The organism is Ruegeria faecimaris (genome assembly GCF_900182615.1).
In the GTDB taxonomy this organism is placed as follows: domain Bacteria; phylum Pseudomonadota; class Alphaproteobacteria; order Rhodobacterales; family Rhodobacteraceae; genus Ruegeria; species Ruegeria faecimaris.
In genome coordinates this window covers 1-57223 of sequence record NZ_FXTE01000002.1, presented here as the reverse complement: position 1 = coordinate 57223, position 57223 = coordinate 1, and the positions used below count along the sequence as shown (strand labels likewise).

At 57.5% G+C, this 57223-nt stretch carries 54 protein-coding genes and 1 tRNA gene (1 of these 55 cut by a window edge); 40 read left to right on the top strand and 15 right to left on the bottom strand.

The window, feature by feature from the left end; genetic code table 11:
• Both FN806_RS06495 and FN806_RS06490 read left to right on the top strand, forming a co-directional pair.
• On the top strand, positions 1-554 hold the 3' portion of the coding sequence (locus FN806_RS06495) for an OmpA family protein (RefSeq protein ID WP_142635292.1). 1345 nt of this gene lie to the left of the window's left edge; only the last 554 of its 1899 coding nucleotides appear in the window; its start codon lies beyond the left edge, outside the window; it ends in the stop codon at positions 552-554.
• Position 555: 1 nt separating this feature from the next.
• Entirely contained in the window at positions 556-876 is a 321-nt protein-coding gene (locus FN806_RS06490) for a hypothetical protein (protein WP_142635291.1), read from the top strand.
• 130 nt (positions 877-1006) lie between these two features.
• Here FN806_RS06490 and FN806_RS06485 read toward each other — a convergent pair whose 3' ends face one another.
• A complete protein-coding gene (locus FN806_RS06485) occupies positions 1007-1408 on the bottom strand; it encodes a carboxymuconolactone decarboxylase family protein (RefSeq protein WP_142635290.1) in 402 nt (133 codons plus the stop codon).
• Between the two features lie 469 nt (positions 1409-1877).
• Positions 1878-2837: a hydroxymethylbilane synthase gene (gene hemC, locus FN806_RS06480; protein ID WP_142635289.1), complete on the bottom strand. Its 960-nt coding sequence runs from the start codon at positions 2835-2837 to the stop codon at positions 1878-1880.
• 107 nt (positions 2838-2944) lie between these two features.
• Here hemC and hemE point away from each other — a divergent pair, with 107 nt between their 5' ends.
• Positions 2945-3979 (top strand): uroporphyrinogen decarboxylase, encoded by a 1035-nt coding sequence (hemE, locus tag FN806_RS06475; RefSeq protein WP_142635288.1) that lies wholly within the window; start codon positions 2945-2947, stop codon positions 3977-3979.
• On the opposite strand, the gene FN806_RS06470 is transcribed toward hemE, so the two are convergent.
• Positions 3976-5070, bottom strand: coding sequence for a CaiB/BaiF CoA transferase family protein (locus FN806_RS06470; RefSeq protein ID WP_142635287.1), 1095 nt, complete (start codon positions 5068-5070; stop codon positions 3976-3978). The two genes, hemE and FN806_RS06470, sit on opposite strands and share 4 nt — an antisense overlap.
• 154 nt (positions 5071-5224) lie before the next feature.
• On the opposite strand from FN806_RS06470, the gene FN806_RS06465 reads away from it, so the two are divergent.
• The gene (locus FN806_RS06465) at positions 5225-6154 is read left to right on the top strand and encodes an ABC transporter ATP-binding protein (RefSeq protein WP_142635285.1); all 930 of its coding nucleotides are present in this window, start codon (positions 5225-5227) and stop codon (positions 6152-6154) included.
• Positions 6151-6912: an ABC transporter permease gene (locus tag FN806_RS06460; protein ID WP_142635283.1), complete on the top strand. Its 762-nt coding sequence runs from the start codon at positions 6151-6153 to the stop codon at positions 6910-6912. Before FN806_RS06465 ends, FN806_RS06460 begins: the two co-directional genes overlap by 4 nt.
• Before the next feature lie 34 nt (positions 6913-6946).
• Here FN806_RS06460 and FN806_RS20630 read toward each other — a convergent pair whose 3' ends face one another.
• Complete coding sequence (locus FN806_RS20630; RefSeq protein WP_246097176.1) at positions 6947-7126, bottom strand: hypothetical protein; 180 nt, start codon at positions 7124-7126, stop codon at positions 6947-6949.
• Here FN806_RS20630 and FN806_RS06455 point away from each other — a divergent pair.
• From FN806_RS06455 to uvrC, 4 genes are all read left to right on the top strand, one after another.
• Positions 7116-7823, top strand: coding sequence for a S49 family peptidase (locus FN806_RS06455; RefSeq protein ID WP_246097175.1), 708 nt, complete (start codon positions 7116-7118; stop codon positions 7821-7823). The two genes, FN806_RS20630 and FN806_RS06455, sit on opposite strands and share 11 nt — an antisense overlap.
• Positions 7824-7991: 168 nt before the next feature.
• Entirely contained in the window at positions 7992-8954 is a 963-nt protein-coding gene (locus FN806_RS06445; protein WP_142635277.1) for a calcium/sodium antiporter, read from the top strand.
• 16 nt (positions 8955-8970) lie between these two features.
• Complete coding sequence (locus tag FN806_RS06440; protein WP_142635275.1) at positions 8971-9750, top strand: SDR family oxidoreductase; 780 nt, start codon at positions 8971-8973, stop codon at positions 9748-9750.
• A gap of 290 nt (positions 9751-10040) precedes the next feature.
• A complete protein-coding gene (uvrC, locus tag FN806_RS06435) occupies positions 10041-11924 on the top strand; it encodes an excinuclease ABC subunit UvrC (RefSeq protein WP_142635273.1) in 1884 nt (627 codons plus the stop codon).
• On the opposite strand, the gene FN806_RS06430 is transcribed toward uvrC, so the two are convergent.
• Complete coding sequence (locus tag FN806_RS06430) at positions 11921-12805, bottom strand: DMT family transporter (RefSeq protein ID WP_142635271.1); 885 nt, start codon at positions 12803-12805, stop codon at positions 11921-11923. The two genes, uvrC and FN806_RS06430, sit on opposite strands and share 4 nt — an antisense overlap.
• A 175-nt stretch (positions 12806-12980) precedes the next feature.
• On the opposite strand from FN806_RS06430, the gene pgsA reads away from it, so the two are divergent.
• From pgsA to FN806_RS06415, 3 genes are read left to right on the top strand one after another with little or no spacing between them, the layout of a single operon-like run.
• Positions 12981-13649, top strand: a complete 669-nt coding sequence (gene pgsA / locus FN806_RS06425; RefSeq protein WP_142635269.1) for a CDP-diacylglycerol--glycerol-3-phosphate 3-phosphatidyltransferase — start codon at positions 12981-12983, stop codon at positions 13647-13649.
• 3 nt (positions 13650-13652) lie between these two features.
• Positions 13653-13898 carry a molybdopterin converting factor subunit 1 gene (gene moaD / locus FN806_RS06420; RefSeq protein ID WP_142635267.1) on the top strand — a complete coding sequence of 82 codons (246 nt, stop codon included), beginning with the start codon at positions 13653-13655 and terminating at the stop codon, positions 13896-13898.
• A 4-nt stretch (positions 13899-13902) separates the two neighbouring features.
• Entirely contained in the window at positions 13903-14346 is a 444-nt protein-coding gene (locus tag FN806_RS06415; protein WP_142635265.1) for a molybdenum cofactor biosynthesis protein MoaE, read from the top strand.
• A gap of 590 nt (positions 14347-14936) precedes the next feature.
• On the opposite strand, the gene FN806_RS06410 is transcribed toward FN806_RS06415, so the two are convergent.
• Positions 14937-15629 carry a Crp/Fnr family transcriptional regulator gene (locus FN806_RS06410; protein ID WP_142635263.1) on the bottom strand — a complete coding sequence of 231 codons (693 nt, stop codon included), beginning with the start codon at positions 15627-15629 and terminating at the stop codon, positions 14937-14939.
• A 179-nt stretch (positions 15630-15808) separates the two neighbouring features.
• Between FN806_RS06410 and hemA the strand changes: the two genes are divergently transcribed.
• Positions 15809-17032 (top strand): 5-aminolevulinate synthase, encoded by a 1224-nt coding sequence (hemA, locus tag FN806_RS06405; RefSeq protein ID WP_142635261.1) that lies wholly within the window; start codon positions 15809-15811, stop codon positions 17030-17032.
• Positions 17033-17087: 55 nt separating this feature from the next.
• Here hemA and FN806_RS06400 read toward each other — a convergent pair whose 3' ends face one another.
• The 7 genes from FN806_RS06400 to FN806_RS06370 form a co-directional block, all read right to left on the bottom strand.
• Positions 17088-17375, bottom strand: coding sequence for a cytochrome C oxidase subunit IV family protein (locus tag FN806_RS06400; RefSeq protein ID WP_246097174.1), 288 nt, complete (start codon positions 17373-17375; stop codon positions 17088-17090).
• A gap of 5 nt (positions 17376-17380) precedes the next feature.
• Positions 17381-17929 carry a cytochrome c oxidase subunit 3 gene (locus FN806_RS06395; protein WP_142635259.1) on the bottom strand — a complete coding sequence of 183 codons (549 nt, stop codon included), beginning with the start codon at positions 17927-17929 and terminating at the stop codon, positions 17381-17383.
• A complete protein-coding gene (locus tag FN806_RS06390; RefSeq protein WP_142635257.1) occupies positions 17926-19848 on the bottom strand; it encodes a nitric oxide reductase activation protein NorD in 1923 nt (640 codons plus the stop codon). The genes FN806_RS06395 and FN806_RS06390 overlap by 4 nt, the downstream gene beginning before the upstream one ends.
• 9 nt (positions 19849-19857) lie before the next feature.
• Positions 19858-20673, bottom strand: coding sequence for a CbbQ/NirQ/NorQ/GpvN family protein (locus tag FN806_RS06385; RefSeq protein WP_142635255.1), 816 nt, complete (start codon positions 20671-20673; stop codon positions 19858-19860).
• Positions 20673-22040, bottom strand: coding sequence for a cbb3-type cytochrome c oxidase subunit I (locus FN806_RS06380; RefSeq protein WP_142635253.1), 1368 nt, complete (start codon positions 22038-22040; stop codon positions 20673-20675). Before FN806_RS06380 ends, FN806_RS06385 begins: the two co-directional genes overlap by 1 nt.
• Positions 22041-22055: 15 nt before the next feature.
• Positions 22056-22505 carry a c-type cytochrome gene (locus FN806_RS06375; protein ID WP_142635251.1) on the bottom strand — a complete coding sequence of 150 codons (450 nt, stop codon included), beginning with the start codon at positions 22503-22505 and terminating at the stop codon, positions 22056-22058.
• Positions 22506-22603: 98 nt separating this feature from the next.
• Positions 22604-23785, bottom strand: a complete 1182-nt coding sequence (locus FN806_RS06370) for an NnrS family protein (protein ID WP_142635249.1) — start codon at positions 23783-23785, stop codon at positions 22604-22606.
• A 232-nt stretch (positions 23786-24017) separates the two neighbouring features.
• Between FN806_RS06370 and FN806_RS06365 the strand changes: the two genes are divergently transcribed.
• The 19 genes from FN806_RS06365 (at position 24018) to FN806_RS06270 (ending at position 44401) form a co-directional block, all read left to right on the top strand.
• On the top strand, positions 24018-25694 hold the full coding sequence (locus FN806_RS06365) for a cytochrome D1 domain-containing protein (protein ID WP_142635247.1): 1677 nt from the start codon (positions 24018-24020) through the stop codon (positions 25692-25694).
• 123 nt (positions 25695-25817) lie between these two features.
• Complete coding sequence (locus FN806_RS06360) at positions 25818-27602, top strand: NapC/NirT family cytochrome c (RefSeq protein ID WP_142635244.1); 1785 nt, start codon at positions 25818-25820, stop codon at positions 27600-27602.
• A gap of 53 nt (positions 27603-27655) precedes the next feature.
• Positions 27656-28063 carry a cupredoxin domain-containing protein gene (locus FN806_RS06355; protein WP_142635241.1) on the top strand — a complete coding sequence of 136 codons (408 nt, stop codon included), beginning with the start codon at positions 27656-27658 and terminating at the stop codon, positions 28061-28063.
• Between the two features lie 189 nt (positions 28064-28252).
• A complete protein-coding gene (gene cobA, locus FN806_RS06350) occupies positions 28253-29014 on the top strand; it encodes a uroporphyrinogen-III C-methyltransferase (protein ID WP_142635239.1) in 762 nt (253 codons plus the stop codon).
• A complete protein-coding gene (locus FN806_RS06345) occupies positions 29007-29357 on the top strand; it encodes a c-type cytochrome (protein WP_246097173.1) in 351 nt (116 codons plus the stop codon). The genes cobA and FN806_RS06345 overlap by 8 nt, the downstream gene beginning before the upstream one ends.
• Positions 29354-30499: a cytochrome D1 domain-containing protein gene (locus tag FN806_RS06340; RefSeq protein WP_142635237.1), complete on the top strand. Its 1146-nt coding sequence runs from the start codon at positions 29354-29356 to the stop codon at positions 30497-30499. Before FN806_RS06345 ends, FN806_RS06340 begins: the two co-directional genes overlap by 4 nt.
• Positions 30500-30502: 3 nt before the next feature.
• Entirely contained in the window at positions 30503-31492 is a 990-nt protein-coding gene (gene ahbB / locus FN806_RS06335) for a siroheme decarboxylase subunit beta (RefSeq protein ID WP_142635236.1), read from the top strand.
• Complete coding sequence (locus FN806_RS06330) at positions 31489-31938, top strand: Lrp/AsnC family transcriptional regulator (protein WP_142635234.1); 450 nt, start codon at positions 31489-31491, stop codon at positions 31936-31938. Before ahbB (FN806_RS06335) ends, FN806_RS06330 begins: the two co-directional genes overlap by 4 nt.
• On the top strand, positions 31935-32435 hold the full coding sequence (gene ahbB / locus FN806_RS06325) for a siroheme decarboxylase subunit beta (RefSeq protein WP_142635231.1): 501 nt from the start codon (positions 31935-31937) through the stop codon (positions 32433-32435). Before FN806_RS06330 ends, ahbB (FN806_RS06325) begins: the two co-directional genes overlap by 4 nt.
• The gene (nirJ, locus tag FN806_RS06320; RefSeq protein WP_142635229.1) at positions 32423-33637 is read left to right on the top strand and encodes a heme d1 biosynthesis radical SAM protein NirJ; all 1215 of its coding nucleotides are present in this window, start codon (positions 32423-32425) and stop codon (positions 33635-33637) included. Before ahbB (FN806_RS06325) ends, nirJ begins: the two co-directional genes overlap by 13 nt.
• A complete protein-coding gene (locus tag FN806_RS06315) occupies positions 33612-35165 on the top strand; it encodes a nitrite reductase (RefSeq protein WP_142635227.1) in 1554 nt (517 codons plus the stop codon). Before nirJ ends, FN806_RS06315 begins: the two co-directional genes overlap by 26 nt.
• The gene (locus FN806_RS06310; protein ID WP_142635225.1) at positions 35122-35385 is read left to right on the top strand and encodes a hypothetical protein; all 264 of its coding nucleotides are present in this window, start codon (positions 35122-35124) and stop codon (positions 35383-35385) included. Before FN806_RS06315 ends, FN806_RS06310 begins: the two co-directional genes overlap by 44 nt.
• 598 nt (positions 35386-35983) lie before the next feature.
• Positions 35984-38107: a NosR/NirI family protein gene (locus FN806_RS06300; protein ID WP_246097197.1), complete on the top strand. Its 2124-nt coding sequence runs from the start codon at positions 35984-35986 to the stop codon at positions 38105-38107.
• Positions 38108-38121: 14 nt separating this feature from the next.
• Positions 38122-40029 (top strand): TAT-dependent nitrous-oxide reductase, encoded by a 1908-nt coding sequence (gene nosZ / locus FN806_RS06295; RefSeq protein WP_142635219.1) that lies wholly within the window; start codon positions 38122-38124, stop codon positions 40027-40029.
• 3 nt (positions 40030-40032) lie between these two features.
• Entirely contained in the window at positions 40033-41289 is a 1257-nt protein-coding gene (locus FN806_RS06290; protein WP_142635217.1) for a nitrous oxide reductase family maturation protein NosD, read from the top strand.
• A complete protein-coding gene (locus tag FN806_RS06285; protein WP_142635215.1) occupies positions 41279-42172 on the top strand; it encodes an ABC transporter ATP-binding protein in 894 nt (297 codons plus the stop codon). Before FN806_RS06290 ends, FN806_RS06285 begins: the two co-directional genes overlap by 11 nt.
• Positions 42169-42990 carry an ABC transporter permease gene (locus FN806_RS06280; protein WP_142635214.1) on the top strand — a complete coding sequence of 274 codons (822 nt, stop codon included), beginning with the start codon at positions 42169-42171 and terminating at the stop codon, positions 42988-42990. The genes FN806_RS06285 and FN806_RS06280 overlap by 4 nt, the downstream gene beginning before the upstream one ends.
• Complete coding sequence (locus tag FN806_RS06275; protein ID WP_142635212.1) at positions 42987-43502, top strand: nitrous oxide reductase accessory protein NosL; 516 nt, start codon at positions 42987-42989, stop codon at positions 43500-43502. Before FN806_RS06280 ends, FN806_RS06275 begins: the two co-directional genes overlap by 4 nt.
• Positions 43499-44401 carry an FAD:protein FMN transferase gene (locus FN806_RS06270; RefSeq protein ID WP_142635210.1) on the top strand — a complete coding sequence of 301 codons (903 nt, stop codon included), beginning with the start codon at positions 43499-43501 and terminating at the stop codon, positions 44399-44401. The genes FN806_RS06275 and FN806_RS06270 overlap by 4 nt, the downstream gene beginning before the upstream one ends.
• Before the next feature lie 387 nt (positions 44402-44788).
• On the opposite strand, the gene FN806_RS06265 is transcribed toward FN806_RS06270, so the two are convergent.
• Positions 44789-44878 (bottom strand) — tRNA-Ser (locus FN806_RS06265).
• A gap of 495 nt (positions 44879-45373) precedes the next feature.
• On the opposite strand from FN806_RS06265, the gene FN806_RS06260 reads away from it, so the two are divergent.
• From FN806_RS06260 to FN806_RS06250, 3 genes are all read left to right on the top strand, one after another.
• A complete protein-coding gene (locus FN806_RS06260) occupies positions 45374-46165 on the top strand; it encodes a FecR family protein (protein WP_246097172.1) in 792 nt (263 codons plus the stop codon).
• Between the two features lie 181 nt (positions 46166-46346).
• Positions 46347-48467 carry a CHASE2 domain-containing protein gene (locus tag FN806_RS06255; protein ID WP_142635208.1) on the top strand — a complete coding sequence of 707 codons (2121 nt, stop codon included), beginning with the start codon at positions 46347-46349 and terminating at the stop codon, positions 48465-48467.
• Positions 48468-48551: 84 nt separating this feature from the next.
• The gene (locus FN806_RS06250) at positions 48552-48824 is read left to right on the top strand and encodes a hypothetical protein (protein WP_142635206.1); all 273 of its coding nucleotides are present in this window, start codon (positions 48552-48554) and stop codon (positions 48822-48824) included.
• 464 nt (positions 48825-49288) lie between these two features.
• On the opposite strand, the gene FN806_RS06245 is transcribed toward FN806_RS06250, so the two are convergent.
• Positions 49289-49918: a response regulator transcription factor gene (locus FN806_RS06245; RefSeq protein ID WP_246097171.1), complete on the bottom strand. Its 630-nt coding sequence runs from the start codon at positions 49916-49918 to the stop codon at positions 49289-49291.
• 219 nt (positions 49919-50137) lie between these two features.
• Between FN806_RS06245 and FN806_RS06240 the strand changes: the two genes are divergently transcribed.
• Genes FN806_RS06240 through FN806_RS06220 form a run of 5 tightly spaced genes read left to right on the top strand, consistent with a single transcriptional unit; the run spans position 50138 to position 57083 of the window.
• Complete coding sequence (locus tag FN806_RS06240; protein ID WP_142635204.1) at positions 50138-51379, top strand: pyridoxal-phosphate-dependent aminotransferase family protein; 1242 nt, start codon at positions 50138-50140, stop codon at positions 51377-51379.
• 16 nt (positions 51380-51395) lie between these two features.
• Complete coding sequence (locus FN806_RS06235; RefSeq protein ID WP_142635202.1) at positions 51396-52592, top strand: malate--CoA ligase subunit beta; 1197 nt, start codon at positions 51396-51398, stop codon at positions 52590-52592.
• Positions 52592-53482, top strand: a complete 891-nt coding sequence (sucD, locus tag FN806_RS06230; RefSeq protein ID WP_142635201.1) for a succinate--CoA ligase subunit alpha — start codon at positions 52592-52594, stop codon at positions 53480-53482. The genes FN806_RS06235 and sucD overlap by 1 nt, the downstream gene beginning before the upstream one ends.
• Entirely contained in the window at positions 53482-54453 is a 972-nt protein-coding gene (locus FN806_RS06225) for a 2-hydroxyacid dehydrogenase (protein ID WP_142635199.1), read from the top strand. The genes sucD and FN806_RS06225 overlap by 1 nt, the downstream gene beginning before the upstream one ends.
• A complete protein-coding gene (locus FN806_RS06220) occupies positions 54453-57083 on the top strand; it encodes a phosphoenolpyruvate carboxylase (RefSeq protein ID WP_142635197.1) in 2631 nt (876 codons plus the stop codon). Before FN806_RS06225 ends, FN806_RS06220 begins: the two co-directional genes overlap by 1 nt.
• The last annotated feature ends 140 nt before the right edge of the window (positions 57084-57223 follow it).

Here is a 57223-nt window from a genome sequence, read left to right as displayed (position 1 = left end):
GATTGCTGTCGGAAAAGCTTGGGGATGCAAAAGGTTTCACCCTTTCGATCACCTATCAAGAGCCGCCGAAACCCGCAGACAGCCTGCCCGACCCAGAGCTGTGCGAAGACCAGCTTGCCGAAGTTCAGGCCAGCAGCAAAATCGCATTCGAACCGGGATCGGCAACGGTTGCCGCGGATTCACGCGATACCGTCAATCAGATCGCCGAGATTCTGCGCGAATGCGGCCCCATCCGGATTGAAATTCAGGGCCATACAGATAGTCAAGGCCGCGAAGAGATGAACCAGCAACTCAGCCAGGCGCGGGCCCAGTCGATCCTGAATGAGTTGCGCGGACGCCGCATCCCAACGTCAAGCTACTCGGCCGTGGGATATGGTGAAACGCAACCGATCGCAGACAACGATACCGAGGCAGGCCGAGAAGAAAACCGTCGCATTGAATTTCGCCTGATCCGGCCCGAACCCATTGCCAATTCCGAGACTGGGCTTGAGGCGCTGGAGGCCGAGACAGAGACGTCAGAAGACGCCGCAGATACCGGCGCAGGGGATCAGTAAGTTGAACAGAATCGAATTCATCATTGCCACCGCCATCATCCTGTTCGCAGCCTTCTGCATGGGGTGGTTCGCCAACTGGCTGGCCCATCGTCTGTCTCGTGTTCGCCAAAGCGACGTCGCCGATCTGGATCGCATGAGCCAGGAATTGCATGAGGCCGAAGAAACCCGCGATCAGGCCATCACCTATCTGCAACAGCGCGAGGCCGAGCTAACCAATCAGCTCACCCAGACCGAGGCGGAACTGGGCGCTGCCATGGACGGGTTGCGCGCCGCGCGGCAGGAGGCCGAAGAATTACGCGGCCGGATCAACAACGCGGACTAAGAGAACCAGAGGAATCGGCAACTTGCGACACCCGCAAATATGGGGCGCCGTTGTATGTTTCAGACACCTGCCAAACCGGGCCCGAAAATCCCCTCAGCTTGATGAAGCTTGGGCAAAGTTCAATTCATGATCATGTCTCAGAGGTTGTCTCTGCCTCGTCCAGAACCTTGCGCGCGACACGAAAGCATTCCAGCGCCTGCGGCACGCCACAATAGATGCCGATCACGTGAATAATGGCCCGGATTTCTTCTTTGCTGACGCCGTTGCTGATGGCGCCGCGACAGTGGAGTTCCCATTCGTGCATCTTGCCCAGCGCGCCGATCATGGACAGGTTCATCATTGACCGGGTCTTGGCGTCAATCACATCGTCGCCCCAGCCGAAACCCCAGCACCAAGCGGTCATTGCCTCTTGAAACGGCCGGGTAAAATCGTCGGCCGCGGCCAGGTTTTTCTCAACATATTCCGCGCCCAGGGTGCTTTTGCGTTGCTCCAGCCCTCTGAGGAACAGATCTTCGTCGAAAGTCTCGGCCATCTTGGTCTCCGGTAATCGTCACAATGAAGCGGTGCGCTGAAGCACTCTACGCCTCTTACAGGTACTAGCAACGCTTGCACTTTACACCGGATAAGAAAATGCGACGGATTTTCTAGCCCCATGGCACGAGGATCATTCCACTGCCCCGCGCATCCAGTCTTGAAGACAGGTAATTATATGTACTGACATCGCTTCACCAGCGGGCTGCGATTGTGCAAGCGGTTCAAGACGTCGCGGCTATTTAAGACCCCTAAAAGTAAACGGGCCGCCGTCTTAATGAGACAGCGGCCCTTACTGACTGAATGTCGGGGTTTGGTCTCGCCCCCTCGAATACCACTTAAAAATGGACAGACTAACAAAAACTTTCGACTTCTTCGAGACCAACCCGATTTCTCAATCGGTGTGCACCCTTAATGCCTGATCTTTGAAAGCGCGACAGTGAACTAGTTCACATTAAATAAATTTTTCTTCAATTCTTCCAATCAAAGAACCCGGGGCCGGCCTTTGTCAGTAGTTTTTCGGCCATTGCGCGCGCCATTTCTGCACCATCACCAATCACGCCAGTGGTGTCTTCAGCGATAGAATCAGACCCGTCCGGGCGCAGGACTTCTCCGCGCAGGCGCAGAATGCCACCGCTGATATCAGCCAGCCCGGCAATCGGAGTCTCGCAGGACCCGTCAAGCGCGGCCAGCAAGGCGCGCTCGGCCAAAAGTCGATACCCGGTTTCGCTATGATGAATTGCCTCCAACATCCCTGCAGCACGGGGATCGTCACTGCGGCGTTCGATACCGATTGTACCTTGTGCAATAGCGGGCAGCATATCCTCGGGCGAGATAGCAGTTGCGGGAACGTCGTCCATATTCAGGCGCCGGATACCTGCCATCGCCAGAAACGTGCAATCCGCTACACCATCGGTCAGTTTCTTCAGGCGCGTTTGCACGTTGCCACGGAACTCAACCACATTCAGGTCAGGGCGCCGGTTCAACAGCTGAGCCCGGCGGCGCAAAGACGAGGTGCCAACCACCGCGCCATTGGGCAGGTCATGAATAGAGTTCAGGCTGGGCGAAATAAAAGCGTCGCGCACATCTTCGCGCGGCAGGAACGTGTCCAACACAAGACCCGCGGGCTGTTCGACCGGCATGTCCTTGGTCGAATGCACAGCGATGTCGATATCACCTCGCAGCATCGCTTCTTCGATTTCCTTGGTGAACAGGCCTTTGTTGCCGATCTCTTTCAGCGGGCGGTCAGCGTCGATCATCGCGCGATTGTCGCCGGTGGTCTTGATCACCACGATTTCGAATGCATCTTCGGGCAGATCAAAGGCTGTGCCTAACCGCTGCCGGGTTTCATAGGCTTGCGCCAGCGCCAGGGGCGAACCACGGGTGCCGATTTTCAGCGGTGAGGCGGGTGAAGGCAGGGTCAATGTCATGGACACAGCTTTAGTCGCGTCACATTGCCCTGACAATGGGGGCAGAGCTTGACAAATTGCCGCCGAAGGAAGACCCGTTGCCACAAACCAGACGATTGGGGGCACAGATGGCCGAAACAAAGAAACTGCTGCGGGCATTGGCAGGACAGGTGCAGGATGTGCCTCCGATCTGGATGATGCGCCAGGCCGGGCGGTATCTGCCAGAATATCGTGCAACGCGCGCGCAGGCCGGGGATTTCCTGTCGCTGTGCTACAATCCCGAGCTTGCGGCCGAGGTCACATTGCAGCCGATCCGTCGCTATGGGTTCGATGCAGCTATCCTGTTTGCGGATATCCTGCTGGTACCACAGGCGCTGGGTGCGGATCTTTGGTTTGTCACCGGTGAAGGCCCGCGTTTGTCGACTATCACGCAACAATCCGAGTTTGATGCGCTGAAATCGGTCGAGGATATCCACGAAACACTCTCGCCAGTCTATGAGACAGTGCGCATCCTGTCACGGGAATTGCCATCCGAGACAACCTTGATCGGTTTTGCTGGCGCCCCGTGGACAGTGGCGACCTACATGATCGCCGGACGCGGCACCCCGGATCAAGGCCCCGCCCATGCGCTGCGCGAGGGGAATACTGCGCTGTTCGAAGCATTGCTGGACCGGATCACGCTGGCCACGATCGAATATCTTTCAGCCCAGATCGAGGCCGGGGCCGAGGTAGTCAAGATATTCGACAGCTGGGCCGGATCGCTGAAGGGTGAGGCGTTCCGCAAATATGCGGTCGAGCCGTGCCGCGTAATCACCCAGGCCATCAAGGAACGTCACCCCGGCATCCCGGTGATCGGATTCCCGCGAGAGGCCGGAGATGGCTATATCGGGTTCGCCAAAACCACGGGGGTTGATTGCGTCGCGTTGGACAATTCGGTCTCGCCGGAATGGGGCGCCGAGCATGTCCAGGTGGATGGTTGCGTACAGGGCAATCTGGCGTCGTCGCATATGGTGACCGGCGGTCAAGCGCTGGTGGACGAGACCCGGCGGATTGTCGATGCATTCTCCAAAGGGCCGCATATCTTCAATCTGGGTCATGGCATCACGCCCGATGCCGATCCCGACAACGTTCAGCGTATGATCGACGCAGTGCGCAACCGCTAGGCTTTGGGTCGGGCGTCCAGCTCGGTCAGTATGTCTTGTGTATGATCTCCGCGGCGCGGGCTGGGTCTGGGCTTCCACTCCCGCTCGGAAAACCGCGGCGCGGCGGCGGCCTGTAGCATACCGTCGGGGGCAAGCCAGGTCTGGCGTGCTGTGTTCATGGCATGGTTCTGCGCCTCGGACGGGTTGAGCACCGGTGCAACACAGGCGTCACTTGCTGCAAACAGCGCCGCCCAATGATCACGTGGTTTGCCAGCAAAGATTTCAGCCAGCCGCCGGGTCAGCGCGGGCCAGGTGGAAGCATCATATTGCTGCCGAAATTCGGGATCGCCAGACAGGTCCAATATCTGCAGGAACTCGGCATAAAATTTCGGCTCCAGGCACTGCACCGCCACAAATCCACCATCAGAGCAGGCATAGGTTCGGCTCCAATGGGGACCGTCCAGAAGGCTGTGTCCGCGCGTATCTGACAGGTTTCCGGTTTGGCGCAGGCTCATCAGCAGGTTCATCATATGGGCCGAGCCGTCATAAATAGCGGCGTCCACGACCGTGCCCTTTCCTGTGCGTGCCGCATTCAGCAATCCGGCCAGAATGCCCGCGACCAGATACATGGCACCGCCACCGATATCACCCACCAAAGTGGCCGGGGTTTGCGGCGGTTGGTCCGGTTGCGACGCATACCAAAGCGCCCCGGACAGTGCGATATAGTTCAGATCGTGCCCGGCATTCTTGGACAAGGGGCCGTCCTGTCCCCAACCCGTCATACGGCCATAAATCAGCTTTGGGTTCAGATCGCGACAGATATCAGGGCCAAGGCCCAGCTTTTCCATCACACCGGGTCGAAACCCTTCGATCAGTGCATCAGCCGTGGCGATCAGGCGCCGGGCCACATCCAGATCGGCCGGGTCTTTGAGGTTCAGGCTGATCGAGCGCTTACCCCGATCCAGAACTGACTGTTCGGGCATGCCCGGAGTCGCGGCCTGCCCCTTGCGGTGGATGGTGATCACATCTGCACCGAGATCGGCCAACAGCATGGCGGCAAAGGGACCGGGGCCCAAGCCCTCGATTTCGATGATCCGAATTCCACTTAACATACCAGTCCTCCTGCCCGCGCAGGGTTTCGGGGCCAGCCAGGAAATGCAAGCCCGGACTGGAAAGGCCAATTGGAAAGCTGAGCAAAATGTGTGAATTGGGCCTGTTCTGTGGCTAACTCGCAGGGTAGTGTCGCCGCCAGAACGGGGGAGGCGCATGACAACAATTCTGTCCATCAGGGATTTGCGAAAGTCCTATGCCGGAGGTTTTGAGGCGCTAAAGGGCGTGTCTCTGGACATCGAGCAGGGAGAAATCCTGGCTCTTCTGGGTCCCAACGGTGCAGGCAAGACCACGCTGATTTCGACGGTGTGTGGAATAACGACGCCAACCTCAGGAAGCGTGACCGTCGGCGGCCACGATATCCAGACTGATTTTCGCGCAGCACGCCGGATGATCGGTTTGGTTCCGCAGGAAATCGCGCTCGAACCCTTTGAAAAGGTCTGGAACACTGTGCGATTGTCGCGCGGGCTGTTCGGGCTTGGGCAGAACAACGCACGTATCGAAGAAATTCTGCGCAAATTGTCTTTGTGGGAAAAACGCAAAAACGCGATCAAAGAACTATCGGGCGGTATGAAACGTCGGGTTCTGATCGCAAAAGCGCTGGCACACGAGCCGCGTGTTCTGTTTCTGGACGAGCCGACCGCAGGTGTTGATGTCGAACTGCGCAAAGACATGTGGGAAATCGTGGCCGAGTTGAAGCAGGCCGGTGTCACCATCATTCTAACCACCCACTATATCGAAGAGGCCGAGGCCATTGCCGACCGTGTCGGCGTCATCGACAAGGGTGAACTGCTACTGGTTCAGGACAAAGACACTTTGATGGCGCAGATGGGAAAGAAGCAGATCGAAGTCATGCTGACCCAGCCCATTCAAACCGTCCCCGACAGTCTGGCCGCACACAATCTCAAACTGAATGGCAAGGGTGACGCGCTGGTTTATACCTACGACACAAACGCCGACCGCACTGGCATCACCACCCTGTTGAACGATGTGGCCGAGGCCGGGCTGATTTTACGCGATGTACAAACGCGTCAGTCCAGCCTTGAAGAGATCTTTGTCAATATGGTGTCGGGAGAAGCCACATGAACTGGTCCGCCATTACTGCCATCTACCGGTTCGAAATGGCCCGGTTCTTCCGCACCCTTGCGCAAAGCTTCATATCTCCGGTCCTGTCGACATCGCTGTATTTCGTTGTCTTTGGCACGGCGATTGGCAGCCGCATACAAGAGGTCGAAGGCGTATCCTATGGGGCGTTCATCGTTCCGGGGCTGGTCATGTTATCTGTTGTGACGCTGTCGATCTCGAACGCCTCTTTCGGGATCTATTTCCCAAAGTTTCTGGGAACGATATATGAGCTTCTTTCGGCGCCGGTGAATTTCATCGAGATCGTCATCGGCTATGTCGGAGCGGCAGCGACAAAATCGCTGTTTGTGGGTGTCGTGATCCTTGTGACCTCTGCATTCTTTGTGGATTTGCGTATTGAACACCCGCTTGCCATGGCGACATTTCTAGTCCTGACCTGCCTCAGCTTTTCCTTGCTGGGCTTCATCATCGGCATCTGGGCCAGCAATTTCGAGCAGATGTCTTTGGTTCCGCAACTCGTGGTGACACCGCTGATCTTTCTGGGCGGTACCTTTTATTCGATTTCGATGTTGCCCCCGCTGTGGCAGACCATCACCCTGTTCAACCCGGTCGTCTATCTGATCTCGGGCTTTCGCTGGTCGTTTTACGGCCTGGCCGATGTGCCGATCATGTTCAGCCTTTTAGCCATACTGGCGTTTACCGGCGTGTGTCTGGGCATCATCGGATGGATCTTCAAAACTGGCTGGCGCATCCGGAGTTAGGCCATGGACGGCGTTGCATTTTTGCCCATCACCTTCAGTAAATACGTTCACGCGACCGATAACGGTCAGCCGCTCCCTTGTTTACCGCGTGGGCGCACTCTACATCGGCACCCATGAAGGTCAGCCTGCCGTTTCTCAAAAAACAGCCAACCGTTTCGGTCGTGCGCTTATCGGGTGCAATCGGCATGTCCGGGCGCGGGTCGATGTCTGACACAACTCTGGCACCGGTTCTCGAAAAAGCATTTCGCAAAGGCAAACCTGCCGCCGTCGCGCTTGAAGTCAACTCGCCCGGCGGATCCCCGGTCCAAAGTTCATTGATCGGTGCGCGCATTCAGCGTCTGTCGAAAGAACTGGATGTTCCCGTCTTCGCATTTGTCGAGGATGTGGCAGCTTCGGGTGGCTATTGGTTGGCAGCGGCTGCTGATGAGATTTACGCCGATGACAGTTCGGTACTGGGTTCGATTGGCGTGATCTCTTCGGGGTTCGGCGCACATCTTTTCCTTGAGAGGCAGGGTTTCGAACGGCGAGTGCACACGGCGGGCCATTCGAAATCCATGTTGGATCCCTTTGCCCCGGAAAAACCTGAAGATGTCGCAAGGCTTGAAGGCCTGTTACGCGATATCCACGAGAACTTCACTGCTCATGTCAAAGCACGACGCGGGGCAAAGCTTGAAACGGGTGCTGATCTGTTCACTGGCGAAGTCTGGCTGGCACGCCGCGCGCATGAACTTGGCCTGATCGACGGCATCGCTCATCTCAAACCCAAAATGCAGGACCGGTTTGGCGATAAAGTAAAATTCCGCCGTTACGGGCTGCGCAAGCCATTCTGGTCACGGTTCGGCGCCTCCTTGGCACAGGACGCGGTTGCCGGACTTGAGGAGCGTGCCGCATACGCACGTTTCGGTTTGTAACGTGATTATCAAGATCGTGACCCTCTTTTTGATTGCCATGGGCGTCCTGGCAATGTTCGGCAAACTGCGGTTCCCGGGGCAGAAAAAACTACAATCCGCAAGATGCCCGCGCTGTCATCGGTTCAGGATCGGTAAAGGTCCCTGTGCCTGCGAAAAAGGAGGCCGCGCATGACGGCATGGCTGTTATCCGGTCTCGGTTTGTTGATCCTGTTGCTGGCGGGTGATGCGCTGGTACGCGGTGCCGTGAACCTCAGCCTGCGGATTGGAGTACCGGCGTTGATCGTTAGTTTGACGATCGTGGCATTCGGCACCTCGGCGCCAGAACTTCTGATTGCAATCAGTGCAATTAAGGAAAACGCACCGGGCATCGCCCTGGGTAACGTTGTGGGGTCGAACACGGCCAATATCCTGCTGGTGCTGGGCCTGCCTGCGCTGCTTGCCACGCTGCACACCAGCGAATGTGACAGCCGCAAGAACTATGTGTTCATGTTGCTGGCAACAGTTCTGTTCATCGGCCTTGCCTTCTGCGGCGTGTTCAACCTGTTCAGCGGCGCGATTTTGCTGGCTGCTCTCAGCTTTGTTCTATGGACCGCCTTCAGAGAAGCCCATGCCCATCGCAAGGCCTGTGGCAAAGCCTGCGCCGAGGATGACGATTTTGATGGCCTGGAAGAAGCCGATCCAGACATGCCCTATTGGAAGATTTCAGTCTACCTGGTGCTCGGACTGATAGGCCTGCCGATGGGCGCACATCTTCTGGTCGACAACGCTACAATCATTGCCCGCACTTACGGCGTCAGCGAGACTGTAATCGGACTGACACTTATAGCGGTGGGAACTTCCCTGCCGGAACTGGCGACCACTGTTATGGCTGCACTGCGCCGACAAGCCGATGTCGCATTGGGCAATGTTATCGGGTCCAACATGTTCAATCTGTTGGCCATTGTCGGCATTGCAACCCTGTTTGGGCGCATTCCTGTTGATCCAGAATTCCTGCGATTTGATCTTTGGGTCATGCTGGGCGCATCACTCCTTTTGGTCCCCTTTGTATTTTTCAAACGGGATATCACCCGCGGATGGGGAATTCTGTTGACAAGCCTTTACGCGGTTTACGTTATTTCCTTGTTGGTGTGACACAAAGAGAGGCCGCATGACCCGAGCCCTAGTTACCGGTGCCGGAATTCGCCTTGGTAGGGCAATGGCCCTTTATCTGGCCGGGCGTGGCTACGACGTGGCAGTCCATTACGCCTCCTCTGAACAAGAGGCATCTAAGGTTGTCGCTGAAATCAGGGCCCTGGGCTGCGATGCAGTAGCTCTGCAGGCCGACCTGTTAGAAGAAGCAAGCGTGGCTGCCCTGCTGCCACGCGCATCCGAGGCGCTGGGCGGACCCATTACCTGTCTGGTCAACAACGCTTCGATATTTGAATACGACAACATCCACACGGCCACACGGCAAAGCTGGGACCGCCACATGAACAGCAACCTGCGGGCGCCATTTGTTTTGACTCAGGCGATGGCTGAACAGGGTCTGGAACCTGAAACCGATGATGCAGGAGAGCCGCTGGCAACGGGCCTGATTGTTAATATGGTCGACATGCGGGTCCGCAAACTGACGCCCGAATTCATGTCCTACACCGTCGCCAAAATGGGGCTATGGGCGTTGACCCGTACTGCGGCTCAGGCGCTAACCCCGGCGATCCGCGTCAATGCCATCGGACCGGGACCGACGATGCAGGGTCACAGGCAATCCGAAGATCACTTCAAAGCACAGCGCGCCAACACCATTCTGGAACGTGGGTCAAACCCCTCTGACATCACCGCTGCACTTGGGTATTTCCTGGATGCTCATGCGGTCACCGGCCAGATTCTCTGCGTGGATGGCGGACAGCATTTGGGGTGGCAGACACCGGATGTTCTGGGCGTGGAATAACGTTTGGTGCTGGAAGTTTTGCACCGCTCTCATTTCTGTTATCAATCCGTTACAAAAATGTCTTTTTTTTCATACACTTGCCATGTGTAGAAATTTTTACTGTTTAAATTCAATAGACTACATATGTGCCTATTTTTTAAGCAAATCAAGGAATCCTTAATGAAACAAGGGAAAATTCAAGCCCCACAAAAGTTATCTGCACAGTTATCCACAGAATACGTGGATTTGTTTTCCCTTGATCTGAAGCGCTCAAGATTGCAGCCATGGTCAAAGAATCACATATTTTGGCCATGACCTCTCAAGACGACACCAACAGCTCTCAGAATGACGCCCAGTCGACAGGATACGCCTGCATCCAGCGATATGCGAAAACGCTCGACAGTTCACCTGGCGTGTACAGGATGCTGGATGCGGACAGCCGGGTTCTTTACGTCGGCAAGGCGCGCAATCTGAAGGCACGGGTGTCGAACTATACAAGACCGGGACACTCTGGCCGGATCGAGCGGATGATTGCGGCCACGGCCTCGATGATGTTCCTGACGACCCGGACCGAGACCGAGGCGCTGCTGCTTGAACAGAACCTGATTAAGCAGCTCAAACCGAAATACAACGTGCTGCTGCGCGACGACAAAAGCTTTCCCAATATTCTGGTGGCAAAGGACCATGTCTTTCCACAGATCAAAAAGCATCGGGGAGCAAAAAAGGAAAAGGGCGCGTATTTCGGCCCCTTCGCCAGCGCGGGTGCCGTGAACCGAACCCTGAACCAGCTGCAAAAGGCCTTCCTGCTGCGCAACTGTTCTGACTCGATGTTCGAAAGCCGCACCCGTCCCTGCCTGCTCTATCAGATCAAGCGGTGTTCTGGGCCTTGTGTCGGGTTGATCTCGGATCGGGATTACCGTGAAAGCGTCAAGGATGCGGAACGATTCCTGTCAGGCCGGTCGACCAAAGTGCAAGAGGAGCTGGCCGAACAGATGATGGCCGCGTCTGAGGCGATGGAGTTTGAACGCGCCGCTGGCCTGCGCGATCGCATCCGGGCGCTGACGCAGGTGCAGACCTCGCAAGGCATTAACCCGCGCGGTGTGGCCGAGGCGGATGTGATCGGCTTGTATATGGACAGTGGGCAGGCTTGCGTTCAGGTGTTCTTCATCCGCGCCAACCAGAACTGGGGCAACAAGGACTTCTATCCCCGCGTCGGGGCAGATGTGTCAGCCGCCGAGGTGATGGAGGCGTTTCTGGGTCAGTTCTACGACAACAAGGAACCACCCCGTCAGTTGATCCTGTCAGATGCCATTGAAAACGCCGACCTGATGCAAGAGGCGCTGACAGAAAAAGCCGGTCGCAAGGTAGAAATCCTTGTGCCCCAGCGTGGTGAGAAACAAGAACTTGTCGCAGGGGCCATACGCAACGCGCGTGAATCCCTGGCCCGGCGGATGTCGGAAAGTGCCACCCAGGCCAAACTGTTGCGCGGGATCGCCGAGGCATTTGATCTGGATGCCCCGCCAAGCCGGATCGAAGTCTACGACAACTCGCATATTCAAGGAACAAATGCCGTGGGCGGCATGATCGTGGCCGGCCCCGAAGGTTTCATGAAAAATGCCTATCGCAAGTTCAACATTCGTGGAGATGACCTGACCCCCGGTGACGACTTTGGCATGATGAAAGAGGTGCTGACCCGCCGCTTTACCCGCCTGCAAAAAGAAGATCCCGACCGTGACAAGGGAATGTGGCCCGATCTGTTGCTGATTGACGGTGGCGCCGGGCAAGTGAGCGCCGTCCATGAGATTATGGCGCAGCACGGGGTCGAGGAGATCCCCATGATCGGTGTCGCCAAAGGCGTTGACCGCGACCATGGTAAGGAAGAATTTCACCGCACCGGCCAAAGGCCCTTTGCGCTGAAACGCAACGACCCGGTGCTCTATTTCATTCAGCGCCTAAGAGACGAGGCCCACCGGTTTGCCATCGGCACCCATCGAGCCAAGCGTGCCAAGGCCGTGGGGGCCACACCGCTGGATGAAATCCCAGGCGTGGGGGCCGCGCGCAAACGTGCCCTGTTGGCTCATTTCGGCAGCGCCAAAGCAGTTGGCCGGGCCAACCTGGCCGATCTGAAAGCGGTCGAAGGGATTTCGGCCGGCTTGGCGCAAAAGGTCTATGATTTCTTCCACGACAAGGGCTAGGCCCGCCGCCCGCGCCAAAGGATGTACAGCCCCGAGGCCACAATCAGCGCGCTGCCGATCCACATGGTCTGGTCTAGTTGCTCGCCGAACAGGAACACGCCCAGACCGATACCGAACAGCAGACGCGTATAGCGGAACGGCGTCACGGCCGAGACCTCTCCGATCCGCATCGCCTTCATAAGCGAGGCATAGGCCATCACACCCATAAGCACCGCACCGGTCAGAAACAGACCGTTGTACAGATCGAGCGGGACGATTGGCACGTCCTCCCACAGGCGATAGGCCAAACCGGCAACGATGATGCTGAGGAAGCCGTAAAAGCCCAAAACCTCGGTCCCCAGTGTCGCCGGGGCTGCGCGGCTGGCCAGATCGCGACCGGCAAAGCCCAACATGCCCAGCACCGCCAGAATGGACAGCGCCGAAAAGCTGTCTCCGGTCGGTTGCAGGATGACTACAACGCCAATCAGACCGATCAGAATCGCGCTCCACCGTCGCCAGCCAACTGTCTCGCCAAAGATCAGCGCAGCGCCTGCGACAACGACCAACGGAGTGGCCTGCAAAATCACAGTAGCTGAGGACAAAGGCGTCAACACAATGGCTAAGACATAGAATAACCGTCCGAATACCTCGAAGACCACGCGCACTTTCATCGGGCGCGACAGGACATCCGGCTGAAACAGTTGCGTGCCGCGCGCCAGTGCAACCGCCGCAAAGACCAGCGCCCCACCCACCCCGAACAGAACCATCACCTGCCAGATCGGTACGGCACCCGAAGCCGCTTTCAACAGCGCGTCTTCCAGCGCAAACCCCGCCATTGCGGCGATCATCCACAGGCTGCCGGTCAGATTTGACCGGGCATCGGTTTGTATATGAGCTGTCATGAGGTGCCTTCTGTCCCGGATACGTGCGGTGAACCTGACCGCAAAAAGAACAAACTCCAAGGGGCATGGACACACCACGCGCTGCCTGCGGCGCTTTGACCAAGTTCATGGGACAAGTACGGTTTTTTGACTGTCTATCTTTTCTGTTGGATTTTAGCGATGTAGGGTCCGCTGCATGAAGTGGAACCTGCCCAATATTCTGACCGTCCTGCGTCTGCTGGCAGCCCCGGGGCTGGCCGTGATGTTTTTGTATTTCACCCGGCCCTATGCCGACTGGTTCGCGTTGATCCTGTTTCTGACAGCCGCCTTAACCGACTGGTTCGATGGCTATCTGGCACGAGCGTGGAAGCAGGAAACAAAAATTGGCGCCATGCTGGACCCGATTGCCGATAAGGCGATGGTGGTGATCGCGCTGATGATCTTGGTCGGGTATTCGGCCGAACACTGGACGCCGTGGCTGGTCCTGCCTGCCACTGTGATCCTGTTTCGAGAGGTCTTTGTGTCAGGCCTGCGCGAATATCTGGGTGATACGGCTGGAACGCTGAAAGTTACCAAACTTGCCAAATGGAAAACCACGGCCCAGATGGTGGCGATAGCCGTCTTGTTTTCACAGGGCATCTTCGAGCATTACTTTGTGATGGCCAGCTTCGGCATGGACCCAACGCTGATTGACCAGATTCTGACCGGGCAGGAAGACGACCTGAACGGCCTGCGCTGGCATCTTGAAGGGATGTTCTGGTCCAGTCGGATCGGCCTGTGGCTGCTGTGGATCGCAGCAGCGCTGACATTGATCACCGGCTATGACTACCTACGTAAAGCCATGCCACACCTGAAGGAGAACTAAGGGATGGATGTGCTGTATTTCGCATGGGTCCGCGAACGGATTGGCCTGCCGAAAGAACGGGTTGAAACCGAGGCCGCCACCGTATCCGATCTGGTCGCAGAACTTAGCGCGCGCGAGGATCGCTATGCAGCGGCCTTTGCGGATCTGTCGGCCTTACGTGTTGCGCTGGATCAGGAATTGTCGGATTTTGACGCCCCGTTGGCGGGCGTTCGTGAGGTTGCCTTTTTCCCACCAATGACAGGTGGCTGAGGTCATGCGCATCGTGGTGCAGGAAGACCCGTTTGACCTAGGTACCGAGGCAAATGACTTTGCGGCGGGCGATGCTGCAAATGGCGCAATCGTGACCTTTACCGGTGTTGTGCGTGATCTGGCCACGGGCGATTTGGACGTGATGGAGATTGAGCATTATCCGGGCATGACTGAACGGGCCTTGACCCAGATTGCGCAAGAAGCAATAGACCGCTGGTCGCTGGGCAATGTGCTGGTGATCCATCGGCATGGCAGGCTCGCTCCGGGGGATCGGATCATGATGGTGGCCACTGCCGCACCGCATCGCAAGGATGCGTTCGAGGCGGCCGAATATCTGATGGACTACCTAAAATCCCGCGCCCCCTTCTGGAAGAAAGAAATCACCACCGCTGGTGCGGAGTGGGTTTCGGCCAAGGACGAAGACGAAGATGCACTGACCCGGTGGTAAACACGGGTCCCTGCATATAAGCCTTTGCAACATGCTGTCCGTATCCGGTGCTCACATGCTTATCATCGCGTGCTGCAAATTTGGATCCGCCAAAACTATGCTGGATAAGGTGTTGGTTTCAGGCAGCCGCTCAGCTTCGGTCAACTCTAGAACCGTAAGCAAAACATCCCGCATGTGGGCAAAGATGTTGAGACAATCTTCCTCAGCCGAAGCCGCAAAAAAAAATGACTATCGGCAGGAAAGCGGTAATCAGCGCTGTCAGAATGCCGGTTCCGAATAGATAGTCGTTGAACGGATTTTTGACATCGTAGAAGCCCCTAAAGGTTAGAGTTTCCCTTTCGATTTCGACCCTAAGTACAGACGGAAGATGCCGACTGGAACTTGGCGGCATATCACTCAGCTGCGTGGATCCAGGAAGCACCAAAACCAGCTTGTTTTGGAGTTCTGGACTACCTGACGTTGCACAAGGCCCTTATCCGGAAACAGGGAATCGCGTTCACGGGATCGATGCGCATGTCCTAGCCTGAACAAAGAAGCACGTTCTCGGGGCTCTTTGGCGCACCCGGCAAAGCACCGGCCAATAAATTCGGTCACTTTTCGGAGGGGTCACTTTCTGCATAGTCTCGCAGTACTTGAATGTCCGAGAGCAGGGCATGTGTCCGGTCAATTTTAACGCCAAACGGCTTTAGCCGGGAAAAGGCGCGGCTCAGGCTTTCGGGCTTCATGCCCAGGCGCCCGGCAATCAACATCTTGTCATAGGGCAGCTCGACAACACAGTCCCCCATCTCGGCTTCGCAGAGAGTCAGAAGAAATTCTGCCACCCGCTGTGCGCCGGTCTGGGCCTTAAGCTGCTCAAGCTGGGCGACCAGAGAATGCAGATGGGTAAAGGTAGCTGCCAGAATTGACACCCCAATTTCCGGGTCCTCTCGCATAAGGGACAAAAGGACCGGACTTGGAATGTGCATGATCTCACAGGCCGAAACTGCCTCGGCCGAAACCGGATAGGGAACGTTACGCAAGGCGACCGCCTCGCCAAAGCTTTCGCCGCGGGTGAAAACGCTGACAACTGCTTCGGCACCGGTAGGGGACATGCGAAACAGCTTTACCCAGCCCGACAGAACCACATGAATGGCCTGGGCTTTTTCTTCCTGTAGAAAAATCGTCTCTCCGCGATCATATTTCCGCCAGATCGCGTGGCTTAACAGCGTGTCTATATGATGCTCGGGAAAGCTTTTGAGCAATAGTGACTGCTTGGCGATCGCTTTTAGTGCCTCATGCGCCACGAAGCTTTCCCCTCTTTTCTAGTTGCGTACCCGATCAGTACGTCCGTCTTCTTAAGGCTATGCCAAACCTTCGGCTTCCAAGCCAGCCTTTCCTTTCTGCGGCTTGACATTTGTCATGTTGCGTAGCGGGCCCGGCACATAGTCTTGCTGGAAAGCCAGTATTCCCGGGAGTGTTCGAGATGGACTACGAGCGTTTTTTCAGCCAAAGCCTTGAGCATCTGCGCGACGAAGGCAACTACCGCATCTTCATTGATCTACAGCGCCGCTGTGGCGCGTTCCCGAATGCACGCCAGACGGACGGCGCTTTACAGCGCGACGTACGAATTTGGTGTTCCAACGACTATCTGGGAATGGGCCAGCATCCTGATGTAGTCGGGGCAATGCACAATGCACTCGACCGTTGCGGCGCGGGCGCAGGGGGCACACGCAATATCTCGGGCACGACACATGACCACGTTTTGCTGGAACAGGAACTGGCCGACCTCCACGGGAAAGAAGCCGCCCTTCTGTTCACCTCGGGCTATGTGTCGAACTTGGCGGCACTTGGGACGCTGGCTGCGAAGATCCCAGGTCTGATCGTATTCTCGGACGCTTTGAACCATGCCTCCATGATTGAAGGCATCCGCCATTCGCGGGCACAAAAAGTGATCTGGAAGCACAATAATCTGGCGGACCTCGAGGCAAAGCTGGCCGCAGCCGATCCAGATGCGCCCAAGATGATCGCCTTCGAATCTGTCTATTCGATGGATGGGGATATCGCTCCGATCAAAGAGATTTGCGACCTGGCAGATAGATATGGTGCGATGACCTATCTGGACGAGGTCCACGCCGTTGGCCTTTATGGCTCGCGCGGTGGTGGCATCGCCGAACGCGAAGGGTTGATGGATCGCCTGACCGTCATCGAAGGGACGCTGGGCAAGGCCTTCGGCGTGGTTGGCGGTTACATCGCGGCATCCGCTGCCTTGTGTGACTTTGTCCGCAGCTTTGCCAGCGGGTTCATATTTACCACCGCCCTGCCACCCGCAATAGCAGCAGGCGCTGCCGCCTCGATCCGACACCTCAAGCAATCCAATACCGAGCGCGATCTGCAGAAAACCCGCGTTGCGCAGGTGCGCGCCAAACTGGACGCCGAAGGCATCCCGCATTTGCCCAATCCCAGCCACATCATCCCGGTGATGGTAGGTGACCCGGTGAAATGCAAATTCATCTCGGATACGCTGCTGGAAGAATTCGGGATCTATATTCAGCCGATCAACTATCCGACCGTTCCCAAAGGCACCGAACGCCTGAGAATTACCCCCTCTCCGGTTCATACGAACGAAGATATCGACCATCTGGTCGGTGCCTTATCCGCCCTGTGGCAACGGTGTCAGATCGCGCGAATGCCGATGGCCGCACAATAACCGAGGCGTCCCTGCGCTTGGAGAACTGCCGCCCCACGGGGGCGGCTTTTTCATGTCAAAACAGTGAGAGGCCGAAGATCACCATCGCAAATCCGGTCAATACATTGGTGAAACCGCTCAGCCAGGCCGGGCTGTGCGTCAGGTCCAGATATCGTTCAAGGATAATGCGGGCTTTGGACAGGGCCAGGATCAAAATGCCTGCGCTCAACACCGGTGAGGACAGGGGGAGTATCGTCAGCAGGGCCGAAGCGGTGCTCAGAACCAACAGGCTGAGCCATGCGCGGGTGAGCGGGTTTGGGAGCATCCAGCGGGAGCTTTTTGGATCCGATGAGGTTTGGGTCATGCCCGTCATCCCAACAGGTAGATCACGGGGAACAGCATGATCCAGACGAGATCGACCATGTGCCAAAACTGGGCGCCGGCCTCGATGTTGCGGGGATTGTCCCGCCAGGCGACCAGCAGCAGGATAACAACCCCAGCCAACACATGTGCCGCGTGGAAGCCGGTGAGCAGATAGTAGAACAGGAAGAACGGATGGGTCTCGTAAGTAATTCCTTGTGCAGCCTTGTCCGCGTATTCCATGCCTTTGATGATCAGGAATACAACGCCCAGCGCGGCAGCTGCGATTAACGCCAGGCGGGCAGCAGTCCGACGCGCAATCTGCCGCCAATGCAAGGCTTGCGCGGCCAGATAGCCGGAGGTGACCAGAACCGCAGTGTTCAGCGCGGCTCCGGTGCGGTGCAGATGCGATTGCGCCTCGGCAAAGCCCGCCGGATCGGTCAGGCGCACGCCCATGAAAGCGATCAGGCCCGCACCAAAGACCAGCAGTTCCGAAATGATCAGAACCCACATCAGTAATTCGCCGGGCAACTCGTCGATAAGGGACGCGTCGCTCATGCGCCGACCAGTTGGCGGTAGATTTGCGGCAGCGCCATGGTCAGGCGATGCGGGTCCGGGATGACGGCAAAGCCGCCCTGCCCGAACATCCGCGGGAACCAGCTTTTACCTGTCTTGTCGATGGTGACGCCAAAGACCGATTGCCCGGCTCGGCGCGCCTCGCGCACGGCCATGTGGGTGTCTTCGATTCCGTGGCGGCCTTCGTAGTGGTCAAGATCATTGGGTTTGCCATCGGTGATCACCAGTAACAATCGGCGCTTACGCGTTTGGGTGGCCAGATCGGCCGAGCAATGGCGGATCGCGGCACCCAGCCTTGTATAGTGCCCCGGGCGTAACGATGCGATGCGCTGTTCAACCTGGCTGCCCATCACCTCATCAAACCGTTTGCAGCGTTGCACATAGACCCGCTGTCGTTTCAGTGAACTGAAGGCGTGAATGGCGAAATCGTCACCACAGGCGTTCAGTCCCCAGGCCAGCGCTGCCAGCGCCTCGCGTTCGATGTCGATCACGGCGCGGCCAGTCACGGCACTTTCGGTCGAGCGGCTGACATCCAGCAGGATAGATACCGCCAGATCGCGTGCCTCGGGGCGGGATTGTTGCCAGATGCGTTCGGTACCTTCACCGTTTGCACAGCGGTCAACCTGCGCCCGAACGGCGGCCTCGATATCCAGCTGATCGCCGTCCAGATGGCCTCGGGTCATCACGCGGCCCGGGCGCAGCGCTTCGAACTGGCGTTTGACGGCGCGGATACGGCGGGCGGTGGCGGGGTCTTTTCCAAACTCGGCGGCATCCTCACGAATACCGGCGTCCGAGGTTAGAACGTTGACGTGATCAGGCAGATATTGCCCGGTGCGCACGTCCCATTCCGGATAGAGAATACGGCCCGACAGACGTTCGCGATTCACATCCTCGGGTGCCAGGTCCAGATGCAATTTCAGCTTGGTCGGTGGCGCCTTGGAAATCTGGCCCAAACCGATCTCATCCTGATCATCGGCGGCCTTTTTGGCATTGTCGGGATCATCGTCATCAATGCGACGGTTGATGTTCAGAAACTCGGCCCAGCTGAGGATCGCCTCGAATTTATGAAGGATAAAACTGTCACTGCGTTCAGCCTGGTCGGATTCGCGCCGCCGGGCACGGTGGGTTTTCTCACCCGATTCCTCGGGCGGGCCTTCGGTATCGGGGTTTTCGACATCGTTATGCTCTGAAAAACCAACAGCGCGTAATTCCGGCCACAGAGGGACAGGGCGGAAATGTTGATATCCGCGTGGGGCAGTCAGGTCATCGTCAAATGACATGAATTGCCTGGCCTTCGGGGATAAAGGCGCGGGGTCGCCCAGCCGATGGCGGATCAGTTCTTCAACCGCTGTTTCCACAGGCGGGAGGCCGAATTTGTTGCGGTCATGCAGAACACCTTTGCAAAGCTCAGTGTAAAGCGGTCGCAAGCCGGGGGCGTTGTCCAAGGTTGCATTAACCATCGTTTGTGCAGCGCTCAGCGCGTGCAGATCGGCGCGCAACGGATCACCTTCGACGATCCGGGTTCCCGCATGGGCCGCTGCGGCGGCCAGCCAAACATACAGCGCTCCGTTCGCCTCGCGCGCGGGAAACACCGCCAGACGGTCCGGGAGGCGCAGCACTTCGCCATCGAACGAAGCGCGCGGCATCAGTTCAACTTCGGTACCCAACCGACGGCGCCAGCTTAGGCGATGGTGTGAAACCTCGGGCGAGACCGGGCGGAATTCAACGCCCGGGCTGCCCCCAAGCCCGCGAAAAAGGACTGCCAGCCGCCCCGCGACCTCAGAAAGGTCGACCGCGGCTCCAACATGCACCTGGGGTGCATCGAGACGGCTGGCAAGGGAGTGCCACAGTTTCCCGATCGTTTCTTCGGGTTCCCATGGCTCAAAATCGATCCTGACCATCGGCCGGCCTCACCCAAAGACAGCCGTGACAAGATCGAGGAGCCCGCGTTTGATGTCCTCGTCATCTGTCAGAGGTTCGATCATGGCGGCAAGGATCGCGCGGTCGGTGGACATGCCCTGCGCAATCAGCGTGGCGGCATAGACGACCAGACGGGTGGAAACGCCCTCTTCAAGATCCTGCCCCCTGAGCCCGCGCAGTTTACCTGCCAAGCGGATCAGCGGCTTGCAGCGTTCCAGCGCCAGCCCGCTTTCCTTAGCGACGACCTTTGCCTCCATCTCGGGCGACGGAAAGTCGAACTCCAGTGAGATGAACCGCTGCCGGGTTGAGGGTTTCAGGGTTTTCAGGATATTCTGATATCCCGGGTTATATGAGGCGACCAACATGAAACCAGACGCGGCCACAAGCTCCTCACCGGTGCGGTCGATCGGCAGGATGCGCCTGTCGTCAGTCAGCGGGTGCAGCACGACGGTCACGTCCTTGCGCGCCTCGACCACTTCATCCAGATAGCAGATCGCGCCTTCGCGCACCGCGCGAGTCAGTGGCCCATCGACCCAGATCGTTTCCCCGCCTTTCAGCAGGTAGCGCCCGATCAGGTCCGCAGCGGCAAGGTCATCGTGACAGGCCACTGTGTAAAGCGGGCGGCCAAGGCTGGCGGCCATATGCGCCACAAACCGGGTCTTGCCGCAACCTGTCGGGCCTTTCAGCAGGACCGGCAGGTTGTTGGTATAGGCAGCAGCGAACACGTCACATTCATCACCCTGTGGCAGGTAGAAGGGGGCGTCAGCCGCCCCCGTTCTCAGTTTCATGGAGCCATCCATATCCATCACTCCGCTGGGGTTTCGGCCGCGCCGGATTCAATGATCTCTTTCCGGGGAACCCAGATCGAGTAGATGAACAGCAGCGCACCCAAGACCACGACGATGCCAGAGCCAAGGCGCATCCAATAGAAGATCGCGACCTGATCCTGCACATCCATGAAGTAGTCTCCGACCACCCGCTGCATGTGCGTCTGCACTGTTCCAGCAAAGGTCAGCACAAAGGTCATGAAAACCATACCGCTGGACATCAGCCAGAAGCTGCCCATGTTCAGAACCTGATTATAAGGATCGCGGTTCTTCAGGATCGGCATTGCATAGCTGAAGATTGCCAGGTTGAGGCAGACATACGCACCATAGAACGCCAAGTGACCGTGAGCCGCAGTGATCTGCGTACCGTGGGTATAGTAGTTCACCCCATGCAGCGTGTGCAGGAAGCCCCATACACCGGCACCGAAGAATGCCAATGTGGCACAGCCCAGCGACCACAGCAGCGCCGCTTTGTTCGGGTGGTCCCGACGGCCCTTCCAGACCATCACAAATGCAAAGGCCATCATCGCAAAGAAGGGGATCACTTCGAGGCTTGAGAAGATCGAGCCGATCCACTGCCAGTACCCGGGTGTGCCTATCCAATAGTAATGGTGACCTGTACCAAGGATACCCGAAAACAACGCGGCGGCGACAATGACATAGAGCCATTTCTCGACAACCTCACGGTCTACCCCGGTCAGCTTCAGCATTAGATAGGCCAGGATCGAGGCCATGATCAGTTCCCAGACACCTTCGACCCACAGGTGGACAACATACCACCAGTATTGCTTGTCCAAGGACAGGTTGCCCGGGTTGTAGAAGGCAAACAGGAACAGCAGCGCCAGACCCCAAAGACCCAGCAACAAGATGTTGGTGATCGCGGTCTTCTTGCCCTTCAGAACGGTCATCGACACGTTGTACAGGAAGATCAGTGCGGCCACGACGATGCCGGCCTTGACCCATTTGGGTTGCTCAAGGAACTCGCGCCCTTCTTTACCCAGCAGCCAGTTGCCTTCAAACAGGTTGAACGTATAGGTCAAGACCACGCCCAGTGTACCGACCACCAGAATGATCAGCTGCAGATAGGCCAGCATGGGCGAATGGATCTCACGCTCGGCCTCTTCCGGGATCAGAAAATAGGCCGCACCAAAGAACCCGAGGATCAGCCACACGATCAGCGAGTTGGTGTGCAGCATCCGCACGATGTTGAACGGCAAAAGCTCGCTCAGGAAATTGGGTGATACATAGATAAAGCCGGCCAGAAGGCCGCCTAGAACCTGTATCGCGAACAGGGCCATTGCCACCGCAAAGTAGGCATAGGCGATTTTTTGGGATTCGTATTTCATTGCTCCGTTCCCTTCTCAGCCCGCCTCGTTGGGCGGCCAGTCCTGAGCGTCGATATTGTCCGTCCAGATCAAAAAGTTGGTCAGATCACGGATGTCTTCGTCGCTGAGGTTGAAATTGGGCATCTGACGACGACCGGGAATGTCTGTCGGCTGCGCCTCCATCCAGCCTTTGAGGGCTTCAAAGGCCGATTCCGGGTCGTCCAGCACGCCCCAACGTGTCATCACATTGCCAACCTCTGGTGCAAAGTATGCACCTTCGCCAAGGATGGTATGACAGTTGATGCAGGCGTGTTTTTCCCAGACGTGCTTGCCCCTGATAACACTTTCATCGAGCTTTGCTGCGTTCTCAGAGTTCACGATATACCAGTGAGAATGGGCCGACAGAGCCAGAAAGATGAGGATAAAGAACAGTGACCCGCCATAGAATATATTGCGTGCCATGCTCTTGGTCATGACTTCTCGCATTGCGCTCTCCTTTGCGCAGATTAGCTAGTCTGGCTAAAATGACGGGATGGGCACGGTATATCCTTAACGAAAGTCAAGACTTGCAAAAGGAAATCAAATCACGCTGACCGTTGCACCTTGGGACCCGTCAGCGCGGGCCACATCGCGATCAGGAAAAGCGCAAATGCGCTGACCCACAACCCGTCCGACAGCAGCATCGCAACCATGTAACCTGCATTCAGATCTGCCCCAATCCACCGCGACAGGGCCGCCACCGCCATCAGACCATAGGCCACCGCCATTGGGCCGGGTGCCACCAGCGCGCGACCACTGTGGCCAAGCGCGGCGCGGCTCATGACCGCTAGGGTCATGCCGCCGACGCATCCGATGCCCAGGATGTGAAGGGCAGCGATCTCGTTTCCGAAACCCAGCACTGACAGCCCCCAGAGGATCAGTCCCAGCGCCAGCATTGCAAGCCCAAGATACAGTGCCAATAGGATCGGCTCCCGCGCAGCCCAGCCCGCGCGCCAGCGGGCCATGCGCGAAACCTGCGCCACCCCTAGAACCAGCGCCATCGATCCAGCCACAGCACCTGACCCCAGCACCAGAACGATTGGTGGCAGGGTCAGGGCAACCGCCATCGCTGATTTGTCCAGAATTGGCTCAGATATTGGCCAGTTCGCCTCGGGAACGCCCGCGCGTCTCATGGCGTTTCGGGTAAAGGCCGGGGTGATCCGTCCGCCAAGAATGGCAATCATCGCGCAGAGCGCCAGCAACCCCGCGCGCAGCCCGGTATGCAATGTGTCATCCGTCATCCCGGTCCATTCAAGATGCGTGAACAGATCAGCAATCCAGATACAGCTGAGCAACAGCAGAAAGAGCATGTTCTGAGGTTTCGGTCTCCGGATGAGCTGGGTTGCAATCTTGGCCGCCAGAATAGGTACAAAGGCCAGGTCGACCACCGCCACAAGCGCCGCAGGCAGCATCCCCGAAAACCACATCGCCATCCGACCAGCCAACCACAATCCGGCGGCCAACGTTATGAACTGCGCACGCGCATCTGGTGCGCCGGTCCAATTTGGCACTGCGGTCAGAAAGAACCCGCCCAGCGCGGCTGTTGCATAGCCGAAGATCATCTCATGCGCGTGCCACATGGGCGGGGCCATGCCATAATCCGGCACTGCATATGGCACCGTCAGCCACAGCCCCCAAACCACTCCGACAAAGAGGCCATAGAGGCCGGCGGACAGAAAGAATACACGAAACCCTTCACCAAACACGCGGGTGATGATTGCGGGCATGGCTGCTCTCCTTGGTGTTTTCCAAGCCCTAGCAAGCCGCCCGGCTGCGCGACTTAACAAAAATCAAACCGGCCGAAAAAGTGTGCCAAAGATACAGATTTTCCCAGCCGGAAAATTGACGTTTTTCCCTGCCCGCCACCTGAATTGCGCGACTGGTGTTGACTTTCGTCAAGGAGCACCCTTGCGCGATGCCCCACGCTTGGACCGCCTCACCAGCAAATGGAGAGTGATCATGTCACTTGGAATCAGCTATACCAAAACGGGCCGCGTCTTCGGGGTCGGTTTCGCGATGTTGCTGGGCAGTGTCGCTGCACCAGCTTTCGCCGAAGAGCCAACTTTGAACGAAGAAGCGTTTGAAGCGTCCAAACAACTTTACTTTGAACAATGCGCGGGGTGCCACGGTGTCTTGCGTAAAGGCGCCACTGGCAAGAACCTTGAACCGCATTGGAAGAAAACCGCAGCTGACGGCGCCGTGACCGAAGGCGGTACACTTGCGCTTGGGCAAGAGCGGCTTGAGAAGATCATCGCCTGGGGCACCGAAGGCGGGATGAACAACTTCTCGGACATCATGTCCGAGCAGGAAATCAAAGACATGGCGACTTACATCATGATGGAGCCGCCCAAACCACCTGAAATGTCGCTGGACCAGATGATGGCGACCCGCAAGATATATGTTGAAGAAGAGGACTACCCAACCGAGCCGATGCATGGCCGCAACTGGGAAAACTTCTTTGTTGTTATCGAGCGCGACGTCGGCAAAGTCGCTGTTATCGATGGCGACACCAAAGAGGTGCTGACACATATTCCGACCGGCTATGCGGTGCACGTTCTGAAAGCATCCGAACACCATTCGCTGGAAGAGCCGGAACAGCCCGGTCGCTTCTGGTACACCATGGGCCGCGACGGCAAGATGACCAAGATCGACCTCTGGCAGACGCCGGACAAGATGTTGGTTTCCGAAGTCAAGATCGCGTATGACGCGCGCGACGTAGCCGTTTCCGGTGACGGTAAATATGTCATCGGCGGGGGCTACTGGCCGCCGCACTTTGCAATCGTTGACGCCCAAACGATGGAGCCGGTCAAGGTTGTATCGACCCGAGGCGTGAACGTAGACGGGGACTATGTGGAAGAGGCTCGCGTGGCCGCTATCTACACAACTCCGAATGAGCCGACCTGGATCGTTGCCGTCAAAGAGCTGGGGCAACTGTGGCAAGTAGATTATACTGATCTAGACAATCTGCGGATCGACAAGATCGACAGCGCCAAGTTCCTGCATGACGGATTCTTCGATCCGACGGGCCGGTATTTCCAGATCGCTGCAAACGCATCGAACAAGATGGTGGTTGTAGATACCGAGACCCACAAGCTTGAGGCGATGATCGACACGGCCGCGTTGCCGCATCCCGGTCCGGGCGCAAACTGGATTGACCCGAATTGCGGGCCGGTAGCTGGCACAACCCACCTCGGGGTTGGCACCGTGACGGTCTGGGGCAACGACCCCGAAAACCGACCCGATGACGCCTGGAAGATCTGCTACGAAGTGGAAACAGACGGCCCGGGCTTGTTCGTCCGTACGCATCCGGAATCGGACTATATTTGGGCTGACCAGACCAAACACCCGGAACCGGAAGTGCAGCAATCTGTGCAGGTCATCTCGAAAGAGACCGGCGAGATCGTGAAAACCATCCAGATCACCGAAGACGAAGGCAGCGCCGCTGTTCACTTTGAATTCAACGCGGATGGAACCGAGGTCTGGGTGTCCAAGTGGAACCTGTCGGATTCAAAAGAACCCAACGGTCAGATCGTGATCTTTGACGCCAAGACTTTGGAAGAGATCGGTCGCATCGAAGGACTGTACGCCCCGACCGGCAAGTTCAACGTCTACAACCGGTCGAACCACGTCACCTGACGGGTTTCGATCAACTCGGAGCAGGGCGGGCCCCTCGCCCGCCCTGTCCTTGTTTCATCCATCAGCCGAATGCGCAGGCCTGACACGCCGCGCCAGTCAACACAGCCAAAACGGAGCCCGGACATGACCTCCGATCCAGATAAGAAACCACCGATCTGGCGTCGGTATTTCCTGTGGGGAATGCCTGTGGCCGGTATTGCCGCTGCCTTTGCCGCTGGGATCGTCTTTTGGGGTGGGTTCAACACCGCCATGGAAGCAACCAACACCAAAGAGTTCTGTATCTCGTGCCATGAGATGCGCGATTTCGTCTATGAAGAATACACCGGGACCATCCACGATGTGAACCGATCGGGGGTCGGGGCGGTCTGTTCCGACTGTCACGTACCCAAGGACTGGACCCACAAGATGATCCGCAAGATCAAGGCGTCCAAAGAACTGTATGGCAAGGTGGTTGGCTCGATCAGTACACCCGAGAAGTTCGAAGCTAAGCGTATCCATCTGGCGATGAATGAATGGGAAAGGATGAAGGCCACAGATTCGCGCGAGTGCCGCAACTGCCACGACTTTGAATCGATGATGCCCGAGTTCCAGCGCCCCCGCGCGCGCCAGCAACATTTGAACGCAATGGAGACAGGCCAGACCTGTATCGACTGCCACAAAGGGATTGCGCATTCGAACATCCGCGACAGGGCCACAGATGAATATCTGGAACAGATTGAAGCCCCGAATCCTGATTTCATCCGTGCAATTCCGCCAGAATACCTGGCCAGTCTCGACCGTGTAGAAGCCAAGGAGGCGGCTGAGGCCGAAGCCGAAAAATCGGCCAAGACAGCACAACAAGAGGCGGTGCAAGCCCAGATCGCAGCCGCTGTGGACGCTGCAATCGCCGAAGAACGCGCCAAACCAAGCGGTGAAGAATCCACAGTCCCGGCAGGCGGTGGCAGCGATATCGGAGGCGATATCGACTGGACCAGCATCGCAAGCGCGGATCTGAAGCTGTTTTATCCCGGTCAGGCTTCGTTTGAATGGGTTCAGAATGGCAAGTTCCACGGCGGCGCCCGGCCACTGACAAAAGGTGGCGACCAATGTTCGACTTGTCATGCCAAGGAATTGGACATGATTGGAAACAAGATCGTCGCAGGCGGCGAGCTGGAACCAACCCCGATCCCTGGAAAACGTGGTGTGATCGACGCAACTGTTCAGGCGGCCCATGATGCCGAAAACCTCTATATCCGCCTGCAATGGCCGGATGCAGGCCACAATCCTGCACCATTTGTGGATGGCGGGAAGATGGACCCGGACAACCAGATCAAGGTCGCCATGATGATCACCGGAACCGGGATCGAAATGGGGGATCAGGTGGGCTGCTGGGCCTCGTGCCACGCGGACAACACCTATATGCCGTTTGATCCGGGTGCAGATGCGATTGTCGCCAATGGCGATGTTGCAGGCCGCCTGGCCGCTCAGGACACTGTGACCAAATATATCAGCGAAAGCCGCACCGAGGTCGAAGTCAAAGGCCGGCGTGGGAAAGCTCTGGGTGGCTGGGACAAATTGCAGGCCGAAGCGCAGATCGCGCAATACCTGGATGACGGCACCTATCTGGATCTGATGCGCGTCTATGCCGATGGCAGCGCCAGCAACGGCTATCTTCTGGAACAACGCATAGTCAATGATGGCGAAATCGCCGCCTCGGCCAACTTGTCGGGTGGTATTTGGACCGTCACGTTCTCGCGACCCTTAAACTCGGGCGCACCGGGTGATGTGCCATTGGAACCGGGCAAGACCTATACGGTCGGCTTTGCAATCCACGATGACTTTGCCGCGGCACGATTCCACCACGTAACGCTGAACACAAGCTTCGCGCTGGACGACGACAGTGCCAATATCAACGTGGTCGGGCAATGACTGATGGGGCCGGGTAAACCGGCCCCAAAGTATTAGGTATGGAGACTTGGACAATGAAGATCCGCCTACTTCTTCCTGCATTTCTGGCTTTGGCGTCACCTGCAGTGGCCGCTGACGAAGACACAGCCGAGATCTGCGCTGAGGCAGAAACCCGCTACGTGGATCTGTTCGGTCAGCCGTCTTCAGATGTGGAAGATGCAGAGGTTGTGCTGATGTACAAATACAATTTCTGCCCAGCCCAACTGACGGTCAAAGCGGGGACCGCAGTGCGTTGGGTGAACGTAGACAAACGCACCAGCCATAGCGTCCTGCTGAAAGATGGCAGCAAAGCCGAGAGTGACCGCCTGTTCCCCGAGGAATTTGTTGATCTGACATTTCTTGTTCCCGGCGCCCAGGATTACCTGTGCGGACCACATTGGGAGACACAGAACATGTTCGGAATGGTCACCGTAGAGCCCTGATAAGCGGCAGGCTGAAAGATGCGCGGGCGCAATTCCCGTGCTCCTTAACTTAAGTCAAGGAGGTCGGTTTACCTGTGCGCCAACTTGTTTCCATGACACGCCCGGTTCCCCCAGCAACGTCCCATATTCGCACATGGATACGACCAAAACACCGGGTTCCGAAGACATTCAGAACAAGCGAGTTTGCACATGAGCGGTAAGGTTTTTCTGATTGGTGCCGGCCCTGGTGATCCCGAACTGATCACCATGCGCGCCCTGCATATGCTGCAGGAGGCGGACGTGGTGGTCTATGACCGCCTTGTTTCGGATGAAATTCTGGCCATGCACACCGAAGGCGCGCGGCTGATCGCCGTCGGCAAGGCCCCCAAGTGCCACACTGTTCCTCAGGATCGCATCAACGAAATCCTGCTGGAACACGCACGCGCAGGTCACGTTGTGGCCCGGCTGAAAGGCGGGGATCCGATGATCTTTGGTCGCGGCTCGGAAGAGGCCGCTTTTCTGATGGCACACGGTGTTACGGTCGAATACGCACCGGGCATCACGGCGGCACAAGGCGCATCCTGTTCGACCGGCGTGCCCCTGACCCATCGCGGACTGGCGACCTCGGTTCAATATGTCACCGGGCACAGGCAGTCCGACAAAGTTCTTGATCTGGATTGGAAACGACTGGCGGACCCGGATACGACGCTGGTCGTCTATATGGGCGTGGCCAATATCGGCCAGATCGCCATCGGCTTGATGACCGAGAACCTACCCGGATCCACCCCGGTCCTGGCTGTTGGGCAGGCCACCAGTGCCTCTGAACGCCGCCTTGTATCCCGACTGGACCAGATTGCCGCGGATGTGCGCAAGGCGGATCTGAAGGCCCCTACCTTATTCATTATCGGAAAGGTCGTTTCGCTTTATGCCAATCAGGCCCTGACCGAGATTTTGGAGCGGGCGCATGGGTAGCCTGGCGCATATGGACCGCAAGCAGCCGGGCTGGGCCGCGCATACTGTTCTGACTGCCGTCGTTCTGGTTGCCACTTCCGCTCTGGCCGCTGACGCCATCGACCCAACCGCCCTGAAACGGTTGGTCCACCAGGATTGCGGCTCGTGCCACGGATTGTCCCTGAAAGGCGGGCTTGGTCCTGATCTGCGACCGGGAACTCTGGAACATTACGAGGCGGACGTCCTGACGGGGGTCATACTGGACGGCATCCCCGACACGGCTATGCCCCCCTGGCGCCCCCTGATCAGCGAAGAAGAGGCCGAATGGATCGCCCGATACCTGCTGGAACAGGAGGCAAAATGAAACAACTTGCCCTTGGCATCGTTGCCCTAATGATGATGACACCTGCCAATGCAGACCCCACCGCCACCGGAGATCTGGGCCTTGTGATCGAACGGGCAAAAGGGTCGGTCTTATTGGTGGACCAGTCGGACCGGGCCGCATTGGCACGGATCGAAGGGTTGGGCGATCTGTCCCACGCCTCCCTGGTCTATTCACCCGACGAACGCTTTGCCTATGTTTTTGGCCGCGATGGCGGGCTGACCAAGGTTGATATAGTGACCCGTCAGATTGCAAATCGGGTCGTGCAGGCTGGCAATGCCATTGGCGGCGCGATTTCGGATGACGGCCAACTGGTTGCGGTGTCGAACTATGAGCCGGGTGGCGTACGCGTGTTCGACGCGGATACGCTGGAACTGGTTGCCGACATTCCCACCGACAGCAAAACCATAGGTCTTGTCGATGCACCGGGCCGTCGGTTCGTGTTTTCCATGTGGGACACGGGCGAGACCTGGATTGCTGATTTCGCAAATGGCGCGCCCGAGATCACCAAGATCACCGATATGGGTAAGAACCCCTATGACGCACTGATCACCGCCAATGGTCGCACTTATATCACCGGTCTGTTTGGTGAGGACGGGCTGACCGCGCTGGACCTATGGGCAGACAATCCAAAACCGATCCGCGTGCTTCCGGGCTATGGGCGCGGACAGGAAGAGATGCCGGTATACAAGATGCCTCATCTTGAGGGCTGGGCACTGACGGATCGCGAATTTGTCCTGCCCGCGGTCGGCCACCATGAGGTTCTGTGGATTGACGCCGAAACCTTGACAGAAACAGGCCGCACCCAAACCCATGGTCAGCCGGTCTTTGCCATGGCGCGCCCGGACGGGCGACAGGTCTGGGTGAATTTTGCCCATCCATTGAACGATACAATTCAGGTCATCGACAGCGTCAGCAAACAGGTCATCCACGAATTCTCTCCGGGCCCTGCCGTCCTGCATATGGAGTTCACGGCACGCGGGCATGAGGTCTGGATCAGTGTCCGCGACGCCAACAAGGTCGTGGTCTACGACACGCATAGCTTTGAAAAGCTGCGCGAGATCGCGGCGGACAGCCCCTCGGGTATCTTTTTCACCGCCCGCGCGCACAGGACAGGGTTGTAACCCATGCAACATATCACTGACCCGATCGACCGTCGCCTGCTGGACGATTTTCAGCGCGAATTTCCGATTATCGACCGCCCGTTTCAGCCAGTGGCCAAGGCGCTGGGGCTGGACGAAGCTGAAGTGCTGAACCGTCTGGCGCGAATGCGTTCGACCGGCCGGATCACCCGGGTCGGGGCCACGATCACTCCGGGCGCGGTGACGGCCAGCACTCTGGCCGCGGTGGCCGCACCCGAGGAGCATCTGGAGGACATTGCCGCCCTGATCGACGCAGAGCCCGGTGTGAACCACAATTATCAACGTGAGGACAAATGGAACCTCTGGTTTGTAGCGACCGGCCCTGATCGCGCGCATGTGGACGCCACTCTGGCCCGGATTGGCCTGCAAACCGGTTTGCAGGTTTTGGACTTGCGTCTGGTTCGGCCGTTCAATGTTGATTTGGGCTTTCGAATGACAGGCAAGCAACGCAACGTACCGGCACCGCGCAAGGTGGACTGTTCCGTTCTGCAAAAGGGTGATCGCTCATTGATGCAGGCGCTTAGTTCCGGCTTACCGCTGGTTTGCGAACCTTACGCAGCACTGGCCGCCTCTTTGGACCGTAAACCAGAGGACGCCATGACGCGGATCCGGATCTTACACGAGGCTGGAATTGTCTCGCGTCTTGGCGTGATCGTAAGACACCGGGCACTGGGCTGGTCGGCCAATGCGATGGTGGTCTGGGATATGCCAACTGATCAGGTCGATCGTGCCGGGCCTGCGCTGGCAAAATACCCTGGCGTGACACTGTGTTATGAGCGTCGACCCGTTGAAAACATCTGGCCCTACCGCCTGTATTCCATGATCCACGCCCGCTCGCGCAGCGAAGCGCGAAACGTCCTGGCCGGGGCTGCGGCATTGCCTGAGCTGTTTGGCGCGCAGCACAAGGTGTTGTTTTCAACTCGCTGTTTCAAACAGACCGGCGCGCTGATCCAACCCAAGGAGACGGCGGCATGACCCTGGACGAAACTGATCGGGCAATCCTGAACCGAATGCAGGACGACTTACCTCTGACCTCACAACCCTATGCGATGGTGGCCCAAGAACTGGGGATTTCGGAACAGGATCTGTTGGTTCGCCTATCACGGATGAAGGATGACCGGGTCATCACGCGCTTTGGCCCGTTCTTTGACGCGGCCGCGATGGGCGGGGCTTTTTGCCTATGTGCCATGGCCATACCGACAGAGGCATTTGAATCCGTCCTGACCAAAGTCAACGCGCATCCCGAAGTTGCCCATAATTATGAACGTACGCACCGGCTGAACATGTGGTTCGTGTTGGCCACCGAAACGCCCCAAGGGATTGAGGCCTGCGCCGATGCGATCGAACAAGAGACGGGGATCGAAGTTCTCAGATTTCCCAAGTTGCAGGAATTCTTCATTGGCTTCCGGGTGGCGGCATGATCGACGCAAAAGACAGACTGATTATCGAGGTTCTGCAGGGCGGATTGCCCCTGGTGCCTTCGCCCTACGCTCGGGTTGCTGAAAGCCTTGGGATGGACGAACAAGCGCTGCTGTGTCGCCTCGCAGAACTTAAGGCGCGCGGCGTTATACGTCGTATCGCCGCAGCCCCGAACCACTACAAACTGGGCATGACTTCGAACGGCATGACAGTCTGGGACGTCGATGACAGTCAAATCGCTGATTTGGGGGCACATATTGGCGGTCTGCCTTTTGTCACCCATTGCTATGAACGTCCACGTGCCCTGCCCGACTGGCCTTACAACCTGTTCGCCATGGTCCATGGCAAAGACAGGGGTGAAGTCGAAGAAAAACGGGCCGAGATTGCCGGTATTCTGGGCAGTGCCTGCCGGGGCAAGGACATCCTGTATTCAACGCGCATCCTGAAAAAGACCGGGCTGCGCCTGAAACCGAAAGGCCAAACGCCATGTTCCGCCTGACTGAATACATGCAGCAACTGGTCACCCCGACCCCCGTGCGCAAGCGCCGCCCCGGCCCGGTTAAGCCGGTGGTCATCTGGAATCTGACCCGGCGCTGCAACCTGAAATGCCGCCATTGCTATACTGTTTCGGCGGACGTCGCGTTCCCGGGTGAGCTCAACCACGAGCAAGCCATGGTAACCCTTGAGGATCTCGGCCAATTTCGCGTCCCGGCCCTGATCCTCTCGGGGGGGGAACCGCTGGATCGGTTCGATTTCTTTGATATCGCCAACCGGGCGCGCAAGTTGGTGCCGATGCTGGCGCTGTCGACGAATGGCACGCGGATTTACGATGAAACCGCTGATATGATCGCTGATGTCGGCTTAAACTATGTCGGCATATCACTTGACGGAATCGGGGCCACAAACGACTGGTTCCGAGGTGTCGAGGGCGCCTTTTCAGATGCCCTGCGCGGCGTGCGCGAGTGCAAGAAACGCGGCATCAAGGTCGGTTTGCGATTCTGTTTGACCGAGGGCACGCAGCACCATCTGCCCGATCTCCTGCAGTTGTGTGATGATGAGGGGGTCGACAAATTCTACCTGTCTCATCTGGTTTACGCCGGTCGCGGCGACAAGAACAGGGGCGAGGATGCCGAGCATCTGCGCACGCGCAAAGGTCTGGATCTGTTATTGGACCGCGCGTGGGAGGCTGCCTCGGGCGGGCGCCCGCTGGATATCGTCACCGGCAATAACGATGCCGACGCCGGATATTTTCTGAACTGGGTCAGGACGCATTTTGATGCCGAAAAGACCTCGCATATACGTGCGCATTTGGCGGCCTGGGGCGGGAACTCCAGCGGGTTGGGGGTGGCCAATATCGACAATCTTGGTCGGGTCCATCCCGACACCTACTGGTCAGATTACACGGTCGGGAATGTGAAAACGACGCCGTTTTCCGAGTTGTGGACCGGGGACGACAAGATGCTGGCCATGCTGCGCACTCGTCCGCGTCCGCTGAAAGGGCGCTGTGGAGTTTGTCAGCTCAGGGATGTTTGCGGTGGCAACACGCGCATCCGGGCCCTGCAACTGACGGGCGATCCCTGGGCCGAGGACCCGGCCTGTTACCTGTCAAACGATGAAATTGGCGTGGATAAAGCGGGCAAACGCCTGCAGGTCACACCTTTCCGGGGGAAAAGCCATGATCCGGCGCATCAGTTCTTTTAGGGCTCGCACGCTTGGAACACTGTGCGCGCTTCTGCTGACCAGCGCCGCATGGGCCGACGCCCAGTCCGACTATGCCGATCATTGTGCGTCCTGCCATGGTGACACCCGGCTGGGCGGAGTTGGTCCGGCCTTGATACCCGAAACGCTAAAACGCATGCGCGGGCCGCGGGTTGCAGCCGTGATCGCCGAAGGGCGCACCGCCACCCAGATGCCAGCCTTTGCGCATAATCTGAACGCCCTGCAGATCGAGGAGTTGGCAGGTTGGCTGAAATCCCCGCTCGAGACCGCCCCGGACTGGGCCGAGGCGGACATTATGGCCAGCCGTACGCTGGACGCAGACTATGTCGAGATCGATGCGCCCGTCTGGTCCAGTGATCCGATGAACATCACGTTGGTGGTGGAAACCGGAGACCACAATGTCAGCGTTCTGGACGGTGACACATTTGAGGTTTTGGACAGATTTGAAACTCCTTTTGCCGTTCATGGCGGCCCAAAGTTCAGCCCCGATGGACGTTATGTGTTCATCATGTCCCGCGATGGTTGGGTCCAGAAATATGACATCTGGGCGTTGCAACAGGTGGGTCGCGTGCGGGCGGGGCTAAACAGCCGCAACATTGCCATGTCAGGCGATGGCAAATGGCTGGCGGTGGCGAATTACCTACCCAACAGCCTGACCCTTTTGTCCACCCGGGATCTTTCGGTGGCAAAAGTGATCGAGATTAAAAGCAGGAAAGGTAATCCCAGCCGCGTTTCGGCCGTTTATCAAGCTCCGCCACGGGAAAGCTTTGTGCTGGCCTTGAAGGATGTGCCAGAGATTTGGGAGGTCTTCTATGGCGCCAATCCACCCCAATCCGGGCTGGGACACGATTTTCGTATCGAAGGGCAGTTCAAGAACCCTAACCCTTTCCCAGTACGCAAGATCACTACGCCCGACTATCTGGACGATTTCTTTTTCGACCAGACTTATGAATACGTCATGGGCGCATCTCGCGACGGGAACGGCGGTCAGGTGATTGATCTGGTCATTGGCCAAAAAGTGGCTGACCTGGATCTGCCCGGCATGCCGCATCTGGGTTCCGGGATTACCTGGCGGCGCGGCGATACAACTGTGATGGCAACGCCGCACCTGACTGATGGCACCGTCTCGGTGATCGACATGGAGACATGGGAAACGGTCAAGCGGATCAAGACCGAAGGGCCGGGGTTTTTCATGCGCAGCCATGAAAACTCGCCATATGTCTGGGCCGATGTTTTCTTTGGGCCCAACAAGGATGTGATGCATGTGATCGACAAGAAAACCCTTGAGATCGTACGGACCCTGCGCCCAGCGCCGGGCAAAACCGTGGCCCATGTGGAATTCACCAAGGACGGAAGCCATGCGTTGGTTTCGATCTGGGAAGATGACGGCGCGGTGATCATCTATGATGCAAAAACACTGGAAGAGTTCCGCCGTCTGCCGATGCGCAAACCTTCGGGAAAGTACAATGTCTGGAACAAAATCACCTTCTCGGAAGGAACCAGCCACTGAGGGCAAATGGCCGGTGTGGAAACTGGCCATATTGCTGTATCCAGCGTCTGCGCTGACCGTGGCCATAAACCTTTTTCTGGCTGGCCTGATCGCCAACAGCGCCGGATTCGGAGTGATTGAGCCTGTCACCGCCATCCTGTGGTCAATCCCATTGGGTGTACCTGCCTGCTGGTTTGCAGGGCGCTGGGTACGCAGTTTGATGGACGAAGCAGACGGCTAGGTCGGATTCTCCAAAGGCCTAACCGAAGTCAAGTATCTGCTTTCGGGAATCTCTTAGGACTTGGGAAAGATCACCGAGTTGGATTCTCCATGCCCGCCCAAAATCCTTTGCACATTTCAGCTGTTTGCGCGTCCCGCGCAGCTTGTGCGGTGGCAGGTATAATCCTTCTGCTTTTGCAGCTGCTTAGCCCGGCGCTGGCGAGTCCCGGGCAAAGCATGTGGGTTGAGATCTGCTCGGAGGGCGGCGCGGTCTGGGTCGAGGTTGATCTTGAAAAAGGCGATGCAGACCCGACCGCACCTTGCCCCAAATGCGCCGATTGCGCGCTGTGCGCCGTGACCGGTGCCGCACCTCTGCCCATGCCGCTGGAAGTGACGCTACGGGGAAGGGTTCAATTCTTATCTTGCCAAAACAACAGGTCCTTCGAGCTAAATGGCTCTGACCGGCTGTGGCCAGAAACCCGGGGTCCTCCCCCTGCACCAGAATTTAAAACCCAACGCGCCCCGCGCGCGTCCATGGCATCCATCCCAATCATCGGAGGTGCGCCGTGGTCGTAAGTCGCGCAATCCATTTCCTGTTGGCCTTTTTTCTGTCCTGCCTGATGGCGATCAGCGCACATGCCGACAGCCTTGCCAGCTTTTTGCCAGAACTTGAGCCCGCGGACCTGATCCCCGGCGCCGAGGCATTTGGCCCGATCAGAAAAGACATTCCGGTTGCGCCTATCCTGAAAGGGGGCAAAACGATTGCCTGGGCCTTTCTGACCTCGGATTTCGTGGGCACCACAGGCTATTCCGGCAAACCCATTCACGTCGTTGCAGCGATCGACAATGATGCGGTGCTTACTGGCGTTAAGCTGGTCAAGCATTCGGAACCCATCGTACTGATCGGGATCCCGAACGCGCGCATGGTCGAACTGACCGAAGGCTACGCCGGCCTGGACCTTAGGATTGAGGCTGAAACAGGCGGTGAGGGCCATGACCTCGACATTATCTCGGGCGCGACTGTCACAATCATGGTGATCGACGACAGTCTCGTGCGTGGCGGCATCAAGGTAGCGCGGGCTCTGGGGCTGGGTGGCTTGTCACCGCTGCAGGCCGACGGGCCAAAGCGCGATGTCGATATGGCACAAGACGCCACTTATGACTGGACAACGCTTTCGGGTGACGGCTCGGTCCGACGCCTGACACTGGATGTCGGTCAGGTCAACGCTGCGTTCGAGGCCACCGGCGACCAGCGCGCCATCAGGCGCCGTGAACGGGGCGCGCCCGACGACACCTTCATCGACATGCATCTGGCGTTGGTTTCAGTCCCGTCGATCGGCAAGTCGCTGCTGGGCGAGGCCGAGTATCAAAACCTGACCGAGTGGCTGGGCGAGGGCGAGCAAGCCATCCTGGTGCTGGGTCGTGGCGCCTATAGCTTCAAGGGGTCAGGCTATGTACGTGGCGGAATTTTCGACCGTATTCAGCTGATTCAAGGTGATAATTCGGTACGCTTCTTTGATAAACAGCAAGAGCGTCTGGGCAGAGTTGCGGCCGCCAATGCGCCCAGTTTCACCGAGCTGGATATCTTCAAAATCCCCGCTGAGGCAGAGTTTGATCCGGCCGAACCCTTCCGCCTGCAACTGTTGGTGCAACGCGCCGTCGGTGCGGTTGAAAAGACGTTCCTGACCTTCGATTTGGGCTACAAACTGCCTGAGCAGTACCTGTTGCCAGTCGTAGCCCCCACCGTTGTGGATGACGCCACAGGTGAAGCCGCCGCCAAAGCCGCTCTTTGGAAACGTATCTGGAAGGATCGCACAGTCGAGATTGCCGGTCTGGGCGTCATGCTGCTGATACTGACGGCGACCTTCTTTTTCCAGTTCCATGCCACGATGAACGCGCGGGTCTTTTACTGGTTCCGCATCGGCTATCTGACAATGACCCTGTTCTTCATCGGCTGGTACGCGAATGCCCAGTTGAGCGTGGTGAACCTGATGGCGCTGGCGGGCAGTTTGCGCACGGGTTTCTCATGGGATGCCTTCCTACTGGACCCGCTGGTGTTCATCCAATGGTTCGCCGTGGCAGCCGCCCTGTTGTTCTGGGGACGCGGTGCCTATTGCGGCTGGCTGTGCCCGTTTGGCGCGCTGCAAGAACTGACCAACAAGATCGCGCGGGCTTTTCGCGTGCCGCAATGGACCCTGCCCTGGGGCCTGAATGAACGGCTGTGGCCCGCGAAATACATGATCTTCTTGGGTCTCTTCGGCCTCAGCTTTGTCTCCATCCCGCTGGCCGAGAAGTATGCCGAGATCGAGCCTTTCAAGACCGCGATCATTCTGAAATTCATGCGCGACTGGCCGTTTGTGGTTTTTGCGCTGGCCCTGTTGGGGATCGGCCTGTTCGTTGAGCGGTTCTACTGCCGCTATCTCTGCCCGTTGGGCGGAGCACTGGCGATCCCGGCCCGCATGCGCATGTTCGACTGGCTACGCCGTTACAAGGACTGCGGCACCCCCTGTCAGACCTGTGCCAATGAATGCCCCGTTCAGGCGATCCACCCCACAGGTGAGATCAATCCGAACGAGTGCGTCACCTGCCTGCATTGTCAGGTGCTCTACCAGTCCGAGGACAAATGTCCCGTCGTTATCCGCCAACTGAAACGGCGGGCCAAGACAGGGTCGGTCGATCTCAAGACCCCACTCGGACAACCACCGGCGAACCATCCAAACGCCAAACCGAAAACCGTTTCCTAAAAGGAGGAACGATCATGTCGGAACATGACAACAAACTAACCGTCACACGCCGCGGTATGCTGGGGGCGACCGCCACTGGCGCCGTGCTGGCCGGAACCGGTCTGGGATCAACCCTGATGACCGCAAAACAGGCCAGCGCCGCGGCCAACGCCAATCTCGAACCTGGTGAGTTGGACGAATACTACGGTTTCTGGTCCTCGGGTCAGACCGGTGAGCTGCGCATTCTGGGCTTCCCGTCCATGCGCGAGCTGATGCGGGTGCCGGTGTTCAACCGCTGTTCGGCCACCGGTTGGGGTCAGACCAATGAATCGCTGAAGATCATGACCGATGGCCTGCTGCCGGAAACCAAGGAATTCCTCGCCAAGCGCGGCATGAAAACCTACGATAACGGTGACCTGCACCACCCGCATATGTCGTTCACCGACGGCACCTACGATGGCCGTTACCTGTTCATGAACGACAAGGCCAACACCCGTGTGGCCCGCGTACGCTGCGACGTGATGAAATGCGACAAGATCACCGAAATCCCGAACGCCAAGGCGATCCATGGTCTGCGTCCGCAGAAATTCCCGCGCACTGGTTATGTCTTTGCCAATGGCGAAGATGAAACTCCATTGGTCAATGACGGCACTGTGCTGGACGATCCGTCGCAATACGTGAACATCTTCACCGCGCTGGACGGCGACACCATGGAAGTGGCATGGCAGGTGATCGTGTCGGGCAACCTCGATAACACTGACTGCGACTATCAGGGCAAATACGCCTATTCGACCTCGTACAACTCGGAAATGGGGATGAACCTGGCCGAGATGACCGAGAACGAGATGGACCATGTTGTTGTCTTCAACCTCGCGGAAATCGAAGCGGGTATTGAGGCGGGCGACTATCAGGAACTGAAAGGCGTCAAAGTTCTGGACGGCCGTAAGGGTCAGAACAAGAAATACACCCGTTACATCCCGATCCCGAACTCACCACACGGCATCAACACTGCGCCTGACGGCAAGCATGTCTGCATCAACGGTAAGCTGTCTCCGACCGTATCGATCATGGACGTCACCAAACTGGACGCTCTGTTCGAAAGTGATGCCGATCCACGGTCCTGCATCGTGGGTGAGCCGCAGCTGGGTCTTGGCCCGCTTCACACTGCTTATGACGGCCAGGGCAACGCGTTCACCACGCTATTCCTGGACAGTCAGATCGTGAAGTGGAACCTCGACAAGGCAATCGAGGCTTACGGCGGCGCCGATGTTGACCCGATCATCTCGAAAGTCGATGTGCATTATCAGCCGGGCCATAACTCGACCACCATGGGTGAAACCAAGGAGGCTGATGGCAAGTGGCTGATTTCGATGAACAAGTTCTCGAAAGACAGGTTCTTGAACACGGGTCCACTTAAGCCTGAGAACGAGCAGCTGATCGATATCTCAACCAACGAGATGAAGGTGGTTCACGACGGGCCGACCTTTGCCGAGCCGCATGACTCGATCATGGTGCGCGCTGACATCGTCAACCCGGTCAACGTCTGGGACCGTAACGACATCACCTGGGAGGACGCCCGCAAACAGGCTGAGGCCGATGGCATCGATCTGGAAGACGGCGCCGAAGAACCAATCCGGGACGGCAACAAGGTGCGGGTCTATATGACCTCGCAGGCCCCAACCTTCAGCCTTGAGAAGTTCACCGTCAAACAGGGTGATGAGGTAACAGTCTATATCACCAACCTGGATGACGTGGACGATGTGACCCACGGCTTCTGTCTGGGCAACTACGGCATCGCGATGGAAGTTGCGCCGATGGCGACCGCTTCGGTCACCTTCACTGCCGACCGTCCGGGCGTGCACTGGTTCTATTGTCAGTGGTTCTGCCACGCGCTGCACATGGAAATGCGCGGCCGGATGCTGGTCGAGCCGGCGGGGGCATAACCCATGCGTTGGCCCCTGCTCATACCGCTCCTGCTCGGCTCGCCCCTTTGGGCGGCGGATTGGGATGTGCCCAACCGGGCGGGGGCCATCAACGAGATACTGGCGCAGGCGGCGGATGGAGACACCCTTCGCCTGAGCCCCGGTGTCTACTCTGAGACATTGGTTCTGGACCGGCCCGTCATTATTGACGGGCAGGGGCAGGCCACCATTGACGGACAAGGCGTCGGCAGCGTCATCACCGTGACCGGACCGGGCGTGACCGTACGCGGTCTGACAGTGATTGGTTCGGGCTCGAGCCATGATGGGATCGACAGTGGCATTCAGCTGGTCAAAACGGCCCATGCGCCGGTGATCGAAGGCAATGTGTTGCTGGGCAATCTCTATGGCATCGACATCCACGGCGCCGAGGACAGCGTCGTGCGCGGCAACCGGATCGAAGGGCGTCAGGACAAGCGGATGAATGACCGCGGCAACGGCGTCTATGTCTGGAACGCACCGGGTGCGCGGGTCGAAGACAATGATATCCGGTACGGGCGCGATGGGATCTTTGTGAACTCGTCCAAGAAGAACACCTTTACTGGAAACCTGTTCCGCGACCTGCGGTTCGCGGTGCACTACATGTATGCCGACGACTCGGTGGTCAGCGATAACGTCTCGATCGGCAATGATCTGGGCTATGCGGTGATGTTCACGACCAATGTCAAAATCACCGGCAATGTGTCGATTGATGATCGCGAACATGGTGTGATGCTGAACTACGCCAACAAGAGCGTGATTTCCGGGAACGTCGTTAAGGGTGCAAAGGAGAAATGCACCTTCCTGTATAACTCGAACAAGAACGAATTCACCGACAACTGGTTCGAGGGTTGCGGCATCGGCATTCACTTCACTGCTGGGTCAGAACGTAACCGTATCGTCGGCAACGCCTTTGTCGGAAACCGGACTCAGGTGAAATACGTTTCGACCAAGTGGGTCGAGTGGTCTGAAGACGGGCGCGGCAATTACTGGTCCGATTTCGCCGCCTATGATGTGGATGGCAACGGCGTGGCTGATGCCCCTTATCGCCCCAATGACTCGATGGACCATGTGCTGTGGACCCAACCCGCAGCCAAGCTGCTGCTCGGTTCCCCTGCCGTGCAGCTGGTGCGCTGGTCGCAATCAGCCTTCCCGGCACTATTGCCGGGGGGTGTGATGGACAGCAATCCATTGATGCGAGCCCCTGAACCCTCAGCTATGAAAAAGGTGCCTCATGACGGATAAGGCCCTGACGATAAACAACGTCTGTAAGGACCGAGGCAAAACCCGCGTTCTTGACGACATCACCCTGTCTCTTGCCCCTGGTCAGCGCGTGGCGCTACTGGGCCATAACGGCGCTGGCAAATCGACCCTGATCAAATCCATCCTTGGCCTGATCCCGATTGAGGGCGGAGCCATTCGGATCGGAGACGCCACACCCGGCAGCGCACAGGCGCGGCGGGATACGGCGTACTTGCCCGAGGCGGTGTCCTTCCACCCGGCGCTTACGGGCCGGGAACAGCTGACTCTTTTCGCGCAGCTCTCGGGGTCCAAGGCCGATGTGCCCGGTTTGCTGGATCGCGTCGGCCTCAGCGACGCACTGGACCGACGGATCGGGACCTACTCCAAGGGGATGCGGCAACGTCTGGGATTGGCGCAAGTGCTGCTGGGCCAGCCGAAAGTGGCATTGCTGGACGAGCCGACAAGCGGACTGGACCCGATTTCTCGGCAGGATCTGTACGCCATCATCGACGAACTGGCCGCAAAAGGCACCGCCGTCCTGATCGCATCGCATGCCCTGACTGAGGTCGAGGCCCGCACAGACCGGATCGCAATCATGCGCGGGGGCCGGATGGTGGCCGATGACACGTTAAACAACCTTTCGGCGCTGGCGGGTCTGCCAATCCGCCTGAAGGTGCGCGCCAGCTCTAACCCTGACGCCTTGGCCGACAAACTGGGCGGCAGCCGGATCAATGGCGTGTCCGTTGAGTTGCTCTGCACCGTCGACGACAAGATGGAGGCCCTGCGCCGGATCGCCGGATTGGGCGATGCGGTGGCAGATGTGGAAATGACACCTCCCAAGCTGGAAGATCTCTATCGCTACTATGCACAGGAGAAGAGGCCATGACCCGCTTCCTCGCCATCACCCGCACTGAAATGTTGATCCTGCGCCGCAACCGCTGGCTGCTGATGGCGACACTGATCATGGTGTTATTCGCGCTGGCACTTACCTTTGCAGGCAGTGCACCCACAGGCACGCTTGGCGTAGATATGCTGACTGTCTCGGTTGCCTCGATGACGACACTGTCGGTCTATCTTGCCCCCCTATTGGCACTGATGATTGCCTTTGACGCCATCGCAGGCGATGTGGACCGGGGCAGCTTATCGCTGCTCTTGTCCTATCCCGCCGGGCGCGAAGAAATCCTGTTGGGAAAATTCACCGCCCATTTGTCGGCGCTTGCCTTTGCGATGACCATAGGTTTTGGCACGGCTGGCGCGGTGGCAGCATGGTTCGGTGGCGCCGGTCCAGAAAGCCTGTTGGCTCTGGTCCGTCTTATCCTCACTTCGATCGTGCTGGGCGCCGTGTTTCTCGCACTGGGATACTTGCTGTCCGCCCTGGCAAAGGGGGCCACGGCGGCAGCAGGTCTGTCGGCCGGGCTCTGGCTGGTTTTTGTCGTCCTCTATGATCTGGGCCTGTTGGGGGCCGTCGTCATGGACAAGGGCGGCACCTTCACTCAATCCGTCTTTCCATGGGTGATGGTGGCCAACCCGGCCGACGCTTTCCGTCTGTGGAATATCGCCGCAACCGAGGGCGTCGCGATGGCATCCGGCATGACCGGCGCTGCGCAGGCTCTGCCCGTCTGGGCCGCCCCGTTGTCTTTGCTGATCTGGCCCCTGCTAGGCCTTGCACTTGCCCGGCTCGCGTTCCGAAGGGTCGAGCCATGAAGCGTCTTTTCCTGATTGCTCTACTCGCCCTGACTGCCTGTAAGGAAGAACAGATTGCCGCGCCTGACCCGGTCGATCTGACGCCAGACGCACTCAGCTTTTTTTGCCAGATGAATATTGCTGAACATGGCGGTCCAAAAGGACAGATTCACCTCGACGGCTATCCCACACCACTGTTTTTTGCGCAGGTTCGCGACATGGTTGCCTATCTCAAAAGCCCCGAACGCGAGGCAGCCATTGTTGCAATCTATGTCAGCGATATGGGAACCGCCCCAAGTTGGCATCAACCAGGTCAATCCAACTGGATCAATGCCGAAGGTGCGACTTTCGTCGTCGGGGCCAATGTCGCCGGCGGCATGGGCGCGCGCGAGGTCGTGCCCTTTGCCGACCCGACCGATGCGGACAGCTTCATCATCCTGTACGGAGGTTCCGCTTTGCCCCTGACTGACATACCCGACGCCGAAGTGCTTGGCCCCGTCGATCTGGACTTGAAACTGGAGACACCAGCATGAGCCGTTTGTCCCGACGTCGTTTTCTGATCATGTCTGCGGCATGCGCCGCGCTACCGGCGGCCGCTTCTGGCGCACCAGTTGCGCATTGGCGTGGCATCGCGCTGGGGGCCAGAGCCAGCCTTGACCTTGTTGGCCTTTCAGAGGCAGAGGCGGCGCCCCTGCTGTCATCAATCGAAGCTGAGCTGAACCGGCTGGAAGATATCTTTAGTCTGTACCGATCGCGATCACAGATTTCAGAGCTGAACCGAAGCGGGTTGCTGCAGCAACCGGCCCCCGAGCTGTTGAATGTACTGAGCCTGTGTTCGACCCTTCACAGTGCATCAGACGGGGCTTTTGACCCCACAATACAACCCGTCTGGAGGGCGATGGCCGCGCGCGCCAGCGCATCTGAATTGACTGCCGCCCAAGAAACTGTCGGCTGGCACCGAGTCCGATATGACGCTGATGCGATCCAGCTGCCGGAGCCCGGTGTCTCAGCCTTGACATTGAACGGTATCGCACAAGGCGCAATCACCGATCGCATTGCGGCGCTGTTACGGTCCTTTGGCTTACGCGATGTTCTGGTTAACATGGGAGAAATCGCGGCAATGGGTCAGCGAGGTGACGGGCAAGACTGGCGGGTCGGCCTTGCTGGTCACAATAATCAAGTCCTCAAGAAGATCACTTTGCGAGAACGCTCAGTAGCCACATCATCGGTTGCAGGCACACTCTTGCCGGGCGACCACGGCCATATCCTGAACCCATTCGGCCCAAGCCCAAGCAACCACACTGTTTCCGTTTCCGCACCCAATGCAGCCTTAGCTGACGGTCTGTCCACAGCTCTTTGCGCCGTCCCAAAGGAATGGACCGGTAGAATTCTGCAGAGTTTTCCATTGGCCAGTTTGGAGTTGAGCGGATAATCCGCAGTCTGTTCCAAGGCAGTCAAATCGGCAAATTGGACCTGTCCGCTGAATCAACTTTACCGGTGGTCAACCTTTCGAGCGCCAGCAGCCTCATACCGAACAGTCATCCGAATTCAGAAACACCCCGGTAGTGCCGGCTCTTGCAACACCAACGGTACCGATTTCGGTGGTTTTAGCGGATTTGCCGACAATCCAGGCACCAATGGTCGATCACGAGAGCAAGCTTCGAACCTATCGCGTCCCGCGAGGATTTCGAAGGGCCGGGTCATTGAGTGCTGGAAACGGAACACCCGACCTTCCGATCACGTTATTTCTTGGCGGATGTGGCGGGTAAAGCCTTCAAAACGTGTAATCCATCACAAAAAACATCATACGAAGATTTGGTGGCGGAGACGAAGGGATTCGAACCCTCGAGACCCTTCCGGGCCTACTCCCTTAGCAGGGGAGCGCCTTCGACCACTCGGCCACGTCTCCGCTGGCCGGTGTATTCGATAAGCGCCAAGAAATACAAGGGACCTCGTGAAAAAATCTTCAAAAAGTCAAATCCATGATGTCTATGGCTTTCGGGCTTGATCAAAGGCAGCCGCGAAACGTCACCCGCAATGCGTGTCTGCCGGGCCTTCCATAAGGCGATCAGACCCAAGAGACGTCGGCTGGGAAAGCGAGCGACGGCCCAACGAAACACTGATTTGAAAAGGGCCCTGTCCGAAACACCGGCAATGTACAAACAGAGAGTTTCCGAAGCTCCGGGTCAGCCCAATTAGGTGGGAATTTTCTCCAGCTTCATAGAAAACTTGCCAAACACATAGGCATTAAGGCATATTTGCTTAGATTTTTTACAAATAATACAAAGAAATAAATTCCACGAGGCACAGACCGGGCAGCGGGCGCATTGCGCTCTGGAATAACCTTGGGGAAGGGATAATTAGTTTGGTCTGGTTAAGAGTGTTGTGTGTTTCCTGTTGTGTTTTGATACTGCCGTCGCAGATCCTGGCCAACATTGGTACTGTCGTAAGCGTCAAACAAGGCGCAGAAATTACCCGAGCCGGGAATTCCCGGCCACTGCTTGAAGGCATGGAAGTTGCCTCGGGTGATTCCATATCCACAGACAGCAGAGGGGTAGTTCAGCTGATCTTTGTTGACGAAACGAAGATCGCGATAGGGCCTAATGCAAAGATGGCGCTGGATGTGACCATGTTGCGAAACAAGAAGAAGGCCAAGAATTTTGCCGTTCAGGCCTTGGGTGGAAGCTTTCGTTTCATCTCGGGCAACAGCAGAAAACGTGCCTATTCCATCCAGACCCCCACAGCGACAATGGCTGTGCGTGGGACCATATTCGACATGTGGGTTGTGCCTGGCACCCAAAGCTCGATGCTGGTGCTGGAAGGCACCGTGCAGATGTGCGGCCTGAAAGGCGGCTGCAGATCAACTGGACGTCAATGCAGCCTGTTTGCCACCAGTCAAAAAGGCAAGGTGGGCCGCCCGGCCGATCAGGCACAGTACGACGAAGCAGTGAAAAATGGATTTCCATTCATTCAATCTCAAGAACGACTTCTGAGTCCGCTGCGCGTGAATATCGAAGGTTGCGCCGGAGAATCAGCACCAGTGCAGCCCATCGAAAAATCCGACGCTCCCGAGCCCCGCCCAGCGCCCCCGCAGCGGCAAGCGGTGAAGGCTTCGGTAGCATCTGCACCCGTCGAGGCGCCCAGTATAGAAGGCGGTGCAGCGCCGGATACGAAACCGAATAGACCTGTTAACTGAGCATCGGCTGATATGGGTAATCGGTAATGTCGGGCAGTGAAAGCGACCACTGTCTTCGGAGGCAACCGTGACGGTTAAGTCGAAAGAACGGAGCACTCGCCGCAGGGGTTTTCGCCTTGTGGGTTTGTGCCTGATCCTGTTTGGATGCTTTGTCAGGGTCATAGATCCGTTTCCCGTGCGCATGACTCGGCTGATATATTTCGACATCCTTCAGCGCATGGCCCCACGCGATTACACCCCCGACCTGCCAATCCGTGTTGTCGACATAGACGAACAGTCACTAGCCAACTGGGGGCAATGGCCGTGGCCGCGCAATCTTATGGCTCAGATGGTTGAAAACCTCGGCCAAAATGGAGCTGCGGTCATCGCTTTTGACATGCTGTTTGTCGAACCCGACCGCTATTCGCCTGCTCGATTATTAGAAGACCCTGCGTTGGCCGAGGTGCTCTCGGTCGATGAAGACGCCCAAAACCTGGACAACGATGTTTTTTTCGGAGCCGAAATCGCCAAATGGCCGGTTGTTCTGGGTGTAGCGGCCCGTGTGGCCGATGATGGTCAGCCCGTCATATCCAAGGCGGGGATCATCGAGATCGGTGAGTCTCCGACCTCAGGGCTCGTCCAGGTTCCGCATTGGACTCCTCCTGCTCCGCCACTTTATTCAGATGCAACAGGCATTGGGGGCGTGAATGTCTCACCACTTGGTGGGACCGGTGTGGTCCGCCGGGTCCCGGTACTTTGGGGGGGACCGGATGGCGCCCTGCCAAGCCTGGGAATTGAGGCCCTTAGGGTGGCCTTGGGGGAAACAGTCCTTTTCGCCGAGGGCGCGTCCGATGAATCCGGTGTCATGCTGGCGCTTGAACTGGGCGATTTTCGATTGCCAACAACTCAGAACGGCGAAGTCTGGATCCGGTACAGGCGAGACCGGCCTGAACTGTATGTTTCTGCCAATGACGTTATGACGAATCCGGATGATCCTGCGCTGCGGTCCCGGATCGAAAACCAGATTATTCTTGTTGGCACCTCTGCGGCGGGTCTGTTTGATATGCACCAGACCTCGCTCGGAGAATCCGTGCCCGGCGTCTCGATCCACGCGCAGTTACTTGAACAAGTCCTAACGGGCGAAATGCTCAGCCGATCCGATGTGACCGCTGCGCTTGAGTTGGTCTCATTCGTCTTACTGGGGTTAGTGGTCGTCGCCGTCATGTCCAGCTTTGGTGCGGTCGCATCCTTCATTGCGGGTGGCGTATCTGCAGCCGTAGTTGTGCTGATCAGCTGGATGGCCTTTCAAAATCAACTCGTATTATTTGATGCAACCTTCCCACTTGCCGGTGGGATGGCGAATTTCGGGCTGTTGGCCGGATATCTATTCATTTCGACCGAGCGCGAGAAAAGAGCGATCCGAAAGATTTTTTCTCACTATGTCGCTCCTGAAATTTTGGATGAAATGGAAGGCTCGGACCATCAGTTGGTCCTTGGTGGAGAAACACAAGAGATCACCGTCATGTTCGCCGACATCCGTGGATTTACCCCGTTATCCGAGTCGGTTTCGGCCACGGAGCTCGTCGCCATTCTGAATGAGCTGTTTTCACAGGTCGGAGATCAGATTTTGCACGAGCGAGGCACAATCGACAAATTCATCGGCGACGCAGTCATGGCGTTCTGGAACGCTCCGCTTCCGGTCGAAAATCATCCCTGTCGCGCTGCACGGGCAGCCTTGATGATGCGCGGTGCATTGGCACAGTTCAATAGGTCCGAAATCATGCGCGAACGGCCACCCATTGCGCTGGCCACTGGCTGCGCGACAGGACAGGCCTGTGTGGGCAATATCGGGTCGCGGCGGCGTTTCAATTATACTGTGATCGGAGATGTGGTGAACGTCGCCGCCAGGATCGAACAAAGCTGCCGACATGTCGACTATGACATCTTGGTTTCGAATTCAGTTTACATTCTAGGCAAACAAGAGTTGGCGATGTTGGAAGCTGGGTTTGTGGACCTGAAAGGAAAAAAGAACCTGGAGCCCGTTTACATATTGATTGGCGATCAGGACATGCTCGACAGCGAGGCATTCCAGAACTTACGCGATGCGCATGCTCAACTTTTGTCGGCCATACGTGCGCGTGAACCGCTGGAGCGCACCGATGAGCTGCGCCAAAACTGCATCGACATTGCCAAAGAAATCGAACCCGGTCTTCTAACCTTTTATCGCGCGCTGTCTGGACGCACGGCGGATTTTCTATCCGATGTCCAATCAAACAAGCTGTTGTTCAGTCATCACGCCCGTGAAGGACAAAATCTGGCCTAGCGGGCAAGAGCCATTGCAACTTTTAAGCGAGCCTGTGAACCCCATAGAACCGCCCAGAAGCAGGCACGGAAGTTGGGGAACCATATGGCTAAAGCCAAATCATCCATCCTGAACTTGGCTCCTTACTTCTGGCCTGAAGAAACTGGATCAGCACCTTACTGCACCGAGCTGACCATGTTGGGTGCTCATCGTGAAACAGACGCCATTATGGCCTATGTTCCGACTATTCTGACCTTGTTTGGCGCCCACACGCTTACCGAAGCAATCAAAAATGGCACGTCGCCGAAAACGCGTTTTTCTCCCTCAAACACAGACCAGCCTGCGGTCTCCTGGGCATTTGCGGGGTCGGGCTTCTAAGCAACCTGTCCCGCGAGAAAGGGCTGTACGATTTTCTTGAAACAGCCAGATATCTGCACTCTCTCGGGGTTGATGTCGAAATGATCCTGGTCGGACCGGCCTACTGGAGCAAGACCTGACCTCGATCAAAGCCGCCGTCGCCAAAGACGAGATCAGATGGGACGGCCCGCTATATGTCGAAAAAAAGTAGCAATTTTATGGTGAGATTGACGTGTTTCTGTTTCCAACTCGATATAGTATCGAAGCTCAACCAACTGTAATCTACGATGCTTCCGCGTCGGACACAGCCGTGACCTCTTTCGCGCGCAGAGCTATCGAAGAACAGGTTCGGGTTTGCATTGCGACCGTCGCCGTCGATCAGAGCTTTTCCGAAACCGCCACCCAATTCCCCACGGGTTCCTAAGAAAGGCCGATCACGCGACCAACATAATGACCACACCATTGGAGCATTTGGGCAAATCTATCTAATGTGAGGCCGCATTAGACGAATAGTAATACGCGATGGCCTGCGTCCTATTTTTAACCGATAGTTTTTCGTAAATGTTTGACAGGTGAAATTTCACGGTATTGGTCGATATCTGAAGCTCTTTGGACAACTCGCGGTTGGACATGCCCTTGGCTAGAGCTTCCAGAATCGCGCGCTCTTTCCGCGACAGGCTGTGGATCGGATTCTGTTGCATCTGGCGGACATCGATGAAGGGAAACACCATCTTGCCAGCAGCCACGTCCGCGCAGGTTTCCAGCAACGCTTCAACTTCACCAGACCGGGATGAGAACCCCGCAGCTCCTGCCTGCATTGCAAGGCGCGGAACATCTCCGACATCATCGCCGTAAATGACAAAACGGGGCGCGCCTTCCTGTTCTCGCAAAACCTCGATCAATTTGGCCGCGCCAAGAACAGGCAAGCTCCAGGAAATCACACACACCTGGACCGGAACTCTCATGACCGCGCCCAGGAACCCTTCAGCTGTCGCCGATGTGGCAACCAAAGAGAATCGCGGATCACGTTCAAAAATCTCTGACATGGCCGATAAGACCAGCGGATTGTTGTCGGCAAGCATGACGTCAATCGGTTGTTGTGAAGGCTCTGTCATTGATTTTACATCCAAATCCTCAAGAAACTACCCATTCGTATAGGGCAAAACTTGGTATACTTCGGTATTCTTGCCAATACGGGTAGGTTTTTCCACATCCCATTAGAAGTCCTAAAGCAGTAGTAAGTTACGTTGCGCGATGACGCAAGCAAGGCTTTCCTGATCCACAACGAGATGTCTGGGCGTGGTTGACCACCCCAACGATCAAGGAGGATCGCTATGACTTTCCAGATTTATCCAACGCTCGAAATCCCCGAGACGCTGGCCGCAGGCCCCGGGCCGGGCAATACAGACGCGCGCGTTCTAAAAGCCTTTTCCAGCGCCGGAGTTGCGGATCACATGCAGGGCGACGTTTTGCGCGGCATGATCGAATGCAAGCACATGTTGCGCGAAATCTGGGGCACCACGAACATATACACCTTTGCGGTCGCGGGCACTGGTTGGAGCGCTTTGGACACCATGTTCTCGGCTGTCATGCCCGGTGACAAGGTTGTTGCGTTCAACAACGGGACCTTTTCTGGCATCGATACCCTGACCCTTCGGATCAAGGCAGCGACACCGGACGAACATGCTGCCAACCCTTTGGATCCGCAGGCCGCCAGTGTCACGATCATCGACGTGCCGCATGGTCAGTCGGTGACCGGTGACATGGTCGAAGCCGCACTGGCTGAACACAAGCCCAAATGGGCGTTTATGGCACATTGGGAAACGGGATCAGGACGCATCAATGATTTGCGCGGCTTCTCGGATGCCTGCGAGCGCCATGGTGCAATGGGTCTGATCGACGCCGTTTCGTCTTTGGGTGTCGCAGATTTCCGGGTTGATGATTATCCGGGCATCGCCGGCTGGGCCTCTTGTCCGCAAAAGGGCCTGTGCTGCTTGCCGCTTACCTATGCTCCCGTCAGCTTTACCGACGCATATATCGACAGCCTGAAAGCAACGGGTGCCTACAGCTATGTTCACAATCCCATTTTCGAGGCCCGCCACTGGGGCATCGTCGATGGCCAGGATGTCGAAAAAGGCACATATCACCGCACACATTCGGGCTATGCCGTCGCGGCCTTTCATGAATCGTTACGCCTGACCCTGCAGGAGGGGCTAGCGAAGCGCGCGCATGCTTACAAGACGCATGAGGCCGTGCTGCGCGATGCCGTCATTGCGATGGGCTGCGAGGTCACCTCGGACATGTCCAGCCTTGTGGTGCTGAACCTGCCAGCTGAACTTGCAGGCCGCGAAATGGAGCTGGTGCAGAATTGCCGGGCCCGGGGCTTTGGCATCTGGCCAACCCTCAGCGCACCTGTTCAGGTCCGCATCGGCATCCTGAACCAACTGAATCATCAGTCGATCGGCCGCATCGTGCATTTGTTTGCCGAAGCAATCCGCGAGATGGGTGGTTCGGTGAATCTCGAAGCGATCGAAGCGCTTCTGGAAAGCCGCTACGGCACATCTATCGCTGCATAAACGGGAGGAAATGCAGATGGATATCCACGAATATCAGGCGAAAGAACTTCTTTCGAATTTCGGCGTCGAAGTCCCTTCGGGGGCCTTGGCCTACAGCCCCGAGCAAGCTGCCTATCGTGCACGTGAGCTGGGCGGCGACAAGTGGATTGTAAAGGCTCAGGTTCACGCAGGTGGCCGCGGCAAAGCTGGGGGCGTAAAGCTGTGCAATTCGGAAAGCGAAATATACGCAGCCTGTGAGGAGATGTTTGGCCGCAAGCTGGTGACGCATCAGACCGGACCCGATGGCAAAGGCATCTATCGCGTCTACGTCGAATCTGCCGTTCCGATCGATCGGGAAATCTATCTGGGTTTTGTGCTCGACCGCTCAAGCCAACGCGTGATGATCGTCGCCTCGTCCGAGGGCGGAATGGAGATCGAGGATATTTCCGCAAAACGCCCTGAAAGCATTGTCCGCTCCATCGTCGAACCTGCGGTAGGTCTGCAGGAGTTTCAGGCGCGCGAGATTGCCTTCAATCTGGGACTGGAGCCCCGTCTGATCCAAAACATGGTCCGCACCCTCCAAGGGTGTTACGCCGCTTTCAACAAGCTGGACGCGACCATGGTTGAAATCAATCCGCTCGTCATCACCGGCGACGATCGCGTGTTGGCGCTGGACGCCAAGATGAGCTTTGATGACAACGCCTTGTTCCGCCACCCGCAGGTCGCGGAGCTTCGCGACAAAAGCCAGGAAGACCCCCGTGAAAGCCGCGCGGCGGATCGTGGCCTGTCTTATGTCGGGCTGGACGGCAATATCGGCTGCATCGTGAATGGTGCCGGTTTGGCCATGGCGACGATGGACACGATCAAGCTGGCCGGGGGAGAGCCTGCAAACTTCCTCGATATCGGAGGCGGCGCGTCACCAGAACGTGTTGCCAAAGCTTTCCGATTGGTACTGTCCGACAAGAACGTCCAAGCGGTTCTGGTCAACATATTCGCCGGCATCAACCGCTGCGACTGGGTTGCCGAAGGCGTCGTGCAGGCTCTGAAGGAACTGGATATCGACATCCCAGTCATCGTGCGGCTTGCCGGGACGAATGTTGAAGAAGGTCAGAAAATACTCGCCAAGTCCGGCCTGCCGATTATTCGTGCAACAACATTGATGGAAGCTGCCGAACGCGCCGTTGGTGCATGGCAAAACGATTTGACCCAAAACACCAAGATGAGGGCTGTGTAATGAGCATTCTTCTGGACCGCGACACCCGCGTTATTGTTCAGGGCATCACTGGACGTATGGCGCGCTTTCACACCAAGGATATGTTGGAATACGGCACCAATGTTGTTGGCGGTGTCGTCCCTGGCAAGGGCGGCGAAATCGTAGAAGGCGTGCCTGTCTTCGACACAGTCAAACAAGCGGTCACGGCCACCGGCGCAGAGGCCAGCCTTGTCTTCGTGCCGCCCCCGTTTGCGGCGGATTCGATCATGGAGGCCGCAGATGCCGGTATCCGTTATTGCGTTTGCATAACCGACGGCATCCCGGCGCAGGACATGATCCGCGTCAAACGCTATATGTATCGCTATCCCAAGGACAATCGCATGGTGCTGACCGGCCCGAACTGTGCTGGAACTATCAGCCCTGGCAAGGCGCTGCTGGGGATTATGCCGGGCCATATTTACCTGCCGGGCAATGTCGGCATCATCGGTCGTTCGGGCACGCTGGGCTATGAAGCCGCGGCGCAGCTGAAGGAGCGTGGCATTGGCGTCTCAACCAGCGTCGGCATCGGTGGCGACCCGATCAACGGCTCGTCCTTCCGCGATATCCTTGAGCGGTTCGAACAGGATGAGGACACCGAGGTCATCGCCATGATCGGCGAAATCGGCGGCCCTCAGGAAGCCGAGGCGGCAGAGTATATCCGAGACCACGTCACCAAACCCGTCGTGGCCTATGTCGCCGGTCTGACCGCACCTAAAGGCAGGACCATGGGTCATGCCGGGGCTATCATCTCGGCATTTGGCGAAAGCGCCTCGGAAAAGGTCGAAATCCTATCGGCGGCGGGTGTGACTGTTGCTGAAAACCCTGCGGTAATTGGCGAGACCATCGCCCGCGTCATGGGAAAGGCTGCGTGATGGTCAAACCTTCGGTCCTTGTCACCCGTCGCTGGCCCGCTGCCGTCGAGGCGCAACTGGCCGAAAACTACAACACCGTACTCAACATCGGGGACAAACCATTGTCCCCGGCCGAGATCCGCGATGCGTTGAAACGCTATGACGCGGTTCTGCCCACGGTCACCGACACGCTCAGCGCCGAGGCGCTGGACGTATCTGCGGCGCAAACCAAAATCCTCGCCAATTATGGAGTTGGTTACAGCCATATCTGTGAACCCGCTGCGCGCAGCCTTGGTATGACCGTAACCAATACGCCGGATGTCTTGTCCGAATGCACGGCTGATCTGGCCATGACATTGCTGCTGATGGTAGCCCGCCGCGCCGGCCAAGGCGAACGAGAGCTGCGCGCGGGCGGCTGGACCGGCTGGCGTCCGACCCATCTTGTCGGCACCAAGGTCAGCGGCAAGACTCTGGGCATCATCGGTTTTGGCCGCATCGGTCAGGAAATGGCCCGTCGCGCGCACCATGGGTTTGGCATGAAAATTCTTGTGCAGAACCGCAGCACTGTCTCGCCTGAGGTATTGAAACAGTTCAACGCAACTCAGGTCGATACCGTGGACGATCTGCTGCCGCACTGCGACTTCGTCTCACTGCACTGTCCGGGTGGGGCCGCAAACCGGCACCTGATCAACGGGCGCAGAATGGATCTGATGAAGCCCAACGCCTTCCTCATCAACACTGCGCGCGGTGAGGTCGTGGATGAGCACGCACTTGTGCAGTCGCTGATGTTCGACACGATCGGTGGGGCTGCTTTGGACGTGTTCGATGGCGAACCTCGCATTAGCCCGGATCTGTTGCAATGCGACAACCTGGTGATGCTACCCCATCTGGGTAGCGCCACAAAAGAATCGCGCGAGGCCATGGGCTTTCGCGTACTCGACAATCTGGCCGACTTCTTCGCAGGTCGCACCCCGCGGGACCAGGTGATCTGATGCAAGCGCTGGCCCGCAATACTCCGTCCACCCCGGACTCTTCGGGCTATGCCGAGGAATTGCGGTCGGAACTGCGGGCGTTGTGGCGGAATATTCTGTCGAAGCGGGCGCCGCATGTGGCGACATGGGCCGAGGCCATGCCGTTGCAACCCATCCCTACAGGGCTCGAGGCAACGCCGTATCTGCAAGCCCTATCGATCTGGTTCCAACTGTTACGCATCATTGATGAAAACGCCCATGTTCGGGACCGGCGCCTGACCGAGACCCTAAGCGGCGCGGAAGCGGTCGAAGGCGGGTTTGCCGAGGTATTGTCTGAACTGCAATTAACGGACAGCCAGACAAAAAAACTGACGGCTGACCTATGCGCCGGTCCCACCCTGACCGCGCACCCGACCGAGGCCAAGCGGGTCACCGTTTTGGAAATTCACCGGCGGATCTACCGCAATCTTGTCAGTCTTGAAGTGCAACGATGGACCCCGACCGAACGCACCGAATTGCTGAATGGTCTGGAAGGCGAGATTGATCTTTTGTGGCTGACAGGCGAACTTCGCCTGTCGCGCCCAAGCTTGCGCGACGAGATCGAGTGGGGGTTGCAATTCTTCCGGGATGCAATCTTTGACGCCGTCCCGCAGGTCATGGATCGGTTCGATCAGGCCTGCATGCATGTGTTGGGTCAGACTCTAGGCAAAACACCCAACATTCGCTTTCACAGCTGGATTGGCGGCGACCGGGATGGCAATCCGAATGTCACAACCGAGATGACCGCACTGGCCCTGCAACGCGGCCGTGAAACGGTTCAGGATCTTTATCGTCAGGCCATCGATCAAGCTGCAAGCCGGTTGAGCATCAGCGCACTCATATTGCCGCTTCCTGAGTCAAACCGTGCACGTGTACAAGAAATTATCGACCGGACTCCGGGCGACGATCGCAATCGAAACGAACCGTTCCGGCAGGCTCTCAATGCCATTCGCTATCGGCTGACCGATGGCGGCTATGATCACATCTCACAATTCGTAAGCGATCTTGGGGCACTTGATGCGGCTTTATGCGCGGTCAACGCCGACGTCCTGGCACAGAGGCATATCCGTCCGCTGTGCCGTGCCGCTATGGTTTTCGGGTTCCGAACCACAACCCTGGATATTCGTCAGAATTCAACCGTCACGAATGACGTTCTGACGGAACTTTGGTCACAATCCGGACATGCACCGGAATATGGCACGCCCGACTGGTCTACCCGTCTGCGATCAGAGCTGGCAGATCAAAACCTGCCCTATCAAAACCGCGAGGCGCTGAGCGATCAGGCGCAGGAAATGCTGGCGCTCTTAGCGCTTGTTCATAGTGTTCGCTCGGGGCCGGACCCCAAGGCAATTGGGCCATTTATCCTGTCCATGACCCGGTCTGCCGATGATATTCTCGGTGTGTACTTGCTGGCCCGCTATTCCGGTTTCGGGTCCGAGACACTGGATATCTCGGTGGTGCCATTATTCGAAACGATTGCAGATCTTCGCAATGCCCCTGCGATCCTGCTGGACGTTTTGGCAGTACCGCTTGCCCGCCGCAGCCTCAAAACCGATGGAAATGAAATCGAAGTGATGCTGGGGTACTCGGACAGCGGCAAGGATGGCGGGTATTTCTGCTCAACATGGGAGCTGGAGCGCGCCCAACGTCGCATCGTGACGGCACTGGCTTCGCAAGGTTTCAAGGTCACTTTTTTCCATGGACGCGGGGGCTCAGTCAGTCGGGGCGGCGCTCCCACTGGGCGGGCGATTGCTGCGCAGCCCAGCGGAACAATTTCCGGGCGCTTGCGCGTAACTGAACAGGGCGAAGTTGTTTCGACCAGATACGCCAACCGCGGAACAGCCGCGGCCCATCTGGAACTGCTCCTCTCAAGCACGTTGCGTCATACCGCCAATCCCGGCGAAACCCTGGCACGGCCCGAGTTCGACGACGCGCTGGATGCTCTGTCGGAACTGTCACAGACAACCTATGTCTCGCTTTTGAAGATGCCAGGCTTTCTGGACTATTTCCAGCAGGCCAGCCCGGTCGAGGAATTAGCCCGCCTGAAAATAGGATCTCGTCCGGCACGTCGCTTTGGCGCGGCCAGTCTGGATGATCTGCGCGCCATTCCATGGGTTTTTGCCTGGTCGCAGAACCGCCACCTGATCACGGGCTGGTATGGTTTCGGGGCCGCAATGGCCAGCTTCCGCAAATTTCGTGGCGCGCGCGGTGATGAAGTGCTGCAGGATATGTTTCAGCACTCCCGGCTGTTCCGCCTTGCCGTCGATGAGATGGAGAAATCGCTCTATCAGGCGGATATGGGCATCGCCGCACAATACGGCGAACTAGTGCACGATGAGAACACCCGACAAATCGTCTTTCAGTCAATCAAAGCGGAATACGATAGCGCCTGCAGTGCAGTGCAATTTCTGACGGGAGGACAAACTATCGGACACCGTTTCCCTCGCCTGTGCGAGCGGTTTGATCGCAAACGGGCTGAACTGGCCCGCATTCACGCGCTGCAGGTCGAATTGCTGCGACAAGCTCGATCCGAACCTCAGGCAGGATCGGTTCCTGTTCCCCTGCTGCAATCCATGAACGCTATTTCCGCTGGCCTTGGCTGGACCGGCTAACCCTTTTTTGGAGGTTTCAAAGTGAACGCCCCGCAACGCACACAAGGTTTTTTCACCCAGTCTCTCTCAGAGCGCGACCCAGAGCTGTTCGGCTCGATCACGTCCGAGCTGGGCCGTCAGCGCGACGAGATCGAATTGAT

Excerpts from the sequence above, each read along its gene's own strand:
- FN806_RS06290 (WP_142635217.1), top strand. The coding sequence starts at position 40,033 with ATGCGTTGGCCCCTGCTCATACCGCTCCTGCTCGGCTCGCCCCTTTGG.
- FN806_RS06370 (WP_142635249.1), bottom strand. The coding sequence starts at position 23,785 with ATGCCCGCAATCATCACCCGCGTGTTTGGTGAAGGGTTTCGTGTATTC.
- FN806_RS06285 (WP_142635215.1), top strand. The coding sequence starts at position 41,279 with ATGACGGATAAGGCCCTGACGATAAACAACGTCTGTAAGGACCGAGGC.
- FN806_RS06225 (WP_142635199.1), top strand. The coding sequence starts at position 53,482 with ATGGTCAAACCTTCGGTCCTTGTCACCCGTCGCTGGCCCGCTGCCGTC.
- hemC (WP_142635289.1), bottom strand. The coding sequence starts at position 2,837 with ATGACATTGACCCTGCCTTCACCCGCCTCACCGCTGAAAATCGGCACC.
- FN806_RS06280 (WP_142635214.1), top strand. The coding sequence starts at position 42,169 with ATGACCCGCTTCCTCGCCATCACCCGCACTGAAATGTTGATCCTGCGC.
- ahbB (WP_142635236.1), top strand. The coding sequence starts at position 30,503 with ATGCAACATATCACTGACCCGATCGACCGTCGCCTGCTGGACGATTTT.
- FN806_RS06240 (WP_142635204.1), top strand. The coding sequence starts at position 50,138 with ATGACTTTCCAGATTTATCCAACGCTCGAAATCCCCGAGACGCTGGCC.
- FN806_RS06340 (WP_142635237.1), top strand. The coding sequence starts at position 29,354 with ATGAAACAACTTGCCCTTGGCATCGTTGCCCTAATGATGATGACACCT.
- nirJ (WP_142635229.1), top strand. The coding sequence starts at position 32,423 with ATGTTCCGCCTGACTGAATACATGCAGCAACTGGTCACCCCGACCCCC.
- FN806_RS06275 (WP_142635212.1), top strand. The coding sequence starts at position 42,987 with ATGAAGCGTCTTTTCCTGATTGCTCTACTCGCCCTGACTGCCTGTAAG.
- FN806_RS06250 (WP_142635206.1), top strand. The coding sequence starts at position 48,552 with ATGGCTAAAGCCAAATCATCCATCCTGAACTTGGCTCCTTACTTCTGG.
- sucD (WP_142635201.1), top strand. The coding sequence starts at position 52,592 with ATGAGCATTCTTCTGGACCGCGACACCCGCGTTATTGTTCAGGGCATC.
- FN806_RS06235 (WP_142635202.1), top strand. The coding sequence starts at position 51,396 with ATGGATATCCACGAATATCAGGCGAAAGAACTTCTTTCGAATTTCGGC.
- FN806_RS06400 (WP_246097174.1), bottom strand. The coding sequence starts at position 17,375 with ATGACCCAAACCTCATCGGATCCAAAAAGCTCCCGCTGGATGCTCCCA.
- pgsA (WP_142635269.1), top strand. The coding sequence starts at position 12,981 with ATGAAGTGGAACCTGCCCAATATTCTGACCGTCCTGCGTCTGCTGGCA.
- FN806_RS06440 (WP_142635275.1), top strand. The coding sequence starts at position 8,971 with ATGACCCGAGCCCTAGTTACCGGTGCCGGAATTCGCCTTGGTAGGGCA.
- FN806_RS06380 (WP_142635253.1), bottom strand. The coding sequence starts at position 22,040 with ATGAAATACGAATCCCAAAAAATCGCCTATGCCTACTTTGCGGTGGCA.
- FN806_RS06445 (WP_142635277.1), top strand. The coding sequence starts at position 7,992 with ATGACGGCATGGCTGTTATCCGGTCTCGGTTTGTTGATCCTGTTGCTG.
- ahbB (WP_142635231.1), top strand. The coding sequence starts at position 31,935 with ATGATCGACGCAAAAGACAGACTGATTATCGAGGTTCTGCAGGGCGGA.
- FN806_RS06395 (WP_142635259.1), bottom strand. The coding sequence starts at position 17,929 with ATGAGCGACGCGTCCCTTATCGACGAGTTGCCCGGCGAATTACTGATG.
- FN806_RS06455 (WP_246097175.1), top strand. The coding sequence starts at position 7,116 with ATGTCTGACACAACTCTGGCACCGGTTCTCGAAAAAGCATTTCGCAAA.
- FN806_RS06345 (WP_246097173.1), top strand. The coding sequence starts at position 29,007 with ATGGGTAGCCTGGCGCATATGGACCGCAAGCAGCCGGGCTGGGCCGCG.
- moaD (WP_142635267.1), top strand. The coding sequence starts at position 13,653 with ATGGATGTGCTGTATTTCGCATGGGTCCGCGAACGGATTGGCCTGCCG.
- FN806_RS06460 (WP_142635283.1), top strand. The coding sequence starts at position 6,151 with ATGAACTGGTCCGCCATTACTGCCATCTACCGGTTCGAAATGGCCCGG.
- cobA (WP_142635239.1), top strand. The coding sequence starts at position 28,253 with ATGAGCGGTAAGGTTTTTCTGATTGGTGCCGGCCCTGGTGATCCCGAA.
- uvrC (WP_142635273.1), top strand. The coding sequence starts at position 10,041 with ATGACCTCTCAAGACGACACCAACAGCTCTCAGAATGACGCCCAGTCG.
- FN806_RS06330 (WP_142635234.1), top strand. The coding sequence starts at position 31,489 with ATGACCCTGGACGAAACTGATCGGGCAATCCTGAACCGAATGCAGGAC.
- FN806_RS06355 (WP_142635241.1), top strand. The coding sequence starts at position 27,656 with ATGAAGATCCGCCTACTTCTTCCTGCATTTCTGGCTTTGGCGTCACCT.
- FN806_RS06365 (WP_142635247.1), top strand. The coding sequence starts at position 24,018 with ATGTCACTTGGAATCAGCTATACCAAAACGGGCCGCGTCTTCGGGGTC.
- FN806_RS06220 (WP_142635197.1), top strand. The coding sequence starts at position 54,453 with ATGCAAGCGCTGGCCCGCAATACTCCGTCCACCCCGGACTCTTCGGGC.
- FN806_RS06465 (WP_142635285.1), top strand. The coding sequence starts at position 5,225 with ATGACAACAATTCTGTCCATCAGGGATTTGCGAAAGTCCTATGCCGGA.
- FN806_RS06385 (WP_142635255.1), bottom strand. The coding sequence starts at position 20,673 with ATGGATATGGATGGCTCCATGAAACTGAGAACGGGGGCGGCTGACGCC.
- FN806_RS06360 (WP_142635244.1), top strand. The coding sequence starts at position 25,818 with ATGACCTCCGATCCAGATAAGAAACCACCGATCTGGCGTCGGTATTTC.
- FN806_RS06315 (WP_142635227.1), top strand. The coding sequence starts at position 33,612 with ATGATCCGGCGCATCAGTTCTTTTAGGGCTCGCACGCTTGGAACACTG.
- FN806_RS06310 (WP_142635225.1), top strand. The coding sequence starts at position 35,122 with ATGTCTGGAACAAAATCACCTTCTCGGAAGGAACCAGCCACTGAGGGC.
- FN806_RS06270 (WP_142635210.1), top strand. The coding sequence starts at position 43,499 with ATGAGCCGTTTGTCCCGACGTCGTTTTCTGATCATGTCTGCGGCATGC.
- FN806_RS06255 (WP_142635208.1), top strand. The coding sequence starts at position 46,347 with ATGACTCGGCTGATATATTTCGACATCCTTCAGCGCATGGCCCCACGC.
- hemE (WP_142635288.1), top strand. The coding sequence starts at position 2,945 with ATGGCCGAAACAAAGAAACTGCTGCGGGCATTGGCAGGACAGGTGCAG.
- FN806_RS06300 (WP_246097197.1), top strand. The coding sequence starts at position 35,984 with ATGGCGATCAGCGCACATGCCGACAGCCTTGCCAGCTTTTTGCCAGAA.
- FN806_RS06375 (WP_142635251.1), bottom strand. The coding sequence starts at position 22,505 with ATGCGAGAAGTCATGACCAAGAGCATGGCACGCAATATATTCTATGGC.
- FN806_RS06485 (WP_142635290.1), bottom strand. The coding sequence starts at position 1,408 with ATGGCCGAGACTTTCGACGAAGATCTGTTCCTCAGAGGGCTGGAGCAA.
- FN806_RS06470 (WP_142635287.1), bottom strand. The coding sequence starts at position 5,070 with ATGTTAAGTGGAATTCGGATCATCGAAATCGAGGGCTTGGGCCCCGGT.
- FN806_RS06430 (WP_142635271.1), bottom strand. The coding sequence starts at position 12,805 with ATGACAGCTCATATACAAACCGATGCCCGGTCAAATCTGACCGGCAGC.
- FN806_RS06390 (WP_142635257.1), bottom strand. The coding sequence starts at position 19,848 with ATGGTCAGGATCGATTTTGAGCCATGGGAACCCGAAGAAACGATCGGG.
- FN806_RS06415 (WP_142635265.1), top strand. The coding sequence starts at position 13,903 with ATGCGCATCGTGGTGCAGGAAGACCCGTTTGACCTAGGTACCGAGGCA.
- nosZ (WP_142635219.1), top strand. The coding sequence starts at position 38,122 with ATGTCGGAACATGACAACAAACTAACCGTCACACGCCGCGGTATGCTG.
- hemA (WP_142635261.1), top strand. The coding sequence starts at position 15,809 with ATGGACTACGAGCGTTTTTTCAGCCAAAGCCTTGAGCATCTGCGCGAC.
- FN806_RS06245 (WP_246097171.1), bottom strand. The coding sequence starts at position 49,918 with ATGACAGAGCCTTCACAACAACCGATTGACGTCATGCTTGCCGACAAC.